General features: G+C 64.9%; 44 protein-coding genes and 3 tRNA genes (1 of these 47 running past the window's edge). 19 read left to right on the top strand and 28 right to left on the bottom strand.

What is annotated here, in order from left to right; all coding sequences use genetic code 11:
* Positions 1–122: 122 nt before the first annotated feature.
* Together ACDH77_RS08840 and ACDH77_RS08835 are read right to left on the bottom strand one after the other, a co-directional pair.
* Positions 123–1,685, bottom strand: coding sequence for a sodium/sugar symporter (locus ACDH77_RS08840; RefSeq protein ID WP_014090020.1), 1,563 nt, complete (start codon positions 1,683–1,685; stop codon positions 123–125).
* Between the two features lie 256 nt (positions 1,686–1,941).
* Complete coding sequence (locus tag ACDH77_RS08835; RefSeq protein ID WP_372353832.1) at positions 1,942–4,554, bottom strand: exo 1,3/1,4-beta-D-glucan glucohydrolase; 2,613 nt, start codon at positions 4,552–4,554, stop codon at positions 1,942–1,944.
* Positions 4,555–4,988: 434 nt separating this feature from the next.
* Between ACDH77_RS08835 and ACDH77_RS08830 the strand changes: the two genes are divergently transcribed.
* Complete coding sequence (locus ACDH77_RS08830) at positions 4,989–6,944, top strand: PhoX family protein (RefSeq protein ID WP_014090018.1); 1,956 nt, start codon at positions 4,989–4,991, stop codon at positions 6,942–6,944.
* Between the two features lie 216 nt (positions 6,945–7,160).
* Here the strand turns inward: ACDH77_RS08830 and ACDH77_RS08825 are convergent, their stop codons facing one another.
* The 8 genes from ACDH77_RS08825 to pcnB form a co-directional block, all read right to left on the bottom strand.
* The gene (locus ACDH77_RS08825) at positions 7,161–7,784 is read right to left on the bottom strand and encodes an AAA family ATPase (RefSeq protein WP_029819240.1); all 624 of its coding nucleotides are present in this window, start codon (positions 7,782–7,784) and stop codon (positions 7,161–7,163) included.
* A 3-nt stretch (positions 7,785–7,787) separates the two neighbouring features.
* Positions 7,788–8,132 (bottom strand): type II toxin-antitoxin system prevent-host-death family antitoxin, encoded by a 345-nt coding sequence (locus tag ACDH77_RS08820; RefSeq protein ID WP_057681967.1) that lies wholly within the window; start codon positions 8,130–8,132, stop codon positions 7,788–7,790.
* Positions 8,133–8,286: 154 nt separating this feature from the next.
* On the bottom strand, positions 8,287–9,801 hold the full coding sequence (pgi, locus tag ACDH77_RS08815; protein WP_057681968.1) for a glucose-6-phosphate isomerase: 1,515 nt from the start codon (positions 9,799–9,801) through the stop codon (positions 8,287–8,289).
* Positions 9,798–10,178, bottom strand: coding sequence for an aspartate 1-decarboxylase (panD, locus tag ACDH77_RS08810; RefSeq protein WP_008571260.1), 381 nt, complete (start codon positions 10,176–10,178; stop codon positions 9,798–9,800). The genes pgi and panD overlap by 4 nt, the downstream gene beginning before the upstream one ends.
* Before the next feature lie 175 nt (positions 10,179–10,353).
* Positions 10,354–11,196 (bottom strand): pantoate--beta-alanine ligase, encoded by an 843-nt coding sequence (gene panC / locus ACDH77_RS08805; RefSeq protein ID WP_011347142.1) that lies wholly within the window; start codon positions 11,194–11,196, stop codon positions 10,354–10,356.
* Positions 11,193–12,008, bottom strand: a complete 816-nt coding sequence (gene panB / locus ACDH77_RS08800; RefSeq protein WP_008571262.1) for a 3-methyl-2-oxobutanoate hydroxymethyltransferase — start codon at positions 12,006–12,008, stop codon at positions 11,193–11,195. The genes panC and panB overlap by 4 nt, the downstream gene beginning before the upstream one ends.
* 35 nt (positions 12,009–12,043) lie before the next feature.
* Positions 12,044–12,529 (bottom strand): 2-amino-4-hydroxy-6-hydroxymethyldihydropteridine diphosphokinase, encoded by a 486-nt coding sequence (gene folK, locus ACDH77_RS08795; protein ID WP_372353831.1) that lies wholly within the window; start codon positions 12,527–12,529, stop codon positions 12,044–12,046.
* A gap of 3 nt (positions 12,530–12,532) precedes the next feature.
* Complete coding sequence (gene pcnB, locus ACDH77_RS08790) at positions 12,533–13,900, bottom strand: polynucleotide adenylyltransferase PcnB (protein ID WP_008571264.1); 1,368 nt, start codon at positions 13,898–13,900, stop codon at positions 12,533–12,535.
* 49 nt (positions 13,901–13,949) lie between these two features.
* Between pcnB and ACDH77_RS08785 the strand changes: the two genes are divergently transcribed.
* Positions 13,950–14,024: transfer RNA gene (locus tag ACDH77_RS08785), tRNA-Glu, on the top strand.
* Positions 14,025–14,509: 485 nt separating this feature from the next.
* On the opposite strand, the gene folE2 is transcribed toward ACDH77_RS08785, so the two are convergent.
* Both folE2 and ACDH77_RS08775 read right to left on the bottom strand, forming a co-directional pair.
* Complete coding sequence (gene folE2 / locus ACDH77_RS08780; RefSeq protein WP_218557440.1) at positions 14,510–15,427, bottom strand: GTP cyclohydrolase FolE2; 918 nt, start codon at positions 15,425–15,427, stop codon at positions 14,510–14,512.
* A gap of 36 nt (positions 15,428–15,463) precedes the next feature.
* Positions 15,464–16,633 carry an N-acetylmuramoyl-L-alanine amidase gene (locus ACDH77_RS08775; protein ID WP_372353830.1) on the bottom strand — a complete coding sequence of 390 codons (1,170 nt, stop codon included), beginning with the start codon at positions 16,631–16,633 and terminating at the stop codon, positions 15,464–15,466.
* 213 nt (positions 16,634–16,846) lie between these two features.
* Between ACDH77_RS08775 and ACDH77_RS08770 the strand changes: the two genes are divergently transcribed.
* Positions 16,847–17,071, top strand: coding sequence for a hypothetical protein (locus ACDH77_RS08770; protein WP_014090010.1), 225 nt, complete (start codon positions 16,847–16,849; stop codon positions 17,069–17,071).
* Positions 17,072–17,939: 868 nt separating this feature from the next.
* Here the strand turns inward: ACDH77_RS08770 and ACDH77_RS08765 are convergent.
* From ACDH77_RS08765 to ACDH77_RS08710, 12 genes are all read right to left on the bottom strand, one after another.
* Entirely contained in the window at positions 17,940–19,490 is a 1,551-nt protein-coding gene (locus ACDH77_RS08765) for an MASE1 domain-containing protein (protein WP_372353829.1), read from the bottom strand.
* 372 nt (positions 19,491–19,862) lie between these two features.
* A complete protein-coding gene (locus ACDH77_RS08760; protein WP_218502625.1) occupies positions 19,863–21,290 on the bottom strand; it encodes a sugar porter family MFS transporter in 1,428 nt (475 codons plus the stop codon).
* A gap of 85 nt (positions 21,291–21,375) precedes the next feature.
* On the bottom strand, positions 21,376–22,713 hold the full coding sequence (xylA, locus tag ACDH77_RS08755) for a xylose isomerase (protein ID WP_372353828.1): 1,338 nt from the start codon (positions 22,711–22,713) through the stop codon (positions 21,376–21,378).
* Between the two features lie 46 nt (positions 22,714–22,759).
* Positions 22,760–24,253: a xylulokinase gene (xylB, locus tag ACDH77_RS08750; protein WP_372353827.1), complete on the bottom strand. Its 1,494-nt coding sequence runs from the start codon at positions 24,251–24,253 to the stop codon at positions 22,760–22,762.
* Positions 24,250–26,622, bottom strand: a complete 2,373-nt coding sequence (locus ACDH77_RS08745) for a glycosyl hydrolase family 95 catalytic domain-containing protein (RefSeq protein ID WP_372353826.1) — start codon at positions 26,620–26,622, stop codon at positions 24,250–24,252. Before ACDH77_RS08745 ends, xylB begins: the two co-directional genes overlap by 4 nt.
* Positions 26,623–26,713: 91 nt before the next feature.
* The gene (locus ACDH77_RS08740; protein ID WP_031422334.1) at positions 26,714–29,617 is read right to left on the bottom strand and encodes a TIM-barrel domain-containing protein; all 2,904 of its coding nucleotides are present in this window, start codon (positions 29,615–29,617) and stop codon (positions 26,714–26,716) included.
* Positions 29,618–29,718: 101 nt separating this feature from the next.
* Positions 29,719–31,464, bottom strand: a complete 1,746-nt coding sequence (gene galD / locus ACDH77_RS08735; RefSeq protein ID WP_031422332.1) for a GH35 family beta-galactosidase GalD — start codon at positions 31,462–31,464, stop codon at positions 29,719–29,721.
* An 11-nt stretch (positions 31,465–31,475) separates the two neighbouring features.
* Positions 31,476–33,392, bottom strand: a complete 1,917-nt coding sequence (locus ACDH77_RS08730) for a sialate O-acetylesterase (protein ID WP_218488605.1) — start codon at positions 33,390–33,392, stop codon at positions 31,476–31,478.
* Positions 33,393–33,480: 88 nt separating this feature from the next.
* Positions 33,481–35,736: a cellulase gene (locus tag ACDH77_RS08725; protein ID WP_031422328.1), complete on the bottom strand. Its 2,256-nt coding sequence runs from the start codon at positions 35,734–35,736 to the stop codon at positions 33,481–33,483.
* A 110-nt stretch (positions 35,737–35,846) separates the two neighbouring features.
* Positions 35,847–38,567, bottom strand: coding sequence for a TonB-dependent receptor (locus tag ACDH77_RS08720; protein WP_122272677.1), 2,721 nt, complete (start codon positions 38,565–38,567; stop codon positions 35,847–35,849).
* A 338-nt stretch (positions 38,568–38,905) separates the two neighbouring features.
* Positions 38,906–41,842: a TonB-dependent receptor gene (locus ACDH77_RS08715; RefSeq protein ID WP_071118591.1), complete on the bottom strand. Its 2,937-nt coding sequence runs from the start codon at positions 41,840–41,842 to the stop codon at positions 38,906–38,908.
* A gap of 254 nt (positions 41,843–42,096) precedes the next feature.
* Positions 42,097–43,068, bottom strand: coding sequence for a LysR family transcriptional regulator (locus ACDH77_RS08710; RefSeq protein ID WP_007966740.1), 972 nt, complete (start codon positions 43,066–43,068; stop codon positions 42,097–42,099).
* 414 nt (positions 43,069–43,482) lie between these two features.
* On the opposite strand from ACDH77_RS08710, the gene ACDH77_RS08705 reads away from it, so the two are divergent.
* The 5 genes from ACDH77_RS08705 (at position 43,483) to fdxA (ending at position 47,447) form a co-directional block, all read left to right on the top strand.
* Entirely contained in the window at positions 43,483–44,115 is a 633-nt protein-coding gene (locus ACDH77_RS08705; protein WP_008574445.1) for a 2-dehydro-3-deoxy-6-phosphogalactonate aldolase, read from the top strand.
* Positions 44,112–45,260, top strand: a complete 1,149-nt coding sequence (dgoD, locus tag ACDH77_RS08700) for a galactonate dehydratase (protein WP_008574447.1) — start codon at positions 44,112–44,114, stop codon at positions 45,258–45,260. Before ACDH77_RS08705 ends, dgoD begins: the two co-directional genes overlap by 4 nt.
* Entirely contained in the window at positions 45,254–46,165 is a 912-nt protein-coding gene (locus tag ACDH77_RS08695) for an SMP-30/gluconolactonase/LRE family protein (protein ID WP_046932056.1), read from the top strand. The genes dgoD and ACDH77_RS08695 overlap by 7 nt, the downstream gene beginning before the upstream one ends.
* Complete coding sequence (locus ACDH77_RS08690; protein ID WP_008574741.1) at positions 46,162–47,040, top strand: 2-dehydro-3-deoxygalactonokinase; 879 nt, start codon at positions 46,162–46,164, stop codon at positions 47,038–47,040. Before ACDH77_RS08695 ends, ACDH77_RS08690 begins: the two co-directional genes overlap by 4 nt.
* Before the next feature lie 83 nt (positions 47,041–47,123).
* A complete protein-coding gene (gene fdxA / locus ACDH77_RS08685) occupies positions 47,124–47,447 on the top strand; it encodes a ferredoxin FdxA (protein WP_003481917.1) in 324 nt (107 codons plus the stop codon).
* 120 nt (positions 47,448–47,567) lie between these two features.
* Here the strand turns inward: fdxA and ACDH77_RS08680 are convergent, their stop codons facing one another.
* Together ACDH77_RS08680 and dapA are read right to left on the bottom strand one after the other, a co-directional pair.
* The gene (locus ACDH77_RS08680) at positions 47,568–48,086 is read right to left on the bottom strand and encodes a hypothetical protein (RefSeq protein ID WP_277575021.1); all 519 of its coding nucleotides are present in this window, start codon (positions 48,084–48,086) and stop codon (positions 47,568–47,570) included.
* A gap of 16 nt (positions 48,087–48,102) precedes the next feature.
* Entirely contained in the window at positions 48,103–49,011 is a 909-nt protein-coding gene (dapA, locus tag ACDH77_RS08675; RefSeq protein WP_372353825.1) for a 4-hydroxy-tetrahydrodipicolinate synthase, read from the bottom strand.
* A 93-nt stretch (positions 49,012–49,104) separates the two neighbouring features.
* Here dapA and ACDH77_RS08670 point away from each other — a divergent pair, with 93 nt between their 5' ends.
* The 10 genes from ACDH77_RS08670 (at position 49,105) to ACDH77_RS08625 (ending at position 55,272) form a co-directional block, all read left to right on the top strand.
* The gene (locus ACDH77_RS08670; RefSeq protein ID WP_002813792.1) at positions 49,105–49,731 is read left to right on the top strand and encodes a glycine cleavage system protein R; all 627 of its coding nucleotides are present in this window, start codon (positions 49,105–49,107) and stop codon (positions 49,729–49,731) included.
* A gap of 11 nt (positions 49,732–49,742) precedes the next feature.
* On the top strand, positions 49,743–50,093 hold the full coding sequence (locus ACDH77_RS08665) for a ribonuclease E inhibitor RraB (protein WP_003481909.1): 351 nt from the start codon (positions 49,743–49,745) through the stop codon (positions 50,091–50,093).
* A 36-nt stretch (positions 50,094–50,129) separates the two neighbouring features.
* The gene (locus ACDH77_RS08660) at positions 50,130–50,612 is read left to right on the top strand and encodes a peroxiredoxin (protein ID WP_008574748.1); all 483 of its coding nucleotides are present in this window, start codon (positions 50,130–50,132) and stop codon (positions 50,610–50,612) included.
* An 82-nt stretch (positions 50,613–50,694) separates the two neighbouring features.
* Positions 50,695–52,092, top strand: coding sequence for a PhoH family protein (locus tag ACDH77_RS08655; protein ID WP_029819225.1), 1,398 nt, complete (start codon positions 50,695–50,697; stop codon positions 52,090–52,092).
* Entirely contained in the window at positions 52,092–52,574 is a 483-nt protein-coding gene (locus tag ACDH77_RS08650) for a hypothetical protein (protein WP_372353824.1), read from the top strand. Before ACDH77_RS08655 ends, ACDH77_RS08650 begins: the two co-directional genes overlap by 1 nt.
* A gap of 6 nt (positions 52,575–52,580) precedes the next feature.
* Positions 52,581–53,252, top strand: a complete 672-nt coding sequence (locus ACDH77_RS08645; RefSeq protein WP_011347121.1) for a YoaK family protein — start codon at positions 52,581–52,583, stop codon at positions 53,250–53,252.
* 37 nt (positions 53,253–53,289) lie between these two features.
* Positions 53,290–54,099: a bifunctional hydroxymethylpyrimidine kinase/phosphomethylpyrimidine kinase gene (gene thiD, locus ACDH77_RS08640; RefSeq protein ID WP_218498924.1), complete on the top strand. Its 810-nt coding sequence runs from the start codon at positions 53,290–53,292 to the stop codon at positions 54,097–54,099.
* Positions 54,096–54,977 carry an alpha/beta fold hydrolase gene (locus ACDH77_RS08635; protein ID WP_218498923.1) on the top strand — a complete coding sequence of 294 codons (882 nt, stop codon included), beginning with the start codon at positions 54,096–54,098 and terminating at the stop codon, positions 54,975–54,977. Before thiD ends, ACDH77_RS08635 begins: the two co-directional genes overlap by 4 nt.
* Positions 54,978–55,017: 40 nt before the next feature.
* Positions 55,018–55,094: transfer RNA gene (locus ACDH77_RS08630), tRNA-Arg, on the top strand.
* A gap of 101 nt (positions 55,095–55,195) precedes the next feature.
* Positions 55,196–55,272: transfer RNA gene (locus tag ACDH77_RS08625), tRNA-Arg, on the top strand.
* A 163-nt stretch (positions 55,273–55,435) separates the two neighbouring features.
* On the opposite strand, the gene ACDH77_RS08620 is transcribed toward ACDH77_RS08625, so the two are convergent.
* On the bottom strand, positions 55,436–56,428 hold the full coding sequence (locus tag ACDH77_RS08620) for a DedA family protein/thiosulfate sulfurtransferase GlpE (RefSeq protein ID WP_218539626.1): 993 nt from the start codon (positions 56,426–56,428) through the stop codon (positions 55,436–55,438).
* A 44-nt stretch (positions 56,429–56,472) separates the two neighbouring features.
* Positions 56,473–57,417: a LysR substrate-binding domain-containing protein gene (locus ACDH77_RS08615; RefSeq protein WP_372353823.1), complete on the bottom strand. Its 945-nt coding sequence runs from the start codon at positions 57,415–57,417 to the stop codon at positions 56,473–56,475.
* A gap of 131 nt (positions 57,418–57,548) precedes the next feature.
* On the opposite strand from ACDH77_RS08615, the gene ACDH77_RS08610 reads away from it, so the two are divergent.
* On the top strand, positions 57,549–57,671 hold the 5' portion of the coding sequence (locus ACDH77_RS08610; RefSeq protein ID WP_011347116.1) for a pirin family protein. 579 nt of this gene lie beyond the right edge of the window; 123 of the gene's 702 nt are visible here — the first part of the coding sequence; the start codon lies at positions 57,549–57,551; the stop codon falls past the right edge of the window.

Here is a 57,671-nt window from a genome sequence, read left to right as displayed (position 1 = left end):
GCAATGGCTGCTGCGGGCCATCCAAACGCGCTTGACGAGGGCGCGCGCCGCCGAAACGGCAGGCTGTCAACGCAGCGCGGCGCGACACCGAGGTGCCGCGCCGCGTTTCAAGACATCACTGCTTACCAGAACACGGTGTACAGCACGATCAGAATTGCGATCACGCCCGCCGCGCCGATCTTGAAACCGGGCGTGGTGCCGTAGGCAACGTCGTTGGTACGGATCAGATCGCGTGCCTGGGTGGCCGGCGTCAGCAACGACACCACCGCCGCCAACACCAGCGCGGCCACGAACACCACGCCGATGCGGTCCATGAACGGCAGTTCGGGCCAGGCGAACTTGAGCGCGAACGACAACACCACCGAGCCGATCGCCGCGGTGAGTGCGCCGGCTTCGTTGGCGCGCTTCCAGAACAGGCCGAGCATGAAGATCACCACCACGCCGGGAGTGAAGAAGCCGGTGAATTCCTGGATGAACTGGAAGCCCTGATCGAAGTTGCCCAGCAACGGCCGCGCGGTGAGGATGCCGATCAGCACCGACAGCGCGGCCACGATACGGCCTACGCGCACCAGCTGTTTCTGCCCGGTCTGCGGGCGGAACTTGGCGTAGAAATCCAGGGTGAAGATCGTCGCCACCGAATTGATCTTCGAGGCCAGCGAGGCCACGATCGCCGCAACCAACGCGGCAAACACCAGGCCCAGGATGCCGGTCGGCAACAGCTGCATCATGGTCGGGTAGGCCTGATCGGGCTTGGCCAGATCCGGCGCCAGCACCACCGCGGCAATGCCCGGCACCACGATCACCAACGGCATCAGCAGCTTCAGGAACGCGGCAAACACCATGCCCTTCTGCGCCTCGCCGATGTTCTTGGCCGCCAGCGCGCGCTGGATGATGTACTGGTTGAAACCCCAGTAACTGATGTTCATCACCCACAGCCCGCCAAGCAGCACGCTCAGGCCCGGCAGATCCTTGTAGAACGGGTTGTCCTTGGTCAGGATCATGTGGAAGTGCTCCGGGTGCGCGCTCCACAGGTGCTGGAAGCCGGCCAGCACGCCGGCACCGTCGCCGATCCGCGCCAGGGTCAACCCGGCCACCAGCAGCCCGCCCAGCACCAGCAGGGTGACCTGCACGATGTCGGTCAGCGCCACCGCCTTCAGCCCGCCGTAGAGCTGGTAGACCAGCGCAAACACGCCGATCAGTGCCAGCGCCAGGGTCTGGTCCATACCGGTGACCTGGCTGACCGCGATCGATCCCAGCCACAGGATCGAGGTGAGATTGACGAACACGTACAGCAGCAGCCAGAACACCGCCATCAACGTGCGGATCCACTTGCCGTAACGCTGCTCCAGAAACTGCGGCATGGTGTAGATGCCATTGCGCAGGAAGATCGGCAGGAAGAACTTGCCGACGATCAGCAGCGTCAGCGCCGCCATCCATTCGTAGGAGGCGATCGCCAGGCCGATCGCATAGCCGGAACCGGCCATGCCGATGATCTGTTCGGCCGAAATGTTCGCCGCAATCAGCGAGGCGCCGATCGCCCACCACGGCAGCGACTTGCTGGCCAGGAAGTAATCCTCGGCGCTCTTGCTGTGGCCTGCCTTCTCGCGCGAGACCCACTGCGCAAGCACGAAGATGCCGGTCAGGTAGACCAGCACGATCACGATATCCAACGTCGCCAAACCCACTGCACTCTCCTGTCTGGCTCTGGGATGTGCATCGAACGCCAGACAGGCCTGCAGAATGCCGCCGCAACGCACGGCGTGCGTCACGGCAGCGCGGCGAACCGCAGCTGCAGGCCATCCCGGCCAATCGACGCGCGCGTCCCGCGGCGGCTGATGACACCACCGATCAGGGTGGCCGCTATACCGCGCCGCCAGCACTGGCGACGCGCCTGTTTCATCCGATCTCCCGCAGGCGCGCCTACGCCTGCGGGAATGCTGCTTACTTGACCGGGCAGTCGACGGTAACTTCGGCTTCGTTGAGCGCACCCAGCGCCACCTTGGACACCGACAGGTCCAGCGCGGCGGCGCTTTCGATGCTGGCGACCTGGGTCAGCTTGCTCACGTCGGCACCGGCCACTGCAAAGCACTTGAGCGGCACGCCGACGACTTTCCACTGGCCTTGCGGCAGCGCGGCCAGGGTCTTGCGCACATCCACGCGACCACCGCACTTGTCGCCACAGCCCACGCCCAGCCACACCGACGCGGTCACGGCGCTGTCGCGGCGCAGGGTCAGCTGCAACTGCACATCGCCGTTGCTCTCACGCGAGACGTCCACCGGCTTGGCGGACACCAGCAACACGCTGGAGGCGGTGCTGCCGGACCACACCAGACGGCGCGCATCTTCCTGCGCCTTGTGATCGACTGCGCTCATCTTCAGGCTGCCATCGGACAGGCCCACCGGCAGCGTGGTTGCCGGCATGTTGGCCTGGCCGGCGTTGGACAGCTGCATCGCGATACCCAGTGCCGGCTTGCCGCGCACGAAGTACATCCCGCCTACCGACTGCTCGCCGGACACGCCCGACTCTTCCGGCAACGCCGCCAGGTCGCCCTTGTCGGCATAGGTCAGGCCAAAGCCGAACTTGAACTGCGGGTCGTAGTCCTTCTGGCCGACGTTGTTGGCGAACTGCACCGCGGTCTTGGGCCAGGAGAAGCTGAGCTTGCCCTTGAAGTCGTTCTGCACCGAGCCATCGGCCTTGCGCAGCAGCACATCGGCAATGCCCTCGCCTTCGGAACCCGGCAACCAGGCAGCGACGAACGCGTCGGAGGCGTTGATGTACTGGTTCATCCACAGCGGACGCCCGCTCAGGAACACCGCCACCACCGGGATGCCGTCGGCCTTGAGCTTCTTGATCAGGGCCAGTTCGCTTTCATCGCCCGGCTTGTACAGCAAGGTAGCGATATCGCCCTGGAATTCGGCGTACGGGTTTTCGCCGAACACCACCACGGCCACGTCCGGCTTGGTCTTGTAGGCGCCGTCCACGGCCAACTCGGCGCTGCCGCCGGCGGCCTTGATCTGCTTGTCCAGGCCTTCCCAGATGGTGGTGCCGTTGGGGTAGTCGCTGCGCTTGGTGCCGGTGCCCTGCCAGTTCAGGGTCCAGCCGCCGGACTGCTTGCCCATGTCGTTGGCGCCATCGCCCACCACCAGCACGCGCTTGGTCGGATTCAGCGGCAGGATGCCGGCCTGGTTCTTCAGCAGCACCAGCGACTCACGTACCGCCTGGCGGGCGATCGCACGGTGTTCGGGTGCGCCGAGCAATTCGTACTTGCCACCGAGTCGGCGCTTGGACGGCTTGCCGGCCTCGAACAGGCCCAGGCGCATCTTCACACGCAGGATGCGGCGCACGGCATCGTCCAGACGCTCGGCCGAAATCTGGCCGGACTTCACCGCCGCCAGTTCGGTTTCGTAGATACCCTTCCAGCTGTCGGCGGCCATCGCCATGTCGACACCGGCAATGAACGAGGCCGGGCAGTTCTGGTTGGTGCAGCCCTTGACCTGGCCGTGGCCATTCCAGTCGCCGACCACGAAACCGCCGAAATTCATCCGGCCCTTGAGCACGTCGGTCAGCATGACCTTGTTGCCGTGCATCTTTTCGCCGTTGAAGCTGTTGAACGAGGCCATCACGCTCTGTGCGCCAGCGGCAATCGCAGGCGGATAACCGGCAGCGTGGATATCGCGCATGGTGGCTTCGGACACCTTGGTGTCGCCCTGGTCCTTGCCGTCGGTGGTGCCGCCATCGCCGACGAAATGCTTCACCGAGGAAATCACGTGGCTGCCGTCCAGGAACTGCGGCGTGCCCGGCACGCCCTGCACGCCTTCGACCATCTTGCCGGCAAAGCTGGCCACCACGTCCGGCGACTCGGAATAGCCTTCGTAGGTGCGGCCCCAGCGATCGTCCTGCGGCACGGCCACGGTGGGCGCGAAGGTCCACTCCATGCCGGTGACGCGGGTTTCGGCAGCGGTGACTTCGCCGATCTTCTTGATCAGGTCCGGGTTGCGCGTGGCGCCCAGGCCGATGTTGTGCGGGAACAGCGTGGCGCCGACGATGTTGCTCTGGCCGTGCACCGCATCGATGCCGAAGATGATCGGAATCGCGTTGCCGCCCTTGGAAGTGTCCATCGACGCTTCATAGAACGCGTCGGCCAGCTTCAACCATTCGGCCGGGCTGGCGTTGTACTTGCCGCCCGGATCGGAATTGCCGCCGGCCAGCACCGAGCCGATGCGGTACTTGCGCACGTCATCCGGGGTCATGCTGGCGATATCGCCCTGGATGGTCTGGGCGACCTTCTCTTCCACGCTCATCTTGGCCATCACATCGGTGATGCGCTGCTCCAGCGCCGCGTCCTGCGGGAACGGCCACTTCGGCGACGGCCACTGGTCCGGATGGATGGCGGTCGACGCCTCGGCAGGTGCGGCGGCCGGGGCGGCCTTGCTCGCTTCGGCAGCAGTGTCCTTGCCTTGGCAGGCGGCCAGCATCAGCACCGCCGCAGCGGTGGCCAGGCAGAGGGCGCGACGCGCGACGGGCGCGGCGGTACGACGGAGCAGCTTGTCCAAGATTCGTTTCTCCAGGGTGGTTCTCCCACGGCGACGCGTTGCGCCGCAGGCCATTAGGCGGCGTACGCTTGCGTGATTCCCCTACCCTGTCAACCACAGCTGCCCGTATGCCGAATACCGGGCAACTTATTGGCCGCGGCTATAGCATTGGAATACCGGCAGCACCTGTGAAACCGCGCAAAACCACCCAATCCGCTGCCGCGTCTGACAGCGCGAGCAGATGCACTTTGCTGCATCGCACCACCCGCCGGTCTGACCAATGCGCAGCATCGGCGTGTCAAGGGAACCTGGCAGCGCTCGCTTGCCACGACACGTTCGAACCCAGGCCAACGGGTGAGCCTGCTGTCAAACAAGTGTCATACCAGCGGCCTAGCGTGACCGGCTTGCCGATGCGCCATTGCCATCGTCGATCGTCGCCTTTGCCTGGAGTTTCGATGTCCCCCTCCCCCGACCCCTCCCGTCGTCGCCTGATGCAATTGCTGGCGGCAGTTCCCCTGTTGCCGCTCGGCAACGCCAGCGCTGCCGCCCTGCAACAGCTTGGCGGTGCGGCGTGGGCCGCGCGCCCGTTGCGGCCATCGGAGAACCCGACCCGCCTGGTCTCGGCCACCTTCCACGGCATGCCGGCGCCGAGCCTGGCCGACCCGGCGGCAATGGCCACCACCACGGTCGGTTCGGCACTCAGCGTGACCCGCAGCGACGGCAGCACGCAGCGCTACGCACTGGCCTACCACCCGTTCTTCATCACCGGCGATCAGGTGCCGGACGGCAACGGCGGCACCGTGCTGGCTGGCGGGTACTACGACATCCAGCATCGCCCGATCATCGACCGCTCCAAACCCGGTGCCGAACGTCCGTTCTTTTCCGATTGCCCGGACGGCTCCTCGCTACTGACCCTGCCCAATGCCAAGGTGCCAGGCGTCAAGGGCAACCACGTGTTCGCAGTGGTGCAGTTCGAATACACCACCCGCGACCAGGCCGGCAACGACACCAACCGTCACCTGCCTGCGCCGATCGCCGTGTTGACGCTGGATCAGGACCCGGCCACCGGCAAGCTGTCGCTGGTGAAGTACCACAACGTCGACACCGCACCGGTCCATGGGCTGTGGACCACCTGCGGCGCCAGCCTGTCGCCGTGGAATACCCACCTGTCCAGCGAAGAATACGAGCCCGATGCCACGGCATTGGCCGGCAACACCCAGTTCCGCAGCTACAGCACGCATCTGTACGGCGACCCGAATAAAGCCAATCCGTACCACTACGGCCATCTGCCAGAAATCACCGTGCACCCGGACGGCACCGGCAGCGTGCGCAAGCACTACTGCCTGGGCCGCATCTCGCACGAGCTGGTGCAGGTGATGCCCGACCAGCGCACCGTGCTGATGGGCGACGACGCGACCAACGGCGGGCTCTTCATGTTCATCGCCGACCGCAAGGCCGATCTCTCCGCCGGCACGTTGTATGTCGGCAAGTGGCACCAGACCTCGGGCATCGGCCCGGGCGCGGCCACGCTGCGCTGGATCAAGCTCGGCCACGCCACCAGTGCCGAGATCCAGGCCATGGCCGACCGCCTTACCGCCGCCGACATCCTCGACGTGCACCTGAGCGACCCGGGCGATGCCTCGTTCACCAAGATTCCGTTCAACGGCACCTTCAACTGGATCCGCATCAAACCCGGCATGGAGAAGGCTGCCACGTATCTGGAAACCCATCGCTATGCCGCGCTGGCCGGCGGCAGCCTGGGCTTCACCAAGCTCGAAGGCACCACCGTCAACGCACGCGACAAGGTCGCCTACATGGCGATGTCCTACATCGTCACCAGCATGCTCAACGGCTCGGGCGATGTGAAAGTGCAGGGTCCGGAAGCTGGCGCGGTGTACGCCTTGAACCTGCGTGGCGGCCAGCGCGACAGCCAGGGCGCCCCGATCCACAGCGATTGGGTGCCGATCGACATGGCCGCCCCGGCTGCCCTCACCGGCCACAACCTGGCCAAGGCCGACGCACTAGGCAACCTGGCCGACCCCGAACGGATCGCCAACCCCGACAATCTCAAGTTCTCCGAATCGCTGCGCACCTTGTTCATCGGCGAAGACAGCAGCCTGCACGTCAACAATTTCCTGTGGGCCTACAACGTGGACAGCGGCACGTTGACGCGCGTGCTGTCGGTGCCGGCCGGCGCCGAATCGACCGGCCTGCACGCCGTCGACGAGATCCACGGCTGGACCTACGTGATGAGCAACTTCCAGCATCCCGGCGACTGGGAAAGCCCGCTGCACGACACCGTCAAGGCCACGCTGGATCCGTTGGTCCGCGCCAACTACAAGGACCGCTTCGGTGGAGCGGTGGGTTATCTCACCGGCGACCCGGTGGCCGTGCAGTTGAGCAAGGCGTAAGCGCTGCCGTTTCCAGTTGCGGCGCTGGATGACGCGACAGCCGACACGTGCAGCGGGGCATTCCCGCTGCTGTCGCAGACCGGTAGGAGCGCGCACGGGCACGAGGAGCGTTGCCGATGTGGCCTGTCGCGCGCCGGTGCGCTCCTACGGGTACGGTCGATGGGTCTCTGGCTACGTCGGTGAGACGGATCTGACGCACGTGCCTGAGTGCGCCGCTCAGGACTGCCGTAACTCCAGCGCCGTCATCACGATGGGCTTTGCCCAATCGGGTACCTGTGCCAATTCGTCCGGCGTCTGCGGGTATTGCAGGCCGCTGCGGTCCAGTTCCAGTACCAGCATGGGCGATGCCTGACCCGCGGCATCGGCCGGTGCGCTGTTGTCGTAGACATGCAGCACGGCCAGATCGGGCAGCAACGCGATCAGGTTGGCCCGCGAGGCATCGTAACGCTCGCGGATCTTGTGTTCGGGAATGGCATGTCCGCCAGCCGCAACCCGCGCCGCCACGCGCTCGATGTGCAGCTCCACCGTCGCCAACCCGCAGAACCAGACCGCCACCGTGTGCTGGGCGCAGGCTTCGCGCAGCAGGCGCGGAATGGTCGTCGCGCCCAGCGTGGTTTCGAAGGCGAAATCGCTGTTATCGGCCATGGCCTGGCGCAGCCGCCGTACGCCTTCCTGCCAGGCCTGCGCGTTCGCTTCCGCAGGCGCCCAGCCCTGCTCCACCAAGTCCCTGGTGAAGGCGTCCGGGTTGAACCAGGTGGCACCGTCCTCTTGCAGAAAACGACCCAGTAACGAACTCTTGCCTGCGCCATTGACGCCAGCCAGCACCAGAAGATTGCCCATCGCTTACAGCGACGGGCCCAAGGCGACCTTGCGGCCGCGGCGTGCCGGCGTGGCGATCGCCCTGGCCACGCCCGCACCCTCGGTCGCTGCGGCAAGATGCGCGTCGAACTTCGCCTGCAATGCCTGCAGCGACTGCGCGTGCGCCGAGGTTGCGGCCGCCGCACTCGCCTGATTGACCAGGCGCCGATACGCCTCGGCATCCACCACTACCGCTTCGGGATGATTGTGGTTGGTGATCACCACCGCCCCGTGCGAGCGCACCTTGCGCATCAGGCTGGGCCAACCTTTTACCTTGATGTCGGCAGCGGGGGATTTTTCGAGATCGGGCAGATCCTGGAAGCGCGACATGGGGGCAGTCCGGACGGAGTGACGGTGATCAGCCTACCCTCAAATTCCCAATTTAGGAAATTTGTCCATTTTGACCTCAGCGCAGTCGGCCATGTCGTCCAAAACAAGACGGGGCCCGCAGGCCCCGTTCTCTATCTGTACGATGCGCAACTGCTCAGCCGCGCAACTTGCTCAGCAGCTCGCGTGTCACCGGGTCGGCCACATCGGCCGCTTCGCCCTTCAGCGCCGGCAGCAACTGGCTGGCCAGCTGCTTGCCCAGTTCCACGCCGAACTGGTCGAACGCATTGATGCCCCACATCACCGATTGCACGTAGACGCTGTGCTCGTACATCGAGATCAGCCCGCCCAGTGCCTGCGGAGTGAGCGCATCGAGCAGGATCACCGTGCTCGGGCGGCCGCCCGGGTAGCTGCGGTGCGGGTCGCTGCTGTCCTGGCCGTTGGCCAGCGCCTCGGTCTGCGCCAGCACGTTGGCCATCAGCGCGACATGGTTTTCCGCGTACGGGTCGTCGTTGTGCACGGTGCCGATGAAATCGGCCGGCACCACGCTGGTGCCCTGATGCAGCGCCTGGAAGAAGCTGTGCTGTACATCGGTGCCCGCGCCGCCCCACCACACCGACACGGTATCGCTTTCCACCGCCGAGCCGTCGAGCTTGACGCGCTTGCCCAGGCTCTCCATCACCAGCTGCTGCAGGTACGCCGGCAGCAGCGCCAGGCGCTGGTCGTAGGTCATCACCGCGTGCGTGGCGCTACCGAGCAGGTTGCGGTTCCACACTGCGGTCAGGCCGTGCAACACCGCGACGTTTTCTTCCAGCGGCGTGTTGAGCACATGTGCATCGAACTGCGCGGCGCCTTCCAGCAGTTGTTCGAAACGTTCGAAACCAATGGCCAATGCAATCGGGAAACCCACTGCCGACCACAGCGAGTAGCGCCCGCCCACCCAATCCCACATCGGCAGCACGCGGCCCGGTGCGATATCGAAGGCCTTGGCGGCGCGCTCGGGGTTGGCGCTGACTGCGTACAGCCGCTCGCTGCCACCGAGCCAGGCATGCAGGATGCTGCCGTTGAGCAGGGTTTCCTGGGTGCCGAAGGTCTTGGAGATCAGGATGCCGGCGGTGCGTGCCGGATCCAGCGTGGCCAGCGTGCGCTGCATCGCCGCACCGTCGACGTTGGAGACGAAGTGCACGCGGAACCGCGCCCCACTCACCGGACGCAGTGCATCGGCCACCAGCCGCGGACCCAGGTCCGAGCCACCGATGCCGACACTGACGATGTCGGTGACCTCGGTCGCTTCCAGCTGCTGGATCAACGCACCCATGCGTTGGCGCACTTCTGCAGCGGTGGCGTAGGCCTCCGATGCCACGGGCGCGTCGGTCAAATCGCCGCGCAATGCGGTATGCAAGGCCGCGCGTTGTTCGGTGACATTGACCTGCTCGCCACGGAACAGGCGCTGGAACGCGCCGGCCAGATCGCGCTCGCGCGCGATGGCGAACAAGGCATCGAGCGCGGCGCGGTCGTACTTCTGCCGCGCGAAGTTGAAATACAACGGACCGACTTGCCTGGCGTACTGCGTGGGCCGCTGCGGCTCGGCGGCAAGCAATGCGGGGATGGCAGCGCCGCGCAGGCGCTGGGCGTGGGCGTGAAGCGCGTCGAATCCGTTGGTCTGTGTCATGCGGCCTGCGTGGGGATGCTGTGGTTGGTGTGGGAGATCGCGTTGTGCGCGTTCACATATACCAGATTGGGCTTGAAGGTCTTGGCTTCGTCTTCGCTCATGCTGGCGAACGCCGCCACGATGATCAGATCGCCCACCTGCACGTGACGCGCTGCGCCACCGTTGAGCGACATGATGCCGCTGCCCTCTTCGGCGCGGATGGCATAGGTGCTGAAACGCGCACCGTTGGTGACGTCCCAGATATGGACCTGTTCGAATTCGCGGATGCCGGTCGCTTCCAGCAGCAGGCCGTCGATGGCGATCGAGCCTTCGTAGTTGAGCTCGGAATGGGTGACGGTGGCGCGGTGGATCTTGGCTTTCAGCAGGGACAGATGCATGGACGGAAGGCAACGACAAAAGGAAAGCCGGCATTTTAGCGGAAAGCGCCCGCCCCCACCGGATTGCGCGGCCGCCGGTGGTGAGGGCTTCAGGCCCGCGCAGCGCGAACAAACGCGCGCCCCCGTTCGCTGGCGCTCCGGACCGCTCAGACGCCGCATCGCTGCGTCGGCCTGCTCAGAATTCCAGGTTGTCGATCAGACGCGTGTTGCCCAGGCGAGCCGCGATCAAGGCCACGCGCGCGCCGGTGTAGCTGTCGCCCGGCTCGCTGAGGTCAGGCAGCCGCACCACCGCGTAATCGACCCGGAAACCGGCCTGTTCCAGCGCTTGGCTGGCGGCATCTTCCACCTGCGCACGCGGCGTGCCGGCGGCATAGCTGTCGCGCATCTGCAACAGCACCTTGCGGATCGTGGCCGAGATCGGGCGATCTTCCGCCGACAGATACTGGTTGCGTGAACTCATCGCCAGGCCATCGGCCTCGCGCACGATGCTGCCGCCCAAAATTTCGATCGGAAACGCCAGGTCGGCCACCATCTGCCGGATCACCGCCAACTGCTGGTAATCCTTCTTGCCGAAGGCGGCCACGTCCGGCTGCACCTGGTTGAACAAGCGCGCCACGACGGTGCACACGCCATCGAAATGCCCTGGCCGGCACTCGCCTTCCAGCACATCGCTGACACCGGGCGCGTGGATCGGCGTGGCCAGCGCGGTGCCGAGCGGGTACATGGTGTCCACATCCGGCAGCCACAGCGCATCGCAGCCGGCATCTTCCAGGCCGCGCAGGTCGGCCTCAGGCGTGCGCGGGTAGCGCGCAAAATCTTCATTCGGGCCGAACTGGGTCGGGTTGACGAACACGCTGGAGACCACGCGGTCGGCGTATTGGCGCGCCAGCATCACCAGCGAATAATGCCCGGCGTGCAGGTTGCCCATGGTGGGCACCAGCGCCACGCGCAGGCCCTCGCGCTTCCAGCCATTGACCAGGGCGCGCAATGCGGAAAGATCGGTCAGGGTCTGGATCATGCGGCGTACGCGTGCTCTGCATCGGGAAAGCTGCCGTCGCGCACGGCCTGCGCATAGGCGCGCACCGCGCCGGCGACCGAGCCGCCTTCGGCCAGGAAATCCTTGACGAACTTGGGCCGGCGGTGGCCACTGTCCAGCCCAAGCATGTCGTGCATCACCAGCACCTGGCCGTCGCAGCCGGGGCCGGCACCGATGCCGATGGTGGGAACGCTAAGGTCGGCGCTGATCTGCGTGGCGATCGGTGTCGGCACGCATTCCAGCACCAACAAGCTCGCACCGGCATCGACCACCGCCTGTGCGTCACGACGCAGCTGCTCGCCAGCTTCGCCGCGGCCCTGCACCTTGTAGCCGCCAAACCGCAGCACCGATTGCGGAGTCAGGCCCAGGTGCGAACAGACCGGGATCTCGCGCTCGACCAGGTAACGGATGACTTCCAGCTTGTGCCCGGCGCCTTCGATCTTGACCATTTCCGCGCCGGCCTGCAGCAGCTGGGTGGCGGCATCCAATGCACGTTCAGGGGTGGCATCGGCTTGGAACGACAGGTCGGCCACCAGCAAGGCGCGATCGAGCGCACGGGCCACCGCGGCGGTGTGGTAGACCATGTCGGCGGTGGTCACCGGCAAGGTGGAATCGTGTCCCTGCACCACCATGCCGAGCGAATCGCCGACCAGGATCAGGTCCACGCCATGGGCGTCGAAGGTGCGCGCGAAACCGGCGTCGTACGCGGTCAACATGACCAGTTTTCGACCCTCGCGCTTGGCCTGCGCCAAGGCGGGCACGGTCCAGGGCTTGCTGTCGGCGTGGCTGCTCATGAAGTCATTACGTGGGGTGATAAGCCGGCCATTATCTACCCAATCGGCTCCAGCCCGCAGGTATCGATGGCGTGCAGGGCGCGCCGCACTGTTCCATGCCCCGGAATGATCGCCTCTGGCGCCAGCTCCGACAGCGGCAGCAGGGCGAAGGCGCGCGCGTGCAGATGCGGATGCGGCACCTGCAGCTGCGGCAGGTCGATCACCTGATCGGCGTACAGCAGCAGGTCCAGGTCCAGCGTGCGCGGACCCCAGCGCTCGCCGGCGAGACGCTCGCGGCCGAACGCCTTTTCGATGCCGAGCAAGGCCTCCAGAAACGGCAGCGGCGCAAGATCGGTGCGCAGCTGGGCCACGGCATTGATGAAATCGGGCTGGTCTTCGCGGCCCCAGGCCGGCGTGCGATACAAACGCGAAGCGGCGATCAGCGTGGTCTGCGGCACGACGCCCAGCGCGGCGATGGCCGCGCGCACGCTGGCCTCGGCCTGGCCCAGGTTGGCACCCAGGCCGACAAAGGCGGTCTGCATGCCCTACTCGCCTGCGGGCGCGCCGGTCCGACGGCGGCGTCGGCGACGCTTGCGCGGTGCGCCCTCATCGCCGTCTTGGTCGGCCTGCGCCGATTCGATCGCATCCACCAGCTCCTGGCCGGACGACTTCTGCGCCTCACGCCAGAACTCCACATCGGCCGCGTGATCGGGCGATGCGAACTGACGCAGCACCAGGAAATCGAACGCCGCGCGGAAGCGCGGATGCGACAAGGTGCGGAACACCCGCTTGCGCTGACGCGAGGAGAAGCGCGTCTGCAGCAACCAGATTTCCTGCATCGGCAGCGAGAAACGGCGCGGCAACGCGACGCGCTCCAGCTGATGCAAGGTGACGCGATCGGCCGCACGGCGCTGCGCATCTTCCGGTTGCACGCCTTGCGCCTGCAGAGCCATCAGGGTGCGGCAGAACGCCGGCCACAGCAGCAATGCAAACAGGAAGGCCGGCGACACTGGCTCGTCGTTGGCCACGCGTGCATCGGTATTGCGCAGGCCTTCCAGCACCATGGCGCGCAACGCACCACTGCGATTGGACTTCAATGCCGCCGCGCTTTCGGGAAACAGCACGCCGAGCAAGCCATAGCGCTCCAGGCCTTCGAAGCTGGCCACACCGTGCCCGGACAGAAACAGCTTGAGGATTTCTTCGAACAACCGCGCAGGCGCAGCTTCGGACAGCAGCCCGGCCAAACGCGGAATGGGTTCGGCAGTGCCGGCTTCGATGTCGAAATTCAACTTGGCCGCCAGGCGCACCGCGCGCAGCATGCGCACCGGATCTTCCTGGTAGCGCAGCTCGGGGTCGCCGATCAACTTCATCAGGCGCGCCTGCACGTCTTCGAAGCCACCGCAGTAATCGCGTACCGAGAAATCCTCGATGGCGTAATACAGGGCATTGCAGGTGAAGTCGCGGCGGATCGCGTCGTCTTCGATGGTGCCGTAAACGTTGTCGCGCACCAGCCGGCCGTTATCGAGTTCGCGGTCGCCGCTGCCATCGTCGACGTTGGCGCGGAAGGTGGCCACTTCGATGATTTCGCGACCGAACACCACATGTGCCAGACGAAAACGGCGGCCGATCAGACGACAGTTGCGGAACAGCGCCTTGACCTCTTCCGGCGTCGCGTCGGTGGCCACGTCGAAATCCTTCGGGTGGCCGCCGACCAGCAGGTCGCGCACCGCACCGCCGACCAGATAGGCGCCAAAGCCCGATTCGCGCAGGCGGTACAACACGCGCAACGCGTTGGGGCTGATGTCCTTGCGCGAGATGGTGTGCTGGTCGCGTGGAATGACGCGCAGCGTGAACGGAGATGTAACTGAGGGTTCGATGATGGCGCTTCCGTCTTGTGTTGCAGGATTGCCCAACGGCTATTACCTCACTATACTAGCGCGCTGCACAAGACGTGACAAAAGCGCTCCCTTCGTCTAATGGTTAGGACGTGGCCCTCTCAAGGCTAAAACAGGGGTTCGAGTCCCCTAGGGAGCACCACGATCGGTCTGACTGCTAGACGCCAGAGCCCCGCAATGCGGGGCTTTTGCGTTGTGGCGCAGGCCCTTTGCATGTGCATTGGCCTGCGTGCCATCGCGCAGGCCGCGACCATCTCCGCCTCGCATCTAGCCCGGTCAGGACCGCAGGGGCCCGGGATTGGTCGAGGTTGGTTGCCGCATCCACGGCGCCGGATTCCATCTCAAATCCGCAATGCGGCAGTGCGTTGTCGGGATGCAATACGGCCAAGGCCCTCAACGCGCTCCAGCCAACACGCATGCAGATTCGCGGCATCGCATGGCAAGTGTCAGACGATGTGTCGATCTCAGGGACGCAGCTCAGATCAGCCACATCAGCACACAGAGAACGGGCCTCATCGCTGCGCGCTCGCCGGTACGCATTCGCTGCGCGGTGACGTGAGTGGAGGTGTTTCGCCCGTGCACCATGCGTGCCGGCCGCCCTGGGAATTTGCAGTGCATCGCGTTTGCTCACATGGTCGTCGGCCCAAGCACCGCGTCGTCGCTGTCGGTTTCGGCGACGGCATCGTGGGCATGCAGGCTTTCCAGATGGCGTACCGCCACATGGAAGGCAGCATAGTGCTCTGCCAGCTGCTGGCGCAGGCGTCGCGCTGCATCTTCGACATACATCAGGTTTGCGCCATTCAAGCGCGCAAATGCCTGTTCGTCGGGTCGCCGCACTGCAGCCTGCACCGGCGTCGCCAACGCCTGCTCGCACAGACCGACCAGTTGCCGGATGGCCAAGCGCTGCGCATCGGCGGGCAGCTCAACGCGTACCTGCGCCACGCTGCGTTGGCTATGCGGCGTGGCGTAGGAACCGTGGTCCTGCAGCCATTGCGCAACCTCGTCCAGCGCCAACGCATCGCGCCCGGCATGTTGCTGCACGAATGCATCGCTCAGCAGCTGCCGCGACAACGCTGCCGAACAGGGGCAAGTAGAGGCGTACAACACCTCCACCTGGAGCTGGATCGTGGTGCGCCCTGCACTGCATTGCGCGGCGATGTGCACTGGATAGGCACGCCAGCCACTAAGCCCCTCACTGCGCAATGCCGGCGTGCGCAACATCAGTTCGACGCTCAGCGTCAGCCGAGCGGCGCGGCTCGCGCAATCGGCATGACTGTCGATCAGCGCCTGCAATAACCCCGAGAGCATGGCCGGCGACACTGGTTGCTGCAGCTGCGTATCCAGCAGGCGGTACAACCGCGACATGTGGATGCCTTTCAGCTCTGCCCGCGGCAGATCGACCTGCACGCTGGCGCGTGCGGCAAGCTGGCCGCCACCGGCCTCCAACTGCACGGGAATGGCGATGTCCTGCATGCCCACCCATCGCAGGGGCGCGCTCAGCGTTGATGGTTCGGTCACAGCAACATCGGGAAGCGTAGCGGACATCGGGATCTCGTCGAAGATAAAGGTGACGACCGCGCCTCAGGCGCGACCAGGAAACGCAGCGAAGTAGTCGTCGATTGCCGCATGCAATGTCTGCGCGAGTTCGTCCTGATGCGTATCGCTGCACAGGCGGCTGCAATCGTCGCGATTGCTCATGAAGCCGGTTTCCACCAGCAGCGACGGAATGTCCGGCGACTTCAACACCGCAAAACCGGCCTGCCCCACCTGGTGTTGATGCAGGCGCGTCACCTGCTGCAGGCGTTCCAACATCAACGTGCCGAATGCCAGGCTGCTGGCGATGGTGCCGCTCAGCGACAGATCGGCCAGCACCTGCGACAACACCGGATTGCTCGGCACCCGCAGCCGGCGCGCGGTGTCTCCCATGTCGTCGGCAGCGTTTTCGCTATCGGCGATCCAGCGCGCCAGTGCGGAGCTGGCGCCAGTCTGCGACAGCGCAAACACCGAGGCGCCCCGCGCTTGGCGCGTTGGTGCGGCATCGGCATGGATGGAGACGAACAGGTCCGCATTGTGGCGATGGGCGATCAACACGCGCTCGTGCAATGGCACGAAGCGGTCATCGCTGCGGATCATGGTCGGCCGGTAGCGCGCATCGGACGCCAGGCGTCGGTGCAACCGCCCGGCGACCGCCATGGCGACATGTTTTTCGTAACGCGCATCGGCACTGACCGCCCCCGGATCCTTGCCGCCGTGGCCTGCATCGATCGCGACCACGTAGGGATGCAGGCGATGACCGAACGCGGCCGGCGCGAGCGCATCGGCGACATGGCTGTCCATCACCTCCGGCGCCTCACCTGTCTTCGCTGCCGCCTCGCCGCCCAGATCGATTAGCAGCTCACTGCCCTGCCAGCGCGGCTGCGCGGCGACCGGCCGGGTCAGATCGAGCACCACGCGCACGCCGTCGCCATGCACACCCGCCCGGAGACCGGTCACCGGCTCGCCATAGGTAATCGATGCGATCGGTGGCAGCGCAGGTGCCACGTGTCCCAGGTCGATGACCAGCCGCTGCGGGCCCGTCAAAGTGAACAGGTGGTACTGCGTCGGCGCGGACAGGGACAGACGCAACTGCGTCCACTGATCGCCTCGCTGCAGCGAGCACGCCTGCAGACGGATCTGGCCTGCTGCCGTGACCAGGCCGGGCGCAAGCACCATGGCCGCGCCGGTGGCCTGCAACAACGCGCGTCGCTTCATGCAGTCGGCCCGCAAGGGTGGCGGGCAATGGCGGGACCGCGCGCCCGGCCTGCGGGAGAAGCGTGGCGCTGAAAGACACAAGAAGCGATAGGACGGAAAGGCACGACACATCGACGGCGATCAAGATGACTGTTATAAAGTAACAAACGAGAGCCAGACACAAGTGTCAACGGCTCCATGCGCTTGTCGCCATTCATCTTCCCGAGGACACCCATGACCACCGGCCCGGTCCCCGCCAGTTATGACGCCTGGCGTCGCTGCATCGAACTGGATTGCGACCAGCCGCGGACGGCCGCGTTCATCGCCCAGCGCCTGGCCGCCTTACGGGACCCGGACGATCACCACACCAAGCAGTTCCTGCGCCGCTGGGGAGCGCAGCACCACGCTAAGGTCATTGCATGGTTCGAGCAGGCGCGGCAGCAAGCACTACAGGGCTAGCTCGACGGCTTGCGCGGTTGCCCATGGAGGGACGACGAAGTCGTGACCGGTCCAAGTAGGAGGGCATAAGCCCTGGCCTGGCGTTGGCTGGCGGTGTGGACGTGCGCTCCGATATTCCATGCCGTGGTGGCCAAGTTTGATCGCCTGTCCCAAGGACTGCGCGTCAGAAAGAAGCGCAGGCCATCCGCCAGGTGCACGCCACTCCTGATGACTGATCCGTAGTGTCGCCAGCATGAAGCCCCCTTCCCCGATGCCGACATTCATGGCGGCCTGCAAACCTTTGCTCAAGGCCCATTTTGAACTCTACAGCATTGCCGACGGATCTGGGAAAGCAGTTCCCTTGAGCTAATGGACTTTCGATAAAACATCGACATCGATACACCGAATAGACGTACCGTAGGCTGGCCTGAATCGCAGGCAGAAATGCCCCTAGCAGGGAGAGGCGAAAACATCATGCGAACGAAGAAAAACCAGCTCAAGTATCTTTGCGTAGTGGCCGGAGTTCTGCTCAGTGGTCCTGCACTCGCTCAGAGCGGCGGGTGCTGCGCAGGTGGCGTAGGCGCCAGCGCCACAACCGGACTTGGAGAGCGTAGCCCCGCAGCAGCGGCGAACCTTACGCTGGATCCTGCCTGGCCGATTTACGAGTTCCAGCGCGACGGTGTGACCTACCTGCAGATCAATGACGCAAGCGGCGGGGTCCGAGCGGTCGTTGCACGCATTGACAACGCGATGTGGGTACTTCCAATGGGTAAGGATGCAGACCGCGTCTCCGTACCTTCCGCTAACACCCTTTGGGGCAATCCGACGTCAGCGGCAACCGCTGCGGAGCCAGGCCCCAATGCACGCACGATTTACCGGACTACCCACTTCACTGTGCAAGTCGAGCGGCAAGCCAACGAGGAACGCTGGAAGGTGTCTCCGTCGCAGTAACTGTAGGCACTTCGGCAACTAGAAAACTAACCACCAGCGCATGGCGGCGGCGAAACATACCGCCATGCGCCTTGAGGCGAGCGCGAAGTTCCGCCTCGGCATCAGGCGACTCACGGCGGAGCGAATCTACTACCGAGGTGTCGGCGAACACTCTCATTACGACGCCCTGCGCACCTCTACCGCGCCAAGCGCGCGCATGGATGAAATGTTTGTCCGCAACAGGAAGAAGTTCCATGGTGTTGAGCACACAACGATAAGCAGCCAGCTGCAAGCCAAGTGACAGTAGCTGGCAATCCCCCTGCAGGAGACAAGTGACTTCAGTTGCATTCAGCCGCTCAAAGGCGGCCGAACGTAACGATCGGAACAGTCCGTGCGTTTCGATCTCGAGCGGATATAGCGCTCCGACATACTCGTGCAAGAGCTGAGACTCAAGCACGGCGAGACGGGTGATCTCCATTGCCGCAGCGTGCTGTCCCCGAGCACGCAGGTCAGCGATAACCGACTTCCGCATCCTGTTCACCTTAACATTGATGTCGGAATACTCGACAACTCGATTCCTCAGCGTCCTTTCAGCGGAGAGATAGCTCTCCTGGATGGCACGCTGCGCATCGACCCTTACTCGCCGGATCGTCTCAAATCGCTTTACGGGCTTGACGAATTTCGCACCTGCGGAGAAAAGAATGGCACTGACAATGACGTGAAAGATTTGAACATCGAATAACTGTGCATTGTAGTAACCAATTTCGTACGTCTTAGGCAAAGTGATTGCCAATGCGAAGTTGGCTAGCAACGTACCCAGCGCAGTACCTGTCCAGCCATGGTTGCGGGTCAAGAAGATCGCAGGCCCGATCAGCAACGCCATCAAGACCTTTCGAGCCCATATGTCTTGCGTGTAGCCAAGGATGTAGAACAGCACCAGGATGACAACAACCGATAGCGCCAAATCCCTCGGCAAGTCCGCCCGGGTTGGCCCTCGCCGCTGGGGGGACCAAAGCAGAACGGGAAGCAGGAAGGCCAGTATTCCCTGATAACTCCCCAACCAGTAGCGGACGAGAAATTGACCTGCATCGGCAGTTGAAGGGCCGTCGAGTGAAGCATTAAGAACGATGCTCCACGAAGAATTGAAAAACGCGATCGCGATGGAAAACGGAATCAGGAAGGGAGTCTGCTGGATCAGCTTCCCGCAGTAGCGACGAGCGGACCAGATTCCCAAAGCAATCATGGGTGCGTGCAGAAAAGGACTCAGATAACCCCAGGCCGGGTCGTAACCTTGGTTGTGCGAGAGCGGCACGCGGAGCCACAGCATCGCCGCCGCATCGCCTGCCAGCAGAAAAGGCCACTCGCGATAAGGCCTGAATAGGAGAGCGACGACGCGCAGGCCAACCGGCAAATACCACTGATCGATGGAGCAATACCAGAGTGACAGGAAGGCCAAGCAGTAGCACACGCTGATCAGCGCACCCCTGACAAGCTCTCTTGTTGCCGCCATACCACCACTCCTTGGTTTCACGATGCGCCCTAGTCTGGAGGGAATCGACCGCCGGAGTATAGCGGTGGCGCACACATTGCGGAAAAAGCCAGACAGCCTACCGGCTCGTCACCACTGCGTAACGACATCATGCACTTCGCTGGTGCAGTGACACGTTTAGCATCATCAACCTTGACGAATCAGTGGCGGCAAGGCCACGGCGTTCAGCAGCTACCACAAGCGCCCCGCGACTGCCGGGAGACGAGGCCTTGCCGAGTTATTAATAGTTTCGGGCCAGATTCATGCTCAACCAACGGACATGCACAGACGCGATAAAGGCCGCCCTTGGCGGCCTTTATCGCAGCACGCATAGCTGTCGCACACGCAACTGATTCAGCCCTCCATCTGCTCCAACTCCTTGCCCTTGGTCTCGTAGACGTACTTGAGCACGAAGAACACCGAGATGAAGGCAGCGACGGTGTAGATGCCGTACGCACCGGCCAGACCAATACTGCCGAGCAGGATCGGGAAGCTGACGGTGATGGCGAAGTTGGACGTCCACTGCGCGGCACCGGCAATGGCCAGGCCCGAGCCGCGGATCTGGTTGGGGAACATTTCACCCAGCATCACCCACATCACTGGGCCCCACGAGGCATTGAAGAACACCACGTAGACGTTGGCGGCCACCAGGGCGAGCATGCCCATGGCATCGGACATCGCAAGCTTGCCGTTGGGATCCAGCGAGGCAGTGGCAAACGCGTAGGTCACCAAGGCCAGCGAGACGGCCATGCCGGCCGAGCCGATCCACAGCAGCGGCTTGCGGCCGATCTTGTCCACCAGCATCACCGTAACCAGGCAGGCGCCGATGCTGAGGCCGCCGGAAAGCACGTTGATCAACAGCGCATCCTGCTCGGAAAAGCCCACTGCCTGCCACAACACCGCGCCGTAGTAGAACACCACGTTGATGCCCACCAGTTGCTGGAACACCGCCAGGCCAATACCGATCCAGACGATGGGGCGGATCTTGCCGGTGGCCTTGTTGATCAGGTCGGAGAACTTGGGCTTGTGCTGGTCGGCCGCCATCGAGGCGGAAATCTCGCCCAGCTTGGTCTGCGCGGCGGCGTTGCCGTACAGGCGCTTGAGCACCACCAGCGCCTGCTCGCGGCGCCCCTTGACCACCAGGTAGCGCGGGCTTTCCGGGATGAGCAGCAGCAGCAACAGGAACAGGATGGAGGGAACCGCCTGCATCCAGAACATCCAACGCCAGGCGGCCTGCCCGGCCCATAGCGGCTCGGTGGAAGCGCCGGCGGCGTTGGCCAGCAGGTAGTTGCTCAGAAACGCGCAGAACAGCCCGCTGATGATGGCGATCTGCTGCATCGTGGCCAGCCGGCCGCGATAGCGCGCGGAGGCGACCTCGGCGATGTAGGCCGGCGAAATGACGCTGGCCGCCCCCACCGCGAAGCCGCCCATCACGCGGGCGAAGATGAAGAAGCCGGAACTGTGCGAAGCACCGGCGCCGATGGCCGAGAGCAGGAACAGCGCAGCGGAAATGATCAGGACCGCGCGGCGGCCCCAGCGGTCGGCCAGGCGGCCGGCAAAGAAGGCGCCGATGGCGCAGCCCAGCAGCATCGAGGCGACCTCGAAGCCGGTCTCGGCGGCGGTGGATTGGAAGGTCTGTTTCAGGCCGTCGACGGTGCCATTGATCACGCCGCTGTCGAAGCCGAACAGGAAGCCACCGATCGTGGCCACGCAACTAATCAGGATGATGAAACGGGTGTTCTCGCCGGCATCGGGGGCGCCGTCAATGGAAACACTGGACATGGGTTCACCTGGGAACGTGCAAGGGAGCGTCCACGGGGGTGGCCGCCATCGGCCGGCGACGCAATGCGCCGCCGGCCACGGGACATCAACGCGTCAGATACTGATTGATCAGGTTTTCATACGCTTCCTGGCGGCCGCTGAGCTGCTGGGGCGCATTGCCGGCCGCGTGCTTGGCCAGATCGGCCAGCGTGGTCTTGCCTGCGGCAAAGTCCGCGCCGGCGCCGCTGTCGAAGCTGGCGTAACGCTCGGCACGCCACTGTTCCAGCGGCGAGGTGGTCAGCAGCGCGTTGGCCACTTCCAGCCCGCGTGCGAACGCATCCATGCCGCCGATGTGGGCCAGGAACAGGTCCTGCGGGTCGGACGATTCGCGACGCACCTTGGCATCGAAGTTCAAACCGCCCGGTGCCAGGCCACCCTGCCGCAGTACCACCAGCATGGCGCCGACGGTGTCGTACAGATCGGTCGGGAACTGGTCGGTGTCCCAGCCGTTCTGCGGGTTGCCGCGGTTGGCATCGATGCTGCCGAGCAGGCCGGCATCGGATGCCACCTGCAGGTCATGCTCGAAGCTATGGCCGGACAAGGTGGCGTGGTTGGCCTCGATGTTGAGCTTGAAGTCTTTGTCCAGGCCATGCTGGCGCAGGAAGCCGATCACCGTGGCGCTATCGAAATCGTACTGGTGCTTCATCGGCTCCATGGGCTTGGGCTCGATCAGGAAATTGCCCTTGAAGCCAATCGCGCGGCCGTAGTCGCGCGCCAGGGTGAGGAAGCGCGCCATGTTGTCCTGCTCGCGCTTCATCTGCGTGTTGTGCAGGCAGGCATAGCCTTCGCGGCCGCCCCAGAACACGTAGTTCTCGCCACCGAGTTCAACGGTCGCATCGATCGCGGCCTTGACCTGCACCGCCGCACGCGCCACGACATTGAAGTCCGGGTTGGTCGATGCACCATTCATGTAGCGCGGATGCGAGAACAGGTTGGCCGTGCCCCACAACAGCTTGATGCCGGTGTCGGCCTGACGCTGCTTGGCGATGCCCACCATGTGTTTGAGATTCTTTTCGTACTCGCCGATGTCGTCGGCATCCGGTGCCAGGTCGATGTCGTGGAAGCAGTAGTAGGGCACGCCGAGCTTGGTGAAGAACTCGAACGCCGCATCGGCCTTGGCTTCGGCACGGTTCAACGCGGTAGTGCCCGCATCCCACGGATACGCCCGCGTGCCCGGGCCGAACGGGTCGGCGCCATTGCCGCAGAAGCTGTGCCAGTAGGCCACGGCAAAGCGCAGATGCTCGGCCATGGTCTTGTCGCCGATGGTTTTGTTGGCGTCGTAGACCTTGAACGCGAGCGGGTTGTCCGAATCGCGGCCTTCGAAACCGATCTTGCCGATGCCGGGGAAATATTCTTTCGCGCCGATGTACACGGTGTTGCTCATGGGGTGTGAAGTCCTTGCTGCTGGGGGAGTTGTAGAAAACTATCGATCAACCGGCATAGAGCGGGCTGACGACATGCAGGTGCTTGAGGAAGGTCTGGTAGTGCTGCTGATACTGGACCACGCGCTGCGGGTTGGGCTGTGCGGCAAGCACATCGTCCACCTGCAGGTGCTCCAGCACCACGTCGGCCAACGCGGCATCGCCGCCATCGGCGCGCTCGCAGGCCCACAATGCCTGTAGCGCGGCACCGAACGCAGCGCCTTCGGGCTGGGTCGGCACGACGACCTGCAGGTTGAAGATGTCGGCCACCATCTGCCGCCACTGCGCGCTCTTGCTGCCGCCGCCCGTGAGCAGGATGGTATCGAACTGCAACCCCGCAGCAACGAAGGCATCGAAGCCGTTGCGCAGGCTGTAGGTCGCACCTTCCATCGCGGCGCGATAGAAATGCGCGGCGGTGGTGTTGTGCAGATCCATTCCGAACAGGCAGCCGCGCGCGGCCGGCAGATCCGGGGTGCGCTCACCGTTGAAGAACGGCAGCAACACCAGACCGTCGGCGCCCGGCGCGGTGTCGGCGATCATCGCTTCGGTCTGGTCGCGGGTGATGGAGAACATGCGCATCACCGCCTCGGTGGCGACGGTGCAGTTCATCGTGCAGATCAAGGGCAGCCAGCCGCCACTGGAGGAGCAGAACGCGGCCCAGCGCGCCTCATCGTCCACTACCGGGTGATCGGCATAGGCGAACAAGGTGCCGGAGGTGCCCAGGCTCATGGTCAGACGTCCGGGCACCACGTTGCCGGTGCCGATGGCGGCCATCATGTTGTCGCCGCCGCCGGTGGTGACACGCACGCCGGCGGGCAGATTCAATGCCTGGGCGGCGACATCGGACAACGCGTAGACCGCGCCCGTGTCCACCAGCGGTGGCAACGCATCGCGCAGGTTGCGTTGGGCATCCACTGCGCTCAGCATGCGCTCGGACCACTGCCGCGTACGCACGTCCAGCCAGCCGGTACCGGAGGCATCGCCCACTTCGGCAAAGCGCTCGCCGGTGAGCCAGAAGTTGATGTAGTCGTGCGGCAGCATCACCGTAGTCATCGCGGCATACGCCTCGGGGCGATGCTTGCGCGTCCACGGCAATTTGGAGGCGGTATAGCCGGCCATGATGGGGTTGCCTGCTGCGGCGACGCTGCCTGCGGCGCCGCCGACGGCGTCCATGATTTCATCGCATTCCAGCGCCGTGCTGGTATCGCACCACAGCTTGACCGGCGCGGTGACGCTGCCGTCGGCGGCCACCGGCACGAAGCCATGCTGCTGGCCGGAGACGGAAATGCCGCGCACGCGTGCACGCTGTTCGCCATCGAGCTGCGCAAAGCAATGCACGATGCCGTCGATCCACCACTGCGCCTGTTGTTCGCGGGTGCCGTCGTCGCGGCTGATCAGCTCCATGGGCGCGGCGATGGTGGCGACCACGGCGCGATCCTGCGGATCGTAGGCCACCAGCTTGACGCTCTGCGTGCCCACATCCAGTCCTACATACAAGCTCATTGCGTCACCAATCGGTTGTTGTTGAGTCCCACCTGCTGGGTGCGGCCTGCGCCCAGTTCCAGGTCCAGGGTCTGCCCTGCGTAGGACAGTTGATAGCGCCCGCCACGATCGCTGTGCAAGCGTGCCTGCTGCAAGCGGCCGCCCTCCCATTCCAGATCCACGCTGGCGCCGCCACGCACGCGCAGACCGCGCACGCTGCCGCGCGGCCAGGCCTTGGGCAAGGCCGGCAGCAGGAACACGCTACCGCCCCAGCTTTGCAGCAGCATCTCGGTGATGCCGGCGGTGCCGCCGAAGTTGCCATCGATCTGGAACGGCGGATGCGCGTCGAACAGGTTCGGATAGGTACGTTCGGGCGAAATCAGCAGTTGCAGGATGCGGTAGGCATGCTCCCCGTCGGCCAGCCGCGCCCACAGGTTCAGCCGCCAGCCAATGCCCCAGCCGGTGGCGTTGTCGCCGCGAATTTCCAGCGAGCGGCGTGCGGCCGCAGCCAGGTCCGGGGTATCGCGCAGATTGATCTGACTGGAAGGATGCAGGGCGTACAGATGCGAGACGTGGCGGTGGTGGATCTCCGGCGCCTGCATGTCCCAGTCCTGCTGCCATTCCTGCAACTGCCCTGCCTTGCCGATGCGGTTGGGTGGCAATTGTTCGCGCAAGGCTGCCAATTGCTGGGCCAATTCCGCATCGATGCCGAGCAACTTGCTCATGGCGATGCATTGCGCGAACAAATCGCGCAGCAGCTGCGCGTCCATGCTGGGACCGGCGCACACGGCCGCACCGAAGGGATGCTGGTTTTCCGGCGACATCGACGGATTGGTGACCATCGCGCCGGTCTGCGGATCGCGCATCAACGTGGCGACGAAGAATTCGGCGGCGCCCTTGAACAACGGGTAGACCTTGCTCAGGTACGCGCGGTCGCGGCCGTAATCCCAGCGGTCCCACAGTTGCTGCAGCAGCCATACGCCGCCCAGCGGCCACAGGCTCCATTGCGCGCCGTCGATCGGGCCGGCCTGGCGCCACAGATCGGTATTGTTGTGGACCACCCAACCCGGCGCGTCGTAGATCGCCCTGGCGGTGTGCGCGCCGGTCTGGGCCAGATCGAACAGCATGGCTTCCAGCGGTTCAACGCATTCGTGCAATGCGTTGGCCTCGCTGGGCCAGTAGTTCATCTCGGTGTTGATGTTGATGGTGTACTTGCTTTCCCACGGCGGCTGCATCAGGTCGTTCCAGATGCCCTGCAGGTTGGCTGGCTGGGTGCCGGGCCGCGAGCTGCAGATCAGCAGGTAACGTCCGTATTGGTGATACAGCGCAGCCAGTGCCGGATCATTGCCTTCGGCGAACCGCTGCACGCGTTCGTCGGTAGGCAGCTGCGTGGCCGCGCTGCTGCCGAGGTCGATCGCCACGCGCCGGAACAGGCGTTGATGATCGGCCAGGTGCGCGCGCAACAACGCGGGAAAATCCAGCTTGGCAGCCTTGCGCAGGCATGCGGCGGTCGATGCGAGCGGATCGCCATCGACCGCATTGAAACGTTGGTAACTGGTCGCGGCGCTGAGCAGCAACACCACTTCGTCGGCCGCGTCGATGCGTAGACGGTCGCGCACTTGGCTGAGTTTGCCGCCGCGCACCTGCGGCAGCACCCGCAATGCAAACCGCAGCTTGCCCTCGATGCCGGCGAAGCTGCCGTTGCGACCACTGAACAGCAAACCGCCCTGCTCGGCGGTGACCTCGCCGGTTTGCGGGCTATCGATGCCCACACGCACCGAAATACCGCCGGGGCGGTCGCACGACAGCCGCACCACGATGCATTGCGCCTGCGCAGAAACGAACACCTCGCGCCGATGCACCGCGCCGCCGGAGCGGAACGTGGTGGTGGCCACCGCCGTGTCCAGATCGAGCTGACGGCGATAGTCGCTGATGCCGTCGGCGCGATCGAAATCCAGCAGCAGATCGCCCAACGGTTGGTACGGCATCTGCTTGAGCGGGCGCGAGAGCAGTTTGGCATCGGCCAGTTGTTCGGCCTCTGCGTAGCGCCCGGCGAAGATCAGCGCACGCACCTGCGGCAACGCGGCCAGTGCGTCAGGGCTGGTGGAATCGTAGGGCCCGCCTGCATACAGCGTGTCTTCATTGAGCTGCAGGCGCTCGTGGGCGATACCGCCCCACACCATCGCGCCCAATCGCCCGTTGCCGACCGGCAAGGCTTCCACCCATTGATTGGCCGGCTCGCGATACCACAGCTGCAGGGCCTGCGCTGCCGCGACGGGCGGGAGCGCGGTTTTTTTCGAAGCCTGCGCGGCCTGTGCAGCCGCCGGCCCGGCGCCAAGGACCGCAATGGCGGCCCCGGTTGCCTTGCACAGCTCACGACGGCTCAGCACGGCAACCGCCGTGCTGACTGACCGGAACCGCGCGCGCCTGCCTTGCGGCGTTCCGGCATCTGGGTGCTCATCGACTGAAGACAGCCTGCGATCATCGACGACGCGCTTTGCCCGACGCAATCTTGCGCTGCAACACGCTGACCGGCTTGCCGTCGTACTGGATGCTGGCGTCGGTCTTGGGCGCGAGCGCGCCGGCATCCTCGCGCGGGCCGTCGACGAAGCGCACGTTGATGGTGCGTTTGGCCTGCATGCCGGTCCAGCTGCCTTCGCGCTTGCCGATGCTCAACTCGCCCTTGGCCTGATTCCAGACCAGCGGGATGCGGCTGAACTCGCCCTTCTCGTAACCGTAGCCTTTGCCATCGTCTTCATACAGCGAGAACTGGCCATCGGCACCGGTGTAGACCACCACGGTGAGCGGTGCATCCGGCACCTGGTCGACGTATTCCTGCACCGGGCCGGTGGGCACGATGGAACCGGCACGCACGAACAACGGCATGCGCTCGATCGGTGCGGCAGCTTCGATGCTCTGGCCACCCTCGTAACGCTTGCCGGTAGCGAAATCCAGCCAGCTGCTGCCGGCCGGCAGATACACCTGCCGCGAGGTGGCGCCGAAGCGGGTTACCGGTGCGACCAGGAACGCCGGCCCGAACAGGTACTGGTCGTTGATGTCGCGCACCTTGGGGTCGCTCGGGAAGTCCATCATCATGCCGCGCATGATCACGCCATCGCGCTGGTAGGTGTCGCCGGCCAGGCTGTAGATGTACGGCAGCAACGCATAACGCAAACGGTTGTAGTAGGCCATGCTCTCGTAGAACGGCGTACCTTCCGGTGCGATGTTCCAGATTTCGCGGTACGGGAACTGGCCGTGCGACCGGAAGATCGGCACGAACGCACCGAACTGGAACCAGCGCGTGTTGAGCTCGCGCCATTCCGGCAGGTGGGCCGGATCCTGGTCTTCATAACGCTTCTCCACCGCAAAGCCGCCGATGTCGAAGGTCCAGTTGGGCAGGCCCGACAGGGCCATGTTCACGCCACCGGAGATCTGGTCGCGCATGTCGTCCCAGCGCGACACGATGTCGCCGCTCCACACTGCCACCGCATTGCGCTGGGTGCCGGCATAGCCCTTGCGCGAGAGGATGAACACGCGCTTGTCGTCGGCCGCACGGTCGCCCACGTACACGCCATGCGTGTGTGGCAACGGGTAGGAGTTGAAGTATTCGGTGGACGAGCCCAGCGCGTTGGGCGTGGTGCGGGCCTTGCGCTCGGCGATGTCCAGGTTGGAATGCACGTCCGGCTCGTCGGCGTCCATCCACCAGGCATCGAAGCCCTTGCTGTTGAGCTTTTCGTTGATCTGGCGCCAATAGATCGCCTGCGCCTTTTCCGAATACGGGTCGTAGAACGAGTTCTTGTAGCCCTTGCCGATCCAGTCCAGTTCGCCCACTTCCACGTTGCGCTTGAACATGAAACCGGCGGCGTCCAGCTCCTTGTAGTTGGCGGTGGTGGGATAGAACTTGGGCCAGATCGAAATCATGATCTGCGCATGCATGTCGTGCACGGCCTTGACCATGCCGTCCGGGTCCGGGAAGTGCTGCTTGTCGAAATCGTGCGAGCCCCAGGCGTCTTCCGGCCAGTACGACCAGTCGAGCACGATGTTGTCCAACGACAGTTTGCGCTTGCGGTATTCGGCCACCGCGCCCACCAGCTCGTCCTGGCTCTTGTAGCGCTCACGGCTCTGCCAGAAGCCGTAGGCCCATTTGGGCAGCATCGTCGACTTGCCGGTGAGTTCGCGGTAGCCGGCCACTGCCTGGTCGTACGAATCGGCGGAGACGAAGTAGTAGTCGATCATCTGGCCGGCTTCGGACCACAACGACAGATCCTTCGCTTCGGCGGCCGGCAGCGGGTCGCGATGCAGCAGCGCGATGTAGCTGGGGTCGATCAGGTCCCATTCGATCTTGACGGTGTGGCGCTGGCCCGGCTCGAGATCGAGCTTGAATTCGTGGTTCCACGGGTTCCAGTTCTGGCGCCAGCGATCGATCACCAGCTTGCCGTCCACATATAACTTGGCGTATTCGCTCGAATACAGCGAGAAGGTGTGTTCGCCACCGGTGAGCGCTTCGATCTCGCCCTCCCAGGTCACTTGCATGCGGCTGTTCTTGTCCTTGGTGATCGCCTTCTTCGGGTACTTGGGCAGATCGCTGAGGTATTGGTAGTTCACCTCGCTCTCGCGGCGTTCGAGGATTTGCTTGCCGTTGATCGCATAGCGCGCGGTCAGTGCGCCGGCCTTGCCCTTGGCGTCGTACAACTTCAGCGTCTTCGGCAGCGGCTGCAGGCCGCGCGGGTCGCCCAGGCGGGTGATCGAGTTGTTGTCCCACAGCAGGCCGTAGTTGCGGCTGGACACCAGGTACGGCACCGCCATGTCGATGTTGTTCTGCTGCAACTCGACGTTGCGCCCCTTCTGGTTCATCCAGCCCTGCTGATGCTGGCCGAAGCCGTACAGCGCTTCGTCAGCGGGCGACTGGAAGCGCTGGCGCACGCTCAGGTACTGCTTGCCCTCGGCCTTCAACGGCGCAAAGCTGCGCCCGCCGGCCACTTCCGACAGCACCGGCTTGCCGTTGGCATCGGCAAAACTGACATGGCCATCGACGGTGGAGATGCTGGCAGTGACCTTGCCGGTCTTCAGCTGCACGCTGTCGCCCTGCTCGGCCATCTGGAACGCGGTGTCGCCCTGCACCGGCACGCGCATCAGGCTGGGGCTGCGCGCGAAGTCGCCGTCCGGATCTGCGCTGACGCGGATGATGCCGCTGTCGACCACTTGCAGGCGCACCGGCGCGGCGCCCTTGGCGCTCGGCACCACGGTGACGCCATCGCCGGCCTTGCGTACTTCCTGCGCATGCGCGGCGTTGGCCAACAGGGCCAGCGACAAGGCCAGGCACTGGGCCAGTGGCGTACGTCGGTTGGCAGGCACGGCGCCGGCGGAACGGATGGTGGTTTGCATGATCACTCCCTTTGAATGACGAAACGGTGCCGCGGGGGCGGCAGCGCATGGGTAAGGCGAGGCGATGCCGTCGCGGCATCGCGGCGTTGTGGCAGGCGCGCTTATTTGTAGGTTGCCAGCTTGATCTTGAGCAGCTGCGGCACGCTGGAAAAGTTGACGCCGTAATCGGTCTGGTCGCCATTCCAGTTGCGCTGGAATTTCCAATCGTTGCCTTCGTACACACCTTCCTCGACACGGTCGTAGATCATGTTGGCGGTGGCATCGCTGGCCGGATGCAGGGTCACGCGCGCGTGGTAACCGGTGACCAGGAATTCGTCCGGGCTCAGCTCGGCGATCAGCGCGGCGCCGATCGGTTCGGGGTTACCCGGCGGGTCACCCTTGAACCAGAATTGCGGCACGCCATAGGTGATGGTGGCGCTCCAACGGTCGTTGAGCTTGAGCTCCTGCACGGCCTGGCCGGGTTCTTCGGCAGTGCCATGCAGCTTGCCTTCGGAAGCGGCCTTGGCGAACGGTCGCATGCCCATGCTGACCGCCTGAAACCCGAGCGCGAACGGCGCCAGCGTCTCTTCGTTGACGTGCTTGGCACCGAGCGGATAGTTGGAATAGCGGGTGTAGTCGATGCCGAAGGCCGACCAGCCGATGCCGTCATGGCCCAGCGTGGGGTACAGATAGCGCGCGTATTCCGGGCGGTTGCCGGTTTCGGCCACGAACAACGCATTGTCCGGGCGTGCGTAACGTTCCAGCACCGTGGTGTACATGCGGTATTCGGGCATGTAGATGTCCGGCGCCAGCAGGTCGATATGCGGGCCGGCCGCCTTCCAGACATCCAGCACGTTGTCGGTGGGGCCACCGCTGGCGTACTGGCCGGGCTGGCCTGGATTGAACGGGCCGCGCAGCGCGGCATTGACGTACATCGGCAACGGATACTCGGCCTTGCCCGCTTCGGCTACCTGGTCGATGTAACGGCCGATCGACCATGCGTGGAAGATTTCGTCGGCATCGGCACCGAACACCTGCGCCCAGGTGCCCGGCTGCTTGTTCATGCGCTTGATCAACTCGTCCGGCACTGCGCCGTCGAACAGCTTCTGCGCCATCGGCGAGAAGTCGCGCACGCTGCCGTAGGTGCCCGCCTCGTTCTCCGGCTGGATCATGATCACGGTGTGCTGCGGGTCCACCTTCTTCAGGTGCTGCATGAAGGCGACGAACGCCTTGCGGTCGGCATCCAGCGTGGCCTGCGCATGCGGCGACAACGAACCGATCGACTTGCCTTCGCGGGTGACCACGCGCGGGAAGCGCTGGTTATCGGTCTTGACCCAATGCGGCGCGTACTGTGGGCCATTGTTCTTCCAGGTTGCGAACCACAGCAGCACCAGGCGTACCTTGTGCTCGCGTGCCTGGCCCAGCAGCGTATCGACGAAGGAGAAATCGAACCTGCCTTCTTCCGGCTCCACCTGTTCCCAGGCGATCGGCACCTGCACGGTGTTGGGGCCGAGCACCTGCATGGCCGGCCACACCTTGTCCATGATGCCGGGGTAGTTGCTGGAGTTGTTGACCTGCGCGCCCAGGATCAGGAACGGCGCACCGTCGACCATCAGCGCATGCTTGCCGTCCTTGCTGACGAACTGCGGCATGGGCGTCTGTGCAGCCGGCGCCTGCGCGTTGTCCGGCGTTGCTGCAGCGGTGCTTGCAGCAGCAGCGTTGGTTGCAGCAGGTTTGCCGGCATCGCCCTTGTCGCCAGATTGGCAGCCAGCCAGGGCCAGCGTCAGCGCGGACAGCAGCAGCGGGCGCAGGCAACGCCGTGCGCTGGAATGGGACATGGCACGTGCAACGGGGGAATGCATGGACATAAGACTCCGTGTCACCAGGTATCGGTGCGGAAGGGGGAAACAGGAAGGGCGTCGCGATTGATCAGGTTGGCGTCGTCCGGGTTTTCGCTCCAGCCGTAGCGCACCGCGACCGGTGCGGCGACGGCATCGCTGCGCACGATCACGCGGTCGCCCTCGATCTGCGCGCTGGCCGGGTGGAAGCGTTGATCGGCGCCGGCAATACCAAAGCCCTGCACGGCACCGCCGCCACGCACCTGCAGCGCACTGCCCTGCAAGTCGAAGCTCAGCACCGCCTTGCCGCCGTCAAAGCGCGCGCGCTTGAATACCGGCGCGCTGTACACCAGCGTTTGGCCGTACGCCACATGGCGTGCAGCAAGCGCAAGGCGATGACCGACATCGCGCTTGTTGGTGGGATGGATGTCGGTGGGGTTGCCGATGTCGATGATCACCGCCTGCCCGGTTGCCGGCAGCGCCAGCGTCTTGGACTGCGACTCGCGCAACAGTGCCCACGGGCTCAGCTCACCCGTGTCGCCACCGGCCTTGAAGTTGGCCAGCTGCACCCACAGGAACGGCAGCGTTTTGTCGCCGCGCTCGGCACGCCATTGCCGGATCATCGCTGCGAACTGCTCGCGGTATTTCACCGCGCCGGTGTCGGTGGCATTGGTTTCGCCCTGGTACCAGATCACGCCCTTGACCGGGAACGGCTGCAGCGGATGGATCATCTGGTTGTACAGCAGCGTGGGCAGCTGATTCTTGTTGTCGGTCAACGACACCCGCACCGCGGCCGGGCGGAATTTCCAGCCGCCCAGCGCACGCTTGGCACCGGCACTGGTCTGCACGAAGCGTTGTTCATCCGGGCCATGCATGCCGCCACCGCCGCTGAGGTCTTCCACGCGGACCGCAATGTGGTTGACGCCGGCCTTGAGCGCTGCAGCCGGCACCTGATATACGCGTGGCAGGTTCCATTGCTTTTCGGTGCTGCCGACCTGCTGGCCGTTGACGTAGGTGGTATCCGAATCGTCGATCTGGCCCACGCCCAAGGTGATGCCGGCCTTGGCCTCGGCAGCGCTGAGCGTCATGGTCGTGCGATACCAGGCGATGCCGTCCATGCCGTCGTAGCCGCTGGATTCCCATTGCTTGGTGACCGGGATGCTGTCCCAGTCGCTGTCGTCGAACGCCGCTTCGCGCCATTGCGGCATCTCGCCTTCCACCTTGGGCCAACGCGCGATGCGCTTGCCGGTGGCGGCCTGCGCTGCGGCGTCGCGTTGCTTGATCGCCTCGATCGCGCCCTTGTTCTGATCGGCGCTCAGGCCCAACGACGTAGCGTCCATCCACGCTTCGATCGCGCTGCCGCCCCAGGTACTGTTGACGATGCCGATCGGCACGCCGGTGCTGGCGCGCAGCTCCTTGGCGAAGAAATAGCCAACCGCAGTGAATTCACCGGCGTTGGCAGGCGTTGCGGCCTTCCACTCGCCGCCGGTCAGGCGCGTCTGCGGCTGCACCGACCACGATTTGGGCACCTTGAAATGCCGTAGCTGCGCATCGTTGGCAGCGGCCACCGCTTGCGGGCCGTCGCTGGCCTGGGCCAGCGGCCATTCCATGTTCGATTGCCCGCTGGCCAGCCACACATCGCCGACCAGCACCTCGCGCACCTGCAGCTCCCCCCCGTCGCCCTGCACACGCAGCACGTAGGGGCCACCGGCAGCGTGCGCAGGCAGCCTGACCTTCCATTGCCCTGTTGCGTCGGCCTTGGCGGTGGCGCGCTTGCCGTCGAAGCTGACCGTGATCGCGGCGTTGGGCGAAGACCAGCCCCATACCGGCATCGGCTGATCGCGCTGCAGCACGGCGCCATCGGCGAACAGCAGCGGCAGCGTTGGCACCGCCCAGGCCGCCGGACTGACCAGCACCAGGCCCAGCAGGCAGCCACGACGAACGAAAGAAGCGGTCATGCAGTGATCTCCAAAGTCGGCGCAGCCAGGCGGCGCGCAGCGCCGTACACGGTAAGACAGCGCGATGACGCGCGCAGCGACGCGGCGCTCATCGTGGATCGCCATAGAAGATGCCACGGCCACCGGTGGCAAAGTACACGCGGCCGGCAATCCGCGGGTCGCCGGTCACGCCATACGGTTTGCCGAAGCGATGGGCATCGTCGTTGATGCGTCGCCAATGGGCGCCTTCGTCGTCGGAGCGGAAGATGCCATCCACGCCCGCCACGCGCCCGGCCAAATACAGGGCCGCCGGCGCGCCGGCACGCAGCGCCTTGCCGATGCCCAGCGAGCGCGCTTCATCGGGTTTGGAAAGCGTGCGCAACTGGCCGTTCTGCCAACGCATCACGCCCAGCGTCGGGCTGGCCAGATACACCACGCCCGCACGCCATGGGTCGGGCCGCAGTTGCGGGCGCGCACGTTCATCGCGCGCCGGGGCGCCGACCTGCTGCCCGGTATCGCGAAAGCTGGCCGCGCCATCGCTGCTTTCGTACAGGCGCCCACTCACCCGATCGGCCGCATACCAGCGCCGCGCATCGACGCGGTCGGCCACCACCACCGCGGTATCGGGCAAGCCCTGCACGCGCTGCCAGTGCTTGCCGAAATTGCCAGTGCGCCACACCCCGCCTTGGTCCGGCACCCACACCACTTGCGATGCATCGGCGGCGATGGCAATGGTGCCTGCCCCCTGCCCGCGCGGCGGTTCGCTGGCGAATGCAGCCCAGTGCGTGCCACCGTCCTGCGAATACAGCGCGCGGATCTCGTTGTTGCGGCGATCGCGCACGGTGCCGCTGCGCACCACCCACTGCGGTGCCTGGCCGGCGGCATCGATGCTTTCGCCATTGGTCAGGCGCGGGCCCAGATACTGCAACTGTGCGGTGTCCAACGCGTCATGCCGGAAGCCATCGATATCGCCCAGCGCGCTGAGCAGGTGCGCACCGGCCATCGGGCTGAGCAGATCCAACGGCACGGTTTCTTCCAGCCCACGGTCCTGGAACCACCACTGCAGCGGCGGCTGCGTTGAAAACGTCTGCAGGTTGCGCGAGGCCCAGATGCCGTAGCCGGTGACGAACAGGGCGTGGTTGCCGTCGAACGGATCGATCGCCAGCGCGCCTATCCAGTGCGGCGTTGCGTGCGCGGTCCACGGCGCGGCGCTGTGATCGAACTGCGCACCCGCCAACAGCGGAACCCAGCTGCGCCCGCCGTCATCGCTGCGGAACACCTCATCGCGCGGCGCGCGGCGGCGGAAGGTGCTGGTCAGCAGCACCTGCGGATGTTGCGGATCCACTGCCACCGCCCCCCAGCCGAAGCCATCCCCACTCGCCGGTTGCGGGATCGGGCTGATCTCGCGCCAGCGGCCCTGCGTCGCGTCGTAATTCCACAGCGCGCCACCGGCCATCAGATCCGGGCCAGGGTGATCGCCATAGCTCAGGTACCACTGCCCAGCGTTGTTACCGGCCATGTGGTTGGGGCGCAGCCCCTTGGGTTGCCCGGCCACGGCCGCCCAGGTGCGCCCCGCATCTTCGGAGACGTACAGGCTGGTTTGCGCAGTGGAAACGCCCACATAGATGCGTGGTGTCGGATTGCCAGCACGGCCGCTGGCGGCGTCGAAGACGACGAAGGCGATGCCCACGGCCTGTTCGTTTCCGACATGGTTGCGTGCCGTGGCCCCTGCCAGTGCATCGGCTGGAAAGGTCTCCACCCGCGTCCAGTGCGCGCCGCGATCGTCGCTGCGCCACAGGCCTGCATCACGCGAGCCAAGCAACAGCACACGGCCGTCGTGCGGGTCCACCGCCAGCCGCTCGCCATTGGCGCGGCCCAATTGATTGCCACCGAGCTTGAACGGCAGATCGGCGCGTTCGAAATGCTTCCCGCGATCGAACGAACGCAACACAGCCGCATTGCCGGCGCGTTCGTGCATGTAGGTGCCAGCAGCCAGGTACAGCGCGTTCGCGTCGGCAGGATCGACCGCAAAGGCGTCGATTCCCATCAGATTCCAGTCGTCGGCCCCCAACCAATCGGTCAGCGCGACCCACTGCTGCGCCTGCGCGTCCCAGCGATAGGCACCACCGACATCGGTGCGTGCATAGGCAAGATCGCGTTCGGCGGGATGAAACAGCACGCCGGTGACAAAACCGCCCCCCCCGATGGCCACGCTGTGCCACTGATACGGTGCCGGCGTGCCGGGCTCGTCCGCAGATCCCTCGGACGGCATGAAGAGCACCACCAGCGTCAGGCAGACAGCAGTCAGCCACGCATGTGCTGCGGAAAAACGGCGCTTAGTAGGCGGATCGATCACGGCGATCATTCCTCCGGCTCCCCTCGCGATCGATGGCCTGGCCATCGATAGGAAAACACCGGCCCAACGAGCTGCCTGCACAGCTCGCCGGACCGGCGACGCACTTCCTACGGCGCGTTCTACAGGCTGGCCCGCAACGTCAGGCCATACCGACGATCGTTGATCACGAAATCGCGGTAGCGCGACTCGGTGCCCAGATAGCTTTCGCGACGGGTATCGAGCAGATTCACGCCATCGAGCGAAATCGACCACACATCATTGATGTTGAAACGCAGCGAGGCATCCAGCTGGCCGAAGCCCTTGTTGTAGACCGGCAGGTTGCCGGTGCCGTTGCCCGCCGTGGTCACCAGCCAGTCGCTGCGCCAGTTGTAGGCCACACGGCCCTGGAAGCGCGCCGTTTCGTAGCTGAGGATCGCGTTGTAGCTGTTCTTGGACAGGCCCTCCAGCGGCACCGTCAGCGACTGGCCGTTGGTGTCGGTGGCGGTGGGGCTCGGCGCCTCGCTGTCGACGTAGGTGTAGTTGGTCTGCAGGCCGAAGCCGCTCAACCAGCCCGGCAGGAAGTCGAAGAACTGCGTGTAACCCAGTTCGGCGCCGCGGATCTTGCCCGAATCGCCATTGACCGGACGGGTGATCTGCCACACCTGGCCGTCGTACACCTCGTTGAAGACGGCGTTGGCGATGAAGCCTTCCACCTTCTTGTAGAACAGGGTGCCGTACATCATCGAGCCCTGGCCGAAGTACCACTCCAGCGCGGTGTCGAACTGGTCGGCCTTGACCGCTTCCAGACTCGGGTTACCCGCCGTGCCGGTGAAAGTGGAAGCGCCGTTCGAGGTACCGGTGCTCAGGCTCAGGTTCGGGTTGAGCTTGTCGAAGGTCGGACGCGAAATACCGCGCGAGGCGGCAAACCGCCATTGCAGCTGATCGCTCAGCATCCAACGCAGGTTCAAGCTGGGCAGCACGTCGGTGTAGGTCTGCTGCGCATCCACCGGAATCAGGCCACCACCTTCGGCATCGGTGCCGGTGCGCACGCCTTGCGAGCCCACTTCGGTACGCACCACGCGCACGCCGATGTTGCCATCGAACGGAATCTCGCCATCCACGCCAAAGCGCAGCACGCCATACGCCGCGTAGGTCTTCTCGTTCTGCGTGTTGATGTTGTTGGGGGCAAATTCCAGCGGGCTGGCACCGAAGGCAGCCAGGGTCTGCTGATAGTTCGCCACTGCCGCATCGGATGCCGTCAGGGTCGGCCCGAAGGCATGACTCTGGCCGCGGAAGAAGTCGGTGATCGGATTGGTCATCACACCGATGCCGGGGTACTGCGAAAACGGTGCGCCGTCGCAGTTGTTGATGCACATGAAGCGATAGATGTTGCCCTTGGTCTCGGCATCACGGTCGGTGTAACGCACGCCGGCCTTGAAGCTGCGCACGAAGTCGCTGTCGAAGGCCAGATCCATATCCGAACGCCAGGCGAATTCGGTGCCCTTGTTGTCGTCCTTGTTGTCCAGGTGATAGCGCCAGCCGTTGTAGTTGTTGACGTCGGCCAGGTAGCCTTCCGCACCGCTGGCATCGGTCACCGACAAGCGCGGCAGATCGCCCCGGAAATCGACGTTGAACTGCGGGCTGGTGACCTGACCGGTGGACAGGATGTAGCGCGTGCCGGTGGTGGTGGCATCGACATACTGGAAGTCGGTGCTCAGGGTCAGCTTTTCGTTGACCGTCCACTTGGCACCCAGCGAGTAATCGGTGGTCACCGAGTGGCGCTCGGTCAGGCTGGTATTGGATTCGGTCGGCACATTCTGGAACGAGCCGTTGACGAACTCGTTGCGGTTATTGACCTGGATGCCAGGCAAGCCCTGCATCGGGTTGGCGCCGGTCAGCGCGAAGAACGAATAATCGTGCCAGCTGAAGTCGTAGTCCGAACGCAGCACCTGCGTATAGACCTCCACTGCATCGTTCGGACGCCACTGCATCGCAAAGGCGCCGGTCTTGCGCTCGCGCTCGCCGACGGTGGTGTTGATGCCGGCGCCGTGCGGCACCGACACGCCCTGCCCTTCGTAGCCCGGCAGATCGGTCTGGGTGTACCACGGCTCGATCGAAATGGTGTCCTGGCGGAACGGGCTCTTCTGCTGCGAGTAGTTCACCAGGATGCCGATCTCGCCGATTCCGGTCTGCCAGCGATCGCTGAACAGGCCCGAGAACGCCGGCTTGCCGTCGTCGGCGAGGTCGTAATAGTTGTATTGCACGCTGCCGGCGATCTTGCGGCCGTCGTAGTCGAACGGCAGGCGCGTGCGCAGGTCCACGGTGCCGCCCAGACCACCTTCGATCATGTCGGCAGACGGATTCTTGTAGACGTTGACGCCGCCGAGCAATTCGGCAGACACGTCTTCGAAGCTCAGGCCCCGGCCGTCGTTGGCGGTAAAGATGTCGCGACCATTGAGTTCGGTGCGTACCTGGGTCAGGCCGCGGATGGCGATCGCGCTGCCTTCGCCATAGTTGCGCGAAATCTGGATACCGGAGATGCGTTGCAGCGCTTCGGCCACATTGTTGTCGGGCAGCTTGCCGATGTCTTCGGCAACGATGGAATCGACGATCTGCTCTGCGTTCTGCTTGACCAACTGCGCCTTGGTCACGCTGCTGCGGGTACCGGTGACCTGCACGGTGTCCAGCTGTTGCGTGGTCGCATCCGAGGCCGGCGTAGCGGTGGTGGTCGCATCCTGCGCATAGGCCTGCGCGCTCAGCAGCGTGGCCACGCTGATGGCCATCACGGAGCGGCGGAAATCACGGATCGAACGCTGACCCACAGTCCGGCCTGCCGGAATGTGGCGATGTTGCACTGACATGGTGCTCCCTCCCAGGACGCATGTACTTCTAGTTTTTAGCGGGCCGGTGCGCGAGCGCCCGACCCGTCGTTGGTGCTGGCTTGGCATCTGCCGACGGCAAGACCGTGGCTGCGTAGATGCGGTGTAAACCCGAGCGGGCTTACTTGGTAGCTGCGGCCGGAGCATAGGGCGCGGCCGTCATGCCAGACCAATGAAATATTCCTGGAAATGTATTCGCTAAACCTATAACAACCCCAGAAAACCCGGCAACTCTGGCATCGCAGGGTAACGGTGCAAGATTGAACGTGGCGGGCTCAACTCTGAGAGCCCGCGCACGTCACCTGCGTGATCGCCCGCACTTACCAGTTCATGCGCAGCACCAGCGAGTAGCGCCGGTCGTTGACGAACCAGCTGCGCGTATACAGATGGTTATCGACCTCGCCCCCCGTGTAGGACGTCGGCCCCATCAACACCTTGGTCACCGTGTTGGTCAGATTGTTGGCCTGCACGCCGAGCTGCACATGCGGGTTGAAGCGATAGAACGCCGAGGCGTCGAGCTGGCCGTAATCGTCCGACCAGGTCGGCAACTTGGTCGACACGTCGCTGGCGGTGAGCAGATAGCGCGAACGCCAGTTGTAGGCCAGGCGCAACGAAAGCGGCCCTTTCTCGTAGATGCCGGCCAGGTTGTAACTGCGCCGCGACAAGCCTTCCAGCGGCAGGCTCACACCGGTGACGGTGGTCTGGGTGTATGGGTCGGTGGCGGTGTTCGCGCCGCCGCTGCTGTCGACGAAGGTGAAGTTGGCATTGACGCCGAACCCGCTCAGCCAACCCGGCCAAGAATCGAAGAACTGCGTGTAGCCGTATTCGAAGCCGCGGATGCGCCCCTTGTCCATGTTGTACGGACGCGTCACCAGCCAGTCCTGCCCACCGTAATTTTCGGTGACGGTCTGGTTGGAGAAGTAATCCTTGACGCTCTTGTAGAACAACGTCAGGTACATCATGTCGCTGGTGTCGAAGTACCACTCCAGCGCGGTGTCGTACTGATTGGCCTTCATCGGCTGCAGATTCGGATTGCCGGCAGTACCGGTCCACCTGGAAACGGTGCCGTTGGACTCGGTGTTTGCCGCAAGCAGCAGGTACGGCTGCAACTGCGTGTAGTCCGGGCGCGCCATCGCCTTGGATGCGGCGATACGCCACTGCAGCGCGTCGGAGAACTTGAAGCGCATGTTGAAGCTCGGCAGCACGTTGGTGTAGCTGCCCTTGGCGTTGTTGGCGAAGTACTGCCCGGTGTACTGCTCGCGCAGCGCTTCCGAACCCGCGCTTCCCGACAGGTCGGGGAACTGGCCGTAGCCATTTGCCTCGGTCTTGGTCTGCACGATGCGCACGCCGATATTGCCGTCCACCGGCACGCCCAGCGCTTCGTCGTTGCCGAAGTACATCACCGCGTAGGCGGCCTGGGTGCGTTCGAACTGGCGGTTGATGTCCTGCAGCTGGTACTTGTCCGGCGCCCAGCCCGACCCGCGCAGCGCCACGATCTGCTCGATCATCTTCGAGGTACCGGCGTAGTCCTTGACTGCGGCGTTGCTCGGAAAATACAGACTGTTGGGCACATCGATCTTGCCGCGGAACAGATTGGAATACGAATACAGCTGCGAGGTGCCGGTCATGTAGGTGGCCAGATCGGCCAGTCCGGTCCCATTGGCGGTGTCGGGAATCTGCGCCCAGTTATCGCTGATCACACCCCAGTTGTAGCCGGAGTTCTTGTTGATCTGGGTGCGGTCGGTGGCGCGGATGCCGGCACGGAAGGTGCGCAGCCAGGCACTGTCGTCGAATGCGTATTCCAGGTCGAAGCGCGTGGCCAGTTCGCGGCCGCGATTCTTCGCCAGATGGTCCATGGCCGCACTCCAGAAATAATTGGAGGGGTTGCTGGTGTAGGTGCTGTCGGCAATCCCGACCGATGGATATTTGCCGCTCAGATCGAAGGTCAGGCCCGGCAGGTAGATCGAATCGAACAGGGTGAAGTCCAGCGAATCGCTTTCCGAGCGCACCAGCTGCATATCGCCGCGCACGGTGAGGTTGCCGGTGAGCTTGTGGGTAAAGCCGCCGGACAAATCCGAGGTGGTCGTGCTCTGCTGCGCGTAGCGGTTGTTGGTGTAGAAGCGCACGCCATCGTTGCCGGTGACGTTGCCGCGCCAGGAACTGGATGCCGGCGAGCCACTGACGAAGCGGCCGTCGGCATCGTAGGTAAATTGCGTTCCGGGGGCCGGGCCAATCGCGTTGGTGTCGTCGTTGAAGAACGCCGCGCGCTCCTGCCAGTTCATGTCGTAACTGGAGCGCATGTACTGCACGTAGATCTCGGTGTCGTCGCTAGGCCGCCACTGGAACGCGCCGGCCACGCCATTGCGCTTGCGCTCGAAATCAAGCTGCCGCCAGTTGACGCCGCCAGGCACGTAGACCTTGTCGAAGCTGGTGCCTTCCAGCAGCGCCGCATCGGTGCGACGCACGAACGGCTCGACCTGGATGCCATCGCTGCGCGTGGCCAGTTCCGAATGCGCCACATCCACCATCAAGCCCATCTCGCCGAGGCCGGTGTTCCAGCGATCGCTGAAGAGAAACGAGCCCGATGGCTTGTAGGTCTTGCTGAAATCGCCGTAGTTCACGTCGGCGGTCGCACCGATCACCCGGCCCGGCTGGTCGAACGGCATGCGCGTGCGCAGGTTGACCGTCCCGCCCAGACCGCCTTCGATGATCTCGGCCGACGGGTTCTTGTAGACGTCCACGCCTGCCATCAGTTCGGCCGGCACATCCTCGAAGCTCAGACCGCGGCCGCTAGCGGCGCTGAAGCTGTCGCGGCCATTGAGCTCGCCGCGCACCTGGGTCATGCCGCGAATCATCACGCCGCTGCCTTCGGCAGAGAAGTGGTCCGGATCGTTACGCGCCATGAAGTGATCGATGGTCACGCCGCTCACCCGTTGCAGGGTTTCGGTGACGCTGCGGTCGGGCAACGCACCGATGTCCTCGGCACTGACCGAATCGACGATCTGTTCGGCATCGTGCTTGATCGACTGCGACTTGATCAGGCTGGCGCGCACGCCGCGCACTTCGACCGCATCCAGGTCGGTGGCCTTGCTCGCGGTGCTCGAGGAAGCATTCTGGGACGACTGCGCCTGCTGCGCATAGACCGGCGCAGCGAGCAAGAGCCCGATGCTGATGGCCATGGCGGAACGGCGCAACGAAGGCAAACGACGGGCGAACACGCCCGTACCTGCCGAGGCATGGCTGGAACACTGGTACATCTGAATCCCTCCCAGGACGCAAGACGATTGAAACGGGTTGTCGCCGCGCAGACGCGCGGCGTGATCACGCAAAAAACGGGCGATGTCGCCCGTCAATTCCCTCCAGCAGGCGGCTTGGCCGCCGATCGCGTGCCCGACGTTACGTGCGCTTCAGCATGCGATCTGGCTCACACGTATAGGCGCACCACGCAGCGCCAGCCAATGAAAATTTCACAGGCTGCTATTCCGCTGCGGAATAGCGAGGGACGCATTGGTCAGGCAAGGGAGTCCGGCACGCGTAGCGCGGGATACAGACGTCGGGCCGTGGTGCGCAACGCCTGCAAGATGCGCTCGGCACCGGGCGGCAGGATGTAGTCGCGTCGTCGGATGATGCCGAACGATTCCATCCGCACGCCCAGTTCGATCGGCAGCACGGTGAGCAATTTCGCCTGGATCAACGGCGCCACCGATTCCACCGGCAGGGCGGTCAGCATGTCGGTGCCGCGCAGCAGGGTCGAGGTGACCGGCAGGGATGAGGTTTCGATGGCATTGGTCGGCGTCTGCACGCCGTGCTCCATGAACATCGAATCCAGGCGCGCGCGCAACACGCTGTCGGCGGGCGGCAAGATCCAGCCATGCCGTACCAGATCGGCATGCTGCAGGCCGGCGCGGCTGGCCAGCGGGTGCCCGGCACGCGCGATCACCGAATGCGGCTCGTCGGCCAGCGGTTCGAATTCCAGTTCGCCCACCCCTTCCGGGCCGAGGATGCGCCCGATCACGATGTCCAGCTGCCCGTCCAGCAACTTGGCCACCAGCGGACGGCTGTAGTCCATTTCCACACGCACCAGGATGTCCGGAAACTCGCGCTTGACCTCGGCGATGGCCTGCGGCACCAGGTTGGTGCCCGGATTGACCACCGTGCCGATCGAAGCCTGGCCCATGCGCCCGGCGCGTAGGGCGGCGATTTCTTCCTGCGCCCGCCCAATCTCCGACATGGCCGCGCGCGCGCGCCGGATCAGCACGTGGCCATACCAGGTGGGCTCAACGCCACGGGCATGCCGCTCGAATAATTTCACCCCCAGCATGTCTTCCATTTCCGCCAGCAGCTTGGACGCGGCCGGTTGCGTCATGCTAGCGGCCTCAGCCGCGCGCAACACCGAGCGCTGTTCGTGCAAATGCAGCAGCAGCAGGAGCTGGCGCGTCTTGAGCCGGGCTGCGTTGAACCAGGGAGTACCGGAATTTGCCATAGCGTGCGGTTGCGGCCGTGTATTCGTCGGAGGAATAGAATATGCCGAAAATTTCATTTGCAGCACATATCTCCCCGCGCGAGGCTATCGAACGCCGCAGCAGGAGCCCCTACCTCCCGGGCGCGGTCAGAACAGACGTGACCTGCCCGTCCGCGGGCGGCAACACGCAGCCCAATATGCGGAGGTGGAGAACGATGACGGCATCATGCCCGCTGATTGCAGGCCGTAGGACGGCGCACGCGTGTCCAGGCGGCGCTCCCTCAAGGTCGGAATCCATCGCCTTCGTCGTCACACGTTCTGCTCCCATGTTGCGCATCGGCCGCCATGCCACGACCCGCAGTCGCGCAGCCTCCCCCGACGTTGCCGGCCACCCGGTCGCCAACCGCCGCTTTCCGCTCTACCGCGAGTAACCGCATGACTTCAGATACCACCGCCAGCCCGTTCGTCCTGCCCCTGGTCGCCATCCTGCGCGGCATCACGCCGGAAGAGACGCTCGACCATGTCGGCGCACTGATCGACGCCGGCTTCGATGCGATCGAAATCCCGCTCAACTCGCCGCGCTGGGAGCAGAGCATCGCGCTGGCGCAACAGGCCTATGGCGAGCGCGCCTGGATCGGTGCCGGCACCGTGTTGCGCAATGACGATGTCGACACCCTGGTCGAGATCGGCGCGCGCTTTATCGTCACCCCGAATACGCGCCCCAGCCTGATCCGTCACGCGGTGTCGCGCGGCCTGACCGTGGTGGCTGGTTTCGCCACCGCCAGCGAGGCGTTCGACGCCATCGACGCCGGCGCAACCATTCTCAAGCTGTTCCCGGCCGCGACCTATGGCGCCGCGCATGTGCGCGCGCTGCGCTCGGTGCTGCCCACGCACATCCCGGTCTACGTGGTGGGCGGCGTCAGCCCGCAGACCCTGGCCGGCTTTATCGCCCAGGGCGCTGCCGGCGCCGGCATCGGTGGCGAACTGTACAAGCCCGGCCAATCGCTCCAGACAACCCAGACGCATGCACGCGCCTTCGTGCAGGCCTACCAGGAACTGCAAGGATGAAGATCACCCGCCTCACCACCTACCACGCCGCGCCGCGCTGGCTGTTCCTCAAGGTCGAGACCGACGAGGGCATCACCGGATGGGGAGAGCCGGTCATCGAAGGCCGCGCGCGTTCGGTGGAGGCCGCCGTGCACGAACTGGCCGGCTATGTCGTGGGCAAGGATCCGGCGCGCATCAACGACCTGTGGCAGACCCTCTACCGCGCCGGCTTTTATCGTGGCGGCGCCATCCTGATGAGCGCCATCGCCGGTATCGACCAGGCGTTGTGGGACATCAAGGGCAAGACGCTGGGCGTGCCGGTGTACGAGTTGCTGGGCGGGCTGGTGCGCGACCGCATGAAGACCTACCGCTGGGTGGGCGGCGACCGCCCCGGCGCCATCATCCAGCAGATCACCGACTATCGCGCGCTGGGCTTTGACACCTTCAAGTTCAACGGCACCGAAGAAATGAAGCTGATCGACAGCGCGCGCGCGGTCGATGCGGCGGTGGTCAAGGTGGCGGAAATTCGCGAGGCCTTCGGCAACAGCATCGACTTCGGCATCGACTTCCACGGCCGCGTCGGCGCGCCGATGGCCAAGGCCTTGCTGCGCGAGCTCGAACCGTTCAAGCCACTGTTCGTCGAGGAACCGGTGCTGGCCGAACAGGCCGAGTATTACCCACGCCTGGCCGCCAGCACTTCCATTCCGCTTGCCGCCGGCGAGCGCATGTTCTCGCGCTTCGAATTCAAGAACGTGCTGTGCGCCGGCGGCATCGGCATGGTGCAACCGGACCTGTCGCATGCCGGCGGCATCACCGAATGCGTCAAGATCGCCGCAATGGCCGAAGCCTACGATGTGGGCTTTGCCCCGCACTGCCCGCTCGGCCCGATCGCACTGGCCGCGTGCCTGCACGTGGACTTCGTTTCGCACAACGCCGTGCTGCAGGAACAGAGCATCGGCATCCACTACAACGAAGGCGCCGACCTGCTCGATTACGTCATCAACAAAGACGATTTTCACTGCGTGGATGGCAGCATTGCGGCCCTGCCCAAACCTGGGCTCGGTGTGGAGATCGACGAAGAGATGCTCAAGCGCGCAAACGAAAATCCGCCGGACTGGCGCAACCCGGTGTGGCGCCACAGTGATGGCAGCATCGCCGAATGGTAAGCACGCCCGAACACACCGCCGTGCTGGCGGTCGACAGCCGCTGCACGCATGGCGAAGGCGTGCTGTGGTGCGAGCAGCGCCAGGCGCTGTACTGGGTCGACATCAGCGAAAAACGCCTGTGGCGGCACCACCCGGCCAGCGCGCAGTCGCGCTACTGGACGCTGCCCGACCGCCCCGGCTGCATCGGCCTGATGGACGACGGCCGCGTGCTAGTCGCGCTGGCCAAGGCGATTGGCATTGTCGATCCGGACACCGTCGAAGAAGACGCGCTGCCCTTCGAGAAACTGGCCGATGTGGAAGCGGACAACCCGCTCACGCGCAGCAACGATGGCCGCGTCGACCGGCATGGCAACCTGGTGTTCGGCACCATGGACGAGCACGACAGCAAGGCCGCACGCGGTGCGTTCTACCAATTTTCGCTGAAGCACGGCTTGCGCGCCCTGCCGCTGCCGGGCGTTTCGATCCCCAATTCGATCTGCTTCGGCCTCGACGGCCGCACCATGTATTACTGCGATTCGGTGCGCCCGCAGATCCTGTGCTGCGATTACGACCCGCAGACGGCGCAAACCACCAACACGCGTGTGTTCACCACCCTCGATCGCGATGACGCCGAGCCGGACGGCTCGATCATCGACAGCGAAGGCCACCTGTGGAACGCGCAATGGCGTGCGTCGCGCGTAGTGCGTTATCGCCCCGACGGCAGCGTGGAGCGCATCGTGCAGCTGCCGATCAAGCATCCCACCTGCAGCGCCTTCGGCGGCGCGGCACTGGACCGCCTGCATGTGATCAGCTCGCGCCTGGACCATAGCGCCGACGAACTCGCGCGCATGCCCGAAGCCGGCAGCCTGTTTGTCTGCGACCTCGCCATCGCGGGCCTGCCCGAAAGCCGGGTGGCGAGCGCATGATCGCCATCGATTGGGGCACCAGTAGCCTGCGTGGCTATCTGCTCGATGCCGACGGCAAGGTCGTTGCGCAGCGCCGCGGTAGCGACGGCATCCTGGCCTGCCAGGGCCGCTTCGACGCAGTGCTGGCTGGCCTGGTCGACGGCTGGGACGGCCCACTGCTGCTCTCGGGCATGATCGGCAGCCGCAATGGCTGGGTCGAGCAACCTTACCTGCCCTGCCCGGCCGACACCGCCGCGCTCGCCCAGGCGATGCGCTGCTACGACGCCCTGTTGCCCGGCCGCGCACTGTGGTTCGTGCCCGGCGTCAGCACCGGCGAACAGGCCGGCGTGCCCGATGTGATGCGTGGCGAAGAAACCCAACTGGTCGGGCTGATCGCCGCGCTCGGCGACGGCGCGCATGTCGCCTGCCTGCCCGGCACGCACAGCAAATGGGCGCAGATCGCCAACGGCCAGCTGACGGGTTTTGCCACCGTCATGACCGGCGAGTTGTACGCCGTGCTGCGTCAGCACAGCATCCTGGGCAAGCTGATGGACGACGATCATGCCGCGCTGGACGCTGACGCATTCCTCCAAGGTGTCGACCGCAGCAACGACCCCGGCGGCCTCAGCCACCACCTGTTCGGCACCCGCACGCTCGGCCTGTTCGAACGCCTGTCCTCCGCGGCGCTGCCGTCCTACCTCTCGGGCGTGCTGATCGGCCACGAACTGCGCGCGCACCGCGGCGCTCACGCCATCGTGCATCTGGTCGGCAGCCCTGCTCTGGCGCAACGCTACGCATTGGCACTGCAGCACCTGGGCGTCGAAAGCCGACTGCATCCGGAAGATCTGGCTGCGGCAGGGTTGTTCGCGCTGGCCAGGCAGCGCGGACTGGCCTGACAGCCCGGCACGAAAAGCGCCAACAACTCCACACCCATCACGCGACTGCTTTAGAATTGGAAGGCTAAACGCCGGATTCCGCCATGCCTTTTGTTGTCACCGAAAACTGCATCAAGTGCAAATACACCGACTGCGTCGAGGTTTGTCCGGTGGATTGCTTCCACGTCGGCCCGAACTTCCTGGTCATCGACCCGGACGAGTGCATCGACTGCACCTTGTGCGAGCCGGAATGCCCGGCCAACGCGATCTATCCCGAAGACGACGTGCCGGCGGGCCAGGAAGCCTTCGTGGCACTCAACGCCGAACTCGCCAAGGCCTGGCCGGTGCTGACCGTGCGCCAGGAGCCGGCGCCGGATGCCGCCGAATGGGATGGCAAGCCCAACAAGTTGCCGCTGCTGCAGCGCTGAGCTGCACGACCGGGCGCGGCCCGGAGCCACACCGCTGCACGCACCCCGCAGTGCACTCGGCACTAACGCAAAACGGGCGCCCAAGGCGCCCGTTTTGCCATCCAGCAAACCGAACCGGCTTCAGCCGCCCAGTTTGCTCTTCAGCGAGGAGATCACCGCCACCGGCGCAGCCGCCGTGGCCGGCATGCCGCGCGGGTCCACGGCCGACACATAGCTGCCCGCATCGACCTTGACCACGCGCACCAGGAAGCTGGAACCTTCGTAGCTCACATCGTAGGAACCGAGCATCTGGGCCTTGCTGGCAATGGTCAGGCCCGGGATATCGGCCAACGCCGCGCCCACCTTGGCAAACACCTCGTCGCGCTCGTCCGGCACGGTAAAACCGCTGTTGGCGCTCGCCGACGGCGGCGTGTTGCTGTTCTGCTGCGTGGTGGAGGCCAGCGTCGGCACCTTCATCGCACCGGAGGTGTCGGGCAGGTTCAGGTCCGGCGGCACTTCCAGCGGACGAGCTTCCGGCGCCAGCGCATAGTCGCCGCGCGCGCCCTTATGGAACCAGCTGCAACCGCTCGTGGCGGCGACAGTGGCGGTCGCCAGCAACGCGAGCGACAGCACGCGGACGGGGGAAACGGAATGACGCATCGATAGATCTCCTGGGTCAGGCCGCGAGCATTTCGCGGCTGGAAAGCGCTTCCAACGCAATGGCGTCGGCGGCAAGGCGGTCGGCAGCAGGCTGGTGCGCCGCAGAAAGAGGCAGCAGCGGCAAGCGCAGGCCGTGGCCGATCCCGGCGCGCTGCAGCAGCGCCTTGACCGGAATGGGATTGGATTCGATTCCGCAGAAGCTGTGGTATTCGCTCAACCGCGCGTCCCAGGCGGTGGCAGCATCGCGCTGTCCATCGCGGGCCAGATCGCACAGGCGCCGGTACGCCGCCGGCAAGGCATTGGAAGCGACCGAGATCAGCCCGGCAGCGCCGGACAACATCGCGTGCGCCGCGCTGCCATCGTCGCCGCTGAGCACCACAAAACTGTCGCTGCGCAGCGCCACCAGTGCAGCGATGCGCTCGGGCTCGCTACGTGCTTCCTTGATGCCGACGATGTTCGGATGACCCACCAGCTCGGCCACCGTCTCCGGCAGCAGGTCGCAGCCGGTACGGCCCGGCACGTTGTACAGCACCACAGGCAGGCCACCTTCGTTGGCCACCGCCAGAAAGTGCGCCTTCAACCCGGCTTGGGTCGGACGCACATACGGCGGCGTCACCACCAGCGCGTACTGCGCGCCCAGCGCCGCAGCGCGACGTGTCTGCGCAATGGTCTTTGCCGTGCCGGACAAGCCGGTGCCGGCAAGCACCGGCACCTGGCCGGCGACCTGTGCCACAGCCGCGCGCAGCAGCGTGTCGTATTCGTCGTCGCTCAGTGCGGCCGCTTCACCGGTGGAGCCGGCAACCACGATTCCCTGCACGCCGCCGTGCAACTGCTGCTCCAGCAGCCGCCGCCAGGCATCCAGGTCGAGTGCGCCATCGGGACCGAAGGGGGTCGCCAGCGCGGTGATGATGCCGGAAAGGGACAAGATTCTGCTGCTCTTACGTGACAGGAAAAGGCCCGCGCGCACGCGGGTTGCGACCGCCTGCATGTTACTTGCGGCGCGAAACCACGGGCAAGTATGCTGGTCACCGCCAGGGCGCCTGCCCGGGCGGCCATTCAGCCTGATGCAATGCCGGAAGCCCCTTTGACCGACTCTACACCCCGGCCTTCGCCGACCGAAAATCACCTCCTGATCAACGCCTACACGACGCATCCGGAGTCCCCCCTGTTGCCCGTCACTCGCCGCATCGCCGACAGCGGCTGCAATCTCGTGGACGCCCGTCTGGCCACGGTGGGGCGCGACGTCTCGGTCACCGCACTGGCAACCGGCTCCTGGGATTCGGTCGCCAAGCTCGAAGCCATGCTGACCCGGCTCGAACGCGAAGAAGGATTGAAACTGGTGTGGTATCGCACCGGCCCCAAGCAGACCCAGTCCAACCTGCTGCCTTACATCGTCGAAGTGATCGCCGCCGACAAGCCGGGCATCCTGTTCCAGCTGGCCGATTTCTTCGACCGCCAGGGCATCACCATCGAAAACCTGCAGAGCACACGCTACCGCGCCATGCAGACCGGCGCGGAGATGTTTTCGGCGCAGGTGACGATCGGCGTGCCGGCCAACATGCACATCGCCGCATTGCGCGATGATTTCCTGGAATTCTGTGATCACCTCAATCTCGACGCGATCATGGACCCGATGAAGTTCTGAGGCACCCATCAATGGCCATCGCGATCTCTGCGCTAAAACAGATGTTCGACCACATCCGCTCCGAGACCGATTGGAATCTCGACGGCCCGCTGCGCTGGGAATACTTCTTCGCCGATCCTGCGCAGGAGCCGCTGCAGAAGCTCGCCGAGCAACTGACCCAGGACGGCTATCGCGTCATCGACATTTTCCTCGGCGAACGCGACGAAGACGACGGCGATGACGAAGAGTCGTACTTCCTGCATGTGGACAAGAAAGAACATCACACCATCGAGTCGCTGAATCAGCGCAATGCGCAGTTCGACGCACTTGCCAAACGCTTCCATGTGGCTGCTTATGATGGGATGGACGTCGGCCCGGCCTGACCGCGCCGTCGCCCCTCCACTTTGGGCTGAGCAACGATGACCGACGCTGTGCTGGAATTACCCGCCGCAACCTTCGACCTGCCGCTGGCGCTGTCCGGCGGCACCCACACCACCCTGCGCGACCATGCCGGCACATGGTTGGTGCTGTACTTCTACCCGAAGGACAGCACGCCCGGCTGCACCACCGAAGGCCTGGACTTCAATGCCTTGCTGCCGCAGTTCAAAAAAGCGGGCGCGATGGTGTTGGGCGTTTCGCGCGATTCGGTGAAGTCGCACGACAACTTCTGCGCCAAGCAAGGCTTCGCCTTCCCGTTGATCAGCGACAGCGATGAAGCGCTGTGCCGCGCCTTCGACGTGATCAAGGAAAAGAACATGTACGGCAAACAGGTGCTCGGCATCGAGCGCAGCACCTTCTTGCTGTCGCCCGAGGGGCATGTCGTGCAGGAATGGCGCAAGGTCAAGGTCGCCGGCCATGCCGAGGCCGTGCTGGCCGCAGTAAAGGCGCACGCCAAACAGTGACACCCCTCGCTTCCCGCGTCCTCCATCACCCTGCAGCTGCAGGCGTGATGGCTCGCCCCTGCTCCATCACTTGGAAGACCCAATGACCCGAGGCAAGCGCATCTACGTGCTGGACACAAACGTGCTGATGCACGATCCCACCGCGCTGTTCAAGTTCGAGGAACACGATGTGTTCCTGCCGATGCAGGTGATCGAGGAGCTCGACAACGCCAAGAAGGGCACCTCCGAAGTTAGCCGCAATGCACGCCAGGTCAGCCGTTTCCTGGACGAATTGCTGGAAAACACCAACGCCGAGCAGATCCAGGCCGGCATCCTGCTCAGCCATCCGCAGGGCATCCAGCTCAAGGGCCAGGCCGCGATCGGACGGCTGTTTTTCCAGATCAAGCCGATCGACCCGGGCCGCACCTTCGGAGAAATGCTGCCGGACAACAAGATCCTGGCCTCGGTGCTGGCGCTGCGCGAAGAAAATCCGGATGTGCCGGTCATCCTGGTGTCCAAGGACATCAACCTGCGCATCAAGGCCTACATCAGCGGCCTGGTCGCCGAGGACTATCAAAACGACCGTGCGCTGGACGATTTCAGCCTGCTGTTCACCGGCGCCATCGAGCTGCCGGAAGATTTCTGGCAGAAGCACAACGAAGATCTGCGCAGCTGGAACGAACGCGGCCGCACCCATTACGAAATCGTGCTGGCCGAGGACGAAGACTGGTATCCGAACCAGTACCTGTACCTGCCCGGCGAAGATGACGTGGAGCTGCGCGTGGCCAAGGTTGGCGGCGGCAAGGCCACCTTGTGCCTGGTCGACGATTTCCGCAGCGGCCAGCATGCGGTCTGGGGCATCGTGGCACGCAACCGCGAGCAGAATTTCGCGCTCAATGCGCTGATGGACCCGGAGATCGACTTCGTCACCCTGCTCGGCACCGCCGGCACCGGCAAGACCTTGCTCGCACTGGCTGCAGGCCTGGCGCAGACCATGGACCAGCAGCGCTACCGGGAAATCATCATGACCCGTGCCACTGTCAGCGTGGGCGAAGACATCGGCTTCCTGCCGGGGACCGAAGAAGAAAAGATGACCCCGTGGATGGGCGCACTGACCGACAATCTGGAAGTGCTCACGCACAATCAGGAAGGCGGCTCGTGGGGCCGTGCGGCCACCAACGACCTGCTCGCCAGTCGCATCAAGATCCGCTCGATGAACTTCATGCGCGGTCGCACCTTCCTGTCGCGCTATCTGATCCTGGACGAGGCGCAAAACCTCACGCCCAAGCAGATGAAGACGCTGATCACCCGCGCCGGCCCCGGCACCAAGATCGTGTGCCTGGGCAATGTCGAACAGATCGACACCCCCTACCTCACCGAAACCACTTCGGGGCTGACCTACGCGGTGGATCGCTTCAAGGCATGGCCGCATAGCGCGCACATCACGCTGCGTCGCGGCGAGCGCTCGCGTCTGGCCGACTTCGCTTCGGAGGTGTTGTGATGCGCACCTATCGCGGCGCGGTGGCGCTCGCCGTGATCGCGCTGGCCGGCTGCGCCAGCACGCAGGGGCCAGCCAGCGTGCCGACCAATCTCAAGAACGGCCAGTCCTGGATCATCACCCGGCAGAGCGTGGCCGAACAGGTGTTGCAGACCTGCTCGCGCGACAGCCCGGCACGGCATCCAGGCCAGATCAGCGGCTATTGGGCGCCGAGCCATCAGCAGATCGAACAGCTCGAAGCGCGGCAGGATGCGTTGACGCCCACCATTGCCGAGCCACGCGAGTTCGACCGCCAATACGTGGGTGTGGTGATCCAGGGCCAGCAGTTGATCTACGTCAACGCGTTCAAGCTTCCCAACGACACGCCGGTGAAACCGGCGCGGGAAGCGATCCAGGTCTGCGACGGCGGCAGCATGTTCTGGGGTGCGCTGTACGACCCGCAAACAGGCGCGTTCTCGCAGATTGCGATCAACGGTAGCCCCTGACCCGAGATGGGAATCCTGCTGCCGCGCTGGGTCTGGATTGGCGCGGTGGCATTGTCGGCCGTGGCCGGCATGGTCAATGTGGTGGGCTACCTGGGATCCGAGCACCAGGTGGTCAGCCATCTCACCGGCACGACCAGCCTGCTCGGCGTTGCCCTGGCGCAAGACGCTGCCCCGGACACCGGCTTTCTTTGCGGCATCCTCATCGCCTTCTGCGCAGGCGCCATGCTCAGCGGACTGATTATCCAGGACGATGTCGTGCGGCTTGGACAGCGCTACGGCGCCGCGTTGCTGCTCGAAGCGCTGCTGTTGCTGGGCGCGATTGCACTGTTCAAGTTGCATCATGTCGGCGGCGTCCTGTGCGCCGCCGGCGCCTGCGGCCTGCAGAATGCGATGGCGACCACCCTCAGCGGTGCAGCGGTCCGCACCACGCATTTGAGCGGCATGTTCACCGACCTGGGCATCGGCCTGGGGCACCTGCTGCGCGGGCGTCCGCTGCAGGTGCGGCGCCTCACGCTGAGCGCGCTGATCATCAGCGGTTTTCTCGGCGGCAGCATTCTCGGAACCTTGCTGTTCCAGCGCTGGCAGTACGACGCGCTCTACCTGCCCGCCAGCCTCACCGGATTGACCGGCGCCGGTTATGTCGCCTACCTGCAATGGCGCCGCTGGCGCACAGGATGATGCGCACATCCTCCGGCCAGCAGTGCAGAATCGCCACATGACTACGCCCAGTACGCTGTCTGCATTGAGCATCGCCGGCTCCGACTCCGGGGGCGGCGCCGGCATCCAGGCCGACCTCAAGACCTTCGCCGCGCACCGCGTGCATGGGTTGTCGGCGATTACCGCATTGACCGCGCAACACACCCGCGCCGTCACCGCCGTGCATCTTCCACCGTTGTCGTTTTTGCAGGCGCAGGTGGACGCCTGCTTTGCCGATTTCGAGATCCAGGCGGTCAAACTCGGCATGCTGGCCAATGCCGACGTCATTCATTGCGTGGCCGACCTGCTTGAGCGATATCGCCCACCGTTCGTGGTGCTCGACCCGGTGATGGTATCCACCAGCGGCGCGCGCCTGCTCGAAGATGCGGCACTGGATGCGCTGCGCACGCGCTTGCTGCCGCTGGCCACCCTGGTCACCCCCAACACGCCCGAGGCCGAGTTGCTGACCGGCCGCCGCATCGACAGCGCCGACGCCGCCGAACATGCCACCGCCGCCTTGCTCGACCTGGGCGCCAACGCCGTGCTGCTCAAGGGCGGACATCTGCACGAAGGCGCACGCGTGCTCGACCGCTTCGATGACGGCGTGACCCAGGATGTGTTCATGCACCCGCGCCTGCAGGTCGATGCGCACGGCACCGGCTGCACCCTGTCGGCAGCCGTCGCCGCGCAGCTGTGCCAGGGCCTGTCGCTGCTCAATGCCTGCGAGGCAGCGATCGAGTACGTTGCCCGCGCTATCCGCCTCGGCCAACGCCCCGGCCACAGCGATGTGCTGGTGCTCGACCACTTCGGCGCCGCGTCCGGCGCATGAGCGTGCAGACCGACACCCTGCTCGCCAGCGCTGCAGATGGGCATCGCTGGCAGGTCATCCGTTGCGCACCGCCGCACCCGACGACAACGCTGCTGTGGCTGCCGGCATTGGGCGTGGCAGCGCGGCATTACCAACCCTTTGCGCAGGCGCTCGCGTCCACCGGCGTTGCGGTGTATCTGCACGAATGGCGCGGCAATGGCAGCAGCACGCTGCGCCCGTCGCGTGAGCACGATTGGGGCTATCGCACGCTGCTTGCAGACGACCTTCCCGCCAGCCACGCCCTGCTCGATATCCACGACCCGCAGCTGCCGCGCATGGTCGGTGGACACAGCCTTGGCGGTCAGCTCGCGTGCTGCTACGCCGCGCTGCATCCGGTGCAATTCGCCGAGCTCTGGCTGGTGGCCAGCGGCTCGCCGTACTGGCGCAATTTTCCCGTGCCGATGCGTTACGGCCTGCCCCTGGCGTTTCGGTTGTTGCCTTGGCTGGCGCGCAGGCAGGGCGTGCTGCACGGGCGCAAGCTCGGTTTTGGCGGCACCGAAGCACGCAGCCTGATTGCCGACTGGGCGCAGGTGGGCCGCAGCAATCGCTATCGCGCGGCAGGCGCGCCATGGGACCTGGAACGGGCACTGGGCCAACTGCGCGTGCCGATCCGCGCAGTGACCCTTGCGCGCGACACGCTGGGTCCGGCAGATGCGCTGCGCGCATTACTGGACAAGATGCCGCAGGCACACCCACGCCATGTGCGATTGGACGATGGGCAACTCGGCGCACGCAGCGATCATTTCGCGTGGATGAAAACGCCTGCGGCCGTGGTCGCTGCGCTGCGTGGCGCGCCTGACCACGACCTCGACGGCGCTGGAATTTCACAAAGGGATTGACGGCCCCGTCGGTCATCCGCATAATTCCGCTCCTGACGAGGCGCCCGTAGCTCAGTTGGATAGAGTACCTGGCTACGAACCAGGCGGTCGGGAGTTCGAATCTCTCCGGGCGCACCATCCTCAGAACAAGAAGAATAAGAAGACAGCACGCACGCGCTGATTTTCAGTTAAAAAGATCCGATCGCCCTGCGTCAGATCTGCAAGTCAAAACAAGATATGCGCCCGTAGCTCAGTTGGATAGAGTACCTGGCTACGAACCAGGCGGTCGGGAGTTCGAATCTCTCCGGGCGCACCAATCTTGAAGAAAACGACCAGCTTGCTGGTCTTTTTTTTGCCCGTCGTTTTTGCCGAAGCAGACGATGGCGCGCATTGCGTTGCATTGAGTGTGCTGTTCCATCGCGCGACGCCGATCTCTGAGCAACGCGCTCGCCGACGTCACAGGCCCGCCTCCAGGGCAATCAGGCCGTGGCAGCAGCCGCGTTCGCGTCGGCAACCACCGTCACCGGCACCAGCGATGTCACCGGATGCCCGGCATCGCGCCATGCATCCAGACCGCCCAACAGTGGCCGCACATCGCGGTACCCGCGCTCGCGCATCCGCGCGGCCAGCCATGCTGCAGACACCTCGTCCGGACACGCGCAGTAGATCACCACGCTACGATCGCGCGGCACGCTGGCAAGGATCTGCGCCAGCTGGCGCTCATCGGCGAACACGGCGCCAGGAATCGTGTATGGCTGCAACTGGCGATAGCCCGGAGCGCGGATATCCAGCACGGTCGGTCGCAGGCTTTCTTCGCCATCCAATAACGGCACCAGCTCCTCTACCGCGATGCGCGCATGCTCCAGCGATCGCAACAGGCTCTGCCGTCGCCACCAGCGCCAACCGACATAGCCGGCCAGCAAGGCCGCCAAGACCACGATCGCGCCCGAGCCGAGTTCGGACAGCAAGGCGAGCACGTCCTGCACCTGACGCGCGAACACAGCACCCACGCCCAGGCCGACCAATGCCCACAACGATGCACCGAAGGCGTCGTATCGCAGGAACGCCGCAGGACGTACCCGCATTGCCCCGGCCATCGGCACCGAGACCATCGACAAGCCCGGCACGAACTTGGCGACCGCCAGCACGCGCACGCCCCAGCGCGAAAAAAAGCGCTCGGTCTGCTTCATGCAGCTGTCGCGTGAGAGCGACAGCCGACACAGCGACTGCAAGGTGCGGTTACCAAAGCGGCGACCGGCCAGATACCAGACCAGATCGCCCAAGAGACTTGCCGCGACAGACACCGCCAACGCCGCAAGCCCGGCCAGCCAGGCATCGCCGCCCCCTTGCAACGCATAGCTGGCACCGACCAGCACCAGGGTCGGCAGCGCTGGCACCGGCAGCCCCAGCGACAACGCCAGCACGTTGGCGAACACCAGCGCCAATCCGTACTGTTCGATCAAGCCTTGCATGCGACGACCCTGCGCGACGGCGGGGCACCATTATCCGCCCTCCCTCACGGCGGCGACTGCCCGGCAGCGACGGAACGATACGTTGCGGCCAAGGCGTGCAACCAGCGCTCGAACAGGCCTTCGCTACGCAAGGCGCGCCGCCACCAGCTCAATGCCTCCCCTTCTTCGCCCGGCCGCCATGCCAGATAAAAGGTTTCGTCGGGCTTGCGGGTGTCCACCTGCACCTCCCGCAGCCGGCCCTCCTGCAGCGCCCCGCGCGCATACGGTTCGGGCAGAAAGCCGTAGCCGGCGCCGGCCAGTTGCAGCAGCAGCTTGGTCTGCATGTCGGGCACGGTGAGCACATCGCGCCCGGAGAGCAGCCCGACCGTGCGCGGCAGCAGGCGCCGCGCCGAGTCCGCCACGGCAATTGCACGGTGTTCGGCCAGCTCCGCCGCGCCCAGCAGGCCGGCTTCCGCCAGCGGAGACGTGGATGCCACGGCAAACACGAACCGCAACGTGCCGATCGGCTCGGCCACATAGCCGCCGCCACTGGGCCCCTCGCCCGCCGCCACGATCAGGTCCACGCGCCTGTCCAGCAGCGCCTCCCAACTGCCTGACAACGACTCGCTCAGCACGCGCAACCGCGTGCTGTCGGCCACGGTGTAGAAGTCCAGGAGCTGCGGCTGCAGCAAGGCCGCAGGCAGCACCGCATCCAGCCCGATCGCAAAATCCGATTCCCAGCCGGAGGCCACGCGCCGCACCCGTACCTCCAGCTCTTGCGCGGCACGCAGCAAGTGGCGCCCCTCGCGCAACAGCTCGCGGCCTGCCTGGGTCGGCGTGGCCTTGGGTCCCATCCGCTCGAACAGCTGCACGCCCAGATCCTCTTCCAGTTTGGACACCGTGTAGGAAATCGTCGAAGGCACCTTGAACAGCACCTTGGCTGCGGCCGCGAACGAGCCACGCCGGTCGATGGCATCCAGGATCTGCAGTGCTTCCAGGCTGATTTTCATTGTTCGAAATTTTCGATGATAGCAGCCAAATCTACTCGCTTTTTGTGCCGGACGCAGAGGTGGAGACTACGCATCAAGCCGCTGGACACCGATCGCCCAGCGCCAAGTTCAAACCTTCCAGGAGAAGCAGCATGTTGAATGTCCGCAAGAGCGAAACCCGTGGCCGCGCCGAACATGGCTGGCTGTCCTCACGCCACACCTTCTCCTTTGCCAGCTATCACGATCCGCGCCATATGGGCATTGGCCCGCTGCGG

Source organism: Xanthomonas axonopodis pv. maculifoliigardeniae (genome assembly GCF_041519315.1).
GTDB lineage: Bacteria > Pseudomonadota > Gammaproteobacteria > Xanthomonadales > Xanthomonadaceae > Xanthomonas > Xanthomonas euvesicatoria.
Note: the sequence above shows the minus strand (reverse complement) of the source record. Positions and strands in the feature narration are given on the sequence as shown.

Coding starts and splice junctions, on each gene's coding strand:
- ACDH77_RS08830 (WP_014090018.1), top strand. CDS start 4,989: ATGTCCCCCTCCCCCGACCCCTCCCGTCGTCGCCTGATGCAATTGCTG.
- ACDH77_RS08825 (WP_029819240.1), bottom strand. CDS start 7,784: ATGGGCAATCTTCTGGTGCTGGCTGGCGTCAATGGCGCAGGCAAGAGT.
- ACDH77_RS08820 (WP_057681967.1), bottom strand. CDS start 8,132: ATGTCGCGCTTCCAGGATCTGCCCGATCTCGAAAAATCCCCCGCTGCC.
- pgi (WP_057681968.1), bottom strand. CDS start 9,801: ATGACACAGACCAACGGATTCGACGCGCTTCACGCCCACGCCCAGCGC.
- panD (WP_008571260.1), bottom strand. CDS start 10,178: ATGCATCTGTCCCTGCTGAAAGCCAAGATCCACCGCGCCACCGTCACC.
- panC (WP_011347142.1), bottom strand. CDS start 11,196: ATGATCCAGACCCTGACCGATCTTTCCGCATTGCGCGCCCTGGTCAAT.
- panB (WP_008571262.1), bottom strand. CDS start 12,008: ATGAGCAGCCACGCCGACAGCAAGCCCTGGACCGTGCCCGCCTTGGCG.
- folK (WP_372353831.1), bottom strand. CDS start 12,529: ATGCAGACCGCCTTTGTCGGCCTGGGTGCCAACCTGGGCCAGGCCGAG.
- folE2 (WP_218557440.1), bottom strand. CDS start 15,427: ATGTCCGCTACGCTTCCCGATGTTGCTGTGACCGAACCATCAACGCTG.
- ACDH77_RS08775 (WP_372353830.1), bottom strand. CDS start 16,633: ATGAAGCGACGCGCGTTGTTGCAGGCCACCGGCGCGGCCATGGTGCTT.
- ACDH77_RS08770 (WP_014090010.1), top strand. CDS start 16,847: ATGACCACCGGCCCGGTCCCCGCCAGTTATGACGCCTGGCGTCGCTGC.
- ACDH77_RS08765 (WP_372353829.1), bottom strand. CDS start 19,490: ATGGCGGCAACAAGAGAGCTTGTCAGGGGTGCGCTGATCAGCGTGTGC.
- ACDH77_RS08760 (WP_218502625.1), bottom strand. CDS start 21,290: ATGTCCAGTGTTTCCATTGACGGCGCCCCCGATGCCGGCGAGAACACC.
- xylA (WP_372353828.1), bottom strand. CDS start 22,713: ATGAGCAACACCGTGTACATCGGCGCGAAAGAATATTTCCCCGGCATC.
- xylB (WP_372353827.1), bottom strand. CDS start 24,253: ATGAGCTTGTATGTAGGACTGGATGTGGGCACGCAGAGCGTCAAGCTG.
- ACDH77_RS08740 (WP_031422334.1), bottom strand. CDS start 29,617: ATGCAAACCACCATCCGTTCCGCCGGCGCCGTGCCTGCCAACCGACGT.
- galD (WP_031422332.1), bottom strand. CDS start 31,464: ATGTCCATGCATTCCCCCGTTGCACGTGCCATGTCCCATTCCAGCGCA.
- ACDH77_RS08730 (WP_218488605.1), bottom strand. CDS start 33,392: ATGACCGCTTCTTTCGTTCGTCGTGGCTGCCTGCTGGGCCTGGTGCTG.
- ACDH77_RS08725 (WP_031422328.1), bottom strand. CDS start 35,736: ATGATCGCCGTGATCGATCCGCCTACTAAGCGCCGTTTTTCCGCAGCA.
- ACDH77_RS08720 (WP_122272677.1), bottom strand. CDS start 38,567: ATGTCAGTGCAACATCGCCACATTCCGGCAGGCCGGACTGTGGGTCAG.
- ACDH77_RS08715 (WP_071118591.1), bottom strand. CDS start 41,842: ATGTACCAGTGTTCCAGCCATGCCTCGGCAGGTACGGGCGTGTTCGCC.
- ACDH77_RS08710 (WP_007966740.1), bottom strand. CDS start 43,068: ATGGCAAATTCCGGTACTCCCTGGTTCAACGCAGCCCGGCTCAAGACG.
- ACDH77_RS08705 (WP_008574445.1), top strand. CDS start 43,483: ATGACTTCAGATACCACCGCCAGCCCGTTCGTCCTGCCCCTGGTCGCC.
- dgoD (WP_008574447.1), top strand. CDS start 44,112: ATGAAGATCACCCGCCTCACCACCTACCACGCCGCGCCGCGCTGGCTG.
- ACDH77_RS08695 (WP_046932056.1), top strand. CDS start 45,254: ATGGTAAGCACGCCCGAACACACCGCCGTGCTGGCGGTCGACAGCCGC.
- ACDH77_RS08690 (WP_008574741.1), top strand. CDS start 46,162: ATGATCGCCATCGATTGGGGCACCAGTAGCCTGCGTGGCTATCTGCTC.
- fdxA (WP_003481917.1), top strand. CDS start 47,124: ATGCCTTTTGTTGTCACCGAAAACTGCATCAAGTGCAAATACACCGAC.
- ACDH77_RS08680 (WP_277575021.1), bottom strand. CDS start 48,086: ATGCGTCATTCCGTTTCCCCCGTCCGCGTGCTGTCGCTCGCGTTGCTG.
- ACDH77_RS08670 (WP_002813792.1), top strand. CDS start 49,105: ATGCTGGTCACCGCCAGGGCGCCTGCCCGGGCGGCCATTCAGCCTGAT.
- ACDH77_RS08665 (WP_003481909.1), top strand. CDS start 49,743: ATGGCCATCGCGATCTCTGCGCTAAAACAGATGTTCGACCACATCCGC.
- ACDH77_RS08660 (WP_008574748.1), top strand. CDS start 50,130: ATGACCGACGCTGTGCTGGAATTACCCGCCGCAACCTTCGACCTGCCG.
- ACDH77_RS08655 (WP_029819225.1), top strand. CDS start 50,695: ATGACCCGAGGCAAGCGCATCTACGTGCTGGACACAAACGTGCTGATG.
- ACDH77_RS08650 (WP_372353824.1), top strand. CDS start 52,092: ATGCGCACCTATCGCGGCGCGGTGGCGCTCGCCGTGATCGCGCTGGCC.
- ACDH77_RS08645 (WP_011347121.1), top strand. CDS start 52,581: ATGGGAATCCTGCTGCCGCGCTGGGTCTGGATTGGCGCGGTGGCATTG.
- thiD (WP_218498924.1), top strand. CDS start 53,290: ATGACTACGCCCAGTACGCTGTCTGCATTGAGCATCGCCGGCTCCGAC.
- ACDH77_RS08635 (WP_218498923.1), top strand. CDS start 54,096: ATGAGCGTGCAGACCGACACCCTGCTCGCCAGCGCTGCAGATGGGCAT.
- ACDH77_RS08620 (WP_218539626.1), bottom strand. CDS start 56,428: ATGCAAGGCTTGATCGAACAGTACGGATTGGCGCTGGTGTTCGCCAAC.
- ACDH77_RS08615 (WP_372353823.1), bottom strand. CDS start 57,417: ATGAAAATCAGCCTGGAAGCACTGCAGATCCTGGATGCCATCGACCGG.